Annotated in this window: 52 protein-coding genes, 1 tRNA gene, 2 pseudogenes and 1 riboswitch (1 of these 56 running past the window's edge); of the genes and pseudogenes, 36 read left to right on the forward strand and 19 right to left on the reverse strand. The window is 38.8% G+C overall.

Going from position 1 to position 57671, the window contains the following annotated elements; genetic code table 11:
- Nucleotides 1-37 precede the first annotated feature (37 nt).
- The 15 genes and pseudogenes from HMPREF3108_RS06655 to comB all read left to right on the forward strand — a co-directional run bounded on the left by HMPREF3108_RS06655 (nucleotide 38) and on the right by comB (nucleotide 14363).
- Nucleotides 38-125: transfer RNA gene (locus tag HMPREF3108_RS06655), tRNA-Ser, on the forward strand.
- 67 nt (nucleotides 126-192) lie between these two features.
- Complete coding sequence (mreC, locus tag HMPREF3108_RS06660; RefSeq protein WP_048778924.1) at nucleotides 193-1008, forward strand: rod shape-determining protein MreC; 816 nt, start codon at nucleotides 193-195, stop codon at nucleotides 1006-1008.
- Nucleotide 1009: 1 nt separating this feature from the next.
- A complete protein-coding gene (mreD, locus tag HMPREF3108_RS06665; protein WP_048778927.1) occupies nucleotides 1010-1510 on the forward strand; it encodes a rod shape-determining protein MreD in 501 nt (166 codons plus the stop codon).
- 99 nt (nucleotides 1511-1609) lie between these two features.
- Nucleotides 1610-2800, forward strand: a complete 1191-nt coding sequence (gene pcsB, locus HMPREF3108_RS06670) for a peptidoglycan hydrolase PcsB (RefSeq protein WP_012131066.1) — start codon at nucleotides 1610-1612, stop codon at nucleotides 2798-2800.
- A 159-nt stretch (nucleotides 2801-2959) separates the two neighbouring features.
- On the forward strand, nucleotides 2960-3925 hold the full coding sequence (locus tag HMPREF3108_RS06675) for a ribose-phosphate diphosphokinase (RefSeq protein ID WP_048778932.1): 966 nt from the start codon (nucleotides 2960-2962) through the stop codon (nucleotides 3923-3925).
- 216 nt (nucleotides 3926-4141) lie between these two features.
- Nucleotides 4142-4729, forward strand: a complete 588-nt coding sequence (abpA, locus tag HMPREF3108_RS06680) for an amylase-binding adhesin AbpA (RefSeq protein ID WP_008810020.1) — start codon at nucleotides 4142-4144, stop codon at nucleotides 4727-4729.
- An 88-nt stretch (nucleotides 4730-4817) separates the two neighbouring features.
- A complete protein-coding gene (gene srtB, locus HMPREF3108_RS06685) occupies nucleotides 4818-5675 on the forward strand; it encodes a class B sortase, LPKTxAVK-specific (protein WP_048778937.1) in 858 nt (285 codons plus the stop codon).
- 78 nt (nucleotides 5676-5753) lie between these two features.
- Nucleotides 5754-6413 carry an HAD family hydrolase gene (locus HMPREF3108_RS06690; RefSeq protein ID WP_048778939.1) on the forward strand — a complete coding sequence of 220 codons (660 nt, stop codon included), beginning with the start codon at nucleotides 5754-5756 and terminating at the stop codon, nucleotides 6411-6413.
- Nucleotides 6414-6426: 13 nt separating this feature from the next.
- Nucleotides 6427-6528, forward strand: a riboswitch (TPP riboswitch).
- A gap of 224 nt (nucleotides 6529-6752) precedes the next feature.
- Nucleotides 6753-7044 (forward strand): annotated as a pseudogene (locus tag HMPREF3108_RS06695) (MTH1187 family thiamine-binding protein).
- A complete protein-coding gene (locus tag HMPREF3108_RS06700; protein WP_048778941.1) occupies nucleotides 7007-7759 on the forward strand; it encodes an ABC transporter permease in 753 nt (250 codons plus the stop codon). Before HMPREF3108_RS06695 ends, HMPREF3108_RS06700 begins: the two are co-directional and overlap by 38 nt.
- Nucleotides 7760-7799: 40 nt before the next feature.
- Nucleotides 7800-8801, forward strand: a complete 1002-nt coding sequence (locus HMPREF3108_RS06705; RefSeq protein ID WP_141639677.1) for an ABC transporter substrate-binding protein — start codon at nucleotides 7800-7802, stop codon at nucleotides 8799-8801.
- Nucleotides 8801-9523, forward strand: coding sequence for an ABC transporter ATP-binding protein (locus HMPREF3108_RS06710; protein WP_061412633.1), 723 nt, complete (start codon nucleotides 8801-8803; stop codon nucleotides 9521-9523). The genes HMPREF3108_RS06705 and HMPREF3108_RS06710 overlap by 1 nt, the downstream gene beginning before the upstream one ends.
- A gap of 265 nt (nucleotides 9524-9788) precedes the next feature.
- Nucleotides 9789-10400 carry a 30S ribosomal protein S4 gene (gene rpsD / locus HMPREF3108_RS06715; protein WP_008810013.1) on the forward strand — a complete coding sequence of 204 codons (612 nt, stop codon included), beginning with the start codon at nucleotides 9789-9791 and terminating at the stop codon, nucleotides 10398-10400.
- Between the two features lie 441 nt (nucleotides 10401-10841).
- Entirely contained in the window at nucleotides 10842-12995 is a 2154-nt protein-coding gene (gene comA, locus HMPREF3108_RS06720) for a peptide cleavage/export ABC transporter ComA (RefSeq protein ID WP_070493976.1), read from the forward strand.
- Between the two features lie 9 nt (nucleotides 12996-13004).
- Nucleotides 13005-14363, forward strand: a complete 1359-nt coding sequence (comB, locus tag HMPREF3108_RS06725; protein ID WP_070493979.1) for a competence pheromone export protein ComB — start codon at nucleotides 13005-13007, stop codon at nucleotides 14361-14363.
- 118 nt (nucleotides 14364-14481) lie between these two features.
- On the opposite strand, the gene HMPREF3108_RS06730 is transcribed toward comB, so the two are convergent.
- Nucleotides 14482-16131: a GBS Bsp-like repeat-containing protein gene (locus HMPREF3108_RS06730; protein ID WP_070493982.1), complete on the reverse strand. Its 1650-nt coding sequence runs from the start codon at nucleotides 16129-16131 to the stop codon at nucleotides 14482-14484.
- Nucleotides 16132-16375: 244 nt separating this feature from the next.
- Between HMPREF3108_RS06730 and purD the strand changes: the two genes are divergently transcribed.
- From purD to purB, 8 genes are all read left to right on the forward strand, one after another.
- Nucleotides 16376-17635, forward strand: coding sequence for a phosphoribosylamine--glycine ligase (gene purD, locus HMPREF3108_RS06735; RefSeq protein ID WP_070493985.1), 1260 nt, complete (start codon nucleotides 16376-16378; stop codon nucleotides 17633-17635).
- Nucleotides 17636-17694: 59 nt separating this feature from the next.
- Nucleotides 17695-18888, forward strand: coding sequence for an ATP-grasp domain-containing protein (locus HMPREF3108_RS06740; RefSeq protein WP_070493987.1), 1194 nt, complete (start codon nucleotides 17695-17697; stop codon nucleotides 18886-18888).
- Nucleotides 18889-18907: 19 nt separating this feature from the next.
- Nucleotides 18908-19396, forward strand: coding sequence for a 5-(carboxyamino)imidazole ribonucleotide mutase (purE, locus tag HMPREF3108_RS06745; protein ID WP_070493990.1), 489 nt, complete (start codon nucleotides 18908-18910; stop codon nucleotides 19394-19396).
- Entirely contained in the window at nucleotides 19383-20474 is a 1092-nt protein-coding gene (gene purK / locus HMPREF3108_RS06750) for a 5-(carboxyamino)imidazole ribonucleotide synthase (RefSeq protein WP_070493993.1), read from the forward strand. Before purE ends, purK begins: the two co-directional genes overlap by 14 nt.
- Nucleotide 20475: 1 nt before the next feature.
- Nucleotides 20476-20739 (forward strand): hypothetical protein, encoded by a 264-nt coding sequence (locus HMPREF3108_RS06755; RefSeq protein ID WP_125367710.1) that lies wholly within the window; start codon nucleotides 20476-20478, stop codon nucleotides 20737-20739.
- Nucleotides 20740-20758: 19 nt separating this feature from the next.
- Nucleotides 20759-20986, forward strand: coding sequence for a hypothetical protein (locus HMPREF3108_RS06760; RefSeq protein ID WP_061596037.1), 228 nt, complete (start codon nucleotides 20759-20761; stop codon nucleotides 20984-20986).
- Nucleotides 20987-21117: 131 nt separating this feature from the next.
- Nucleotides 21118-22371 (forward strand): SNIPE associated domain-containing protein, encoded by a 1254-nt coding sequence (locus HMPREF3108_RS06765; protein ID WP_012131049.1) that lies wholly within the window; start codon nucleotides 21118-21120, stop codon nucleotides 22369-22371.
- Nucleotides 22372-22441: 70 nt separating this feature from the next.
- Nucleotides 22442-23737 carry an adenylosuccinate lyase gene (gene purB, locus HMPREF3108_RS06770; protein ID WP_009443505.1) on the forward strand — a complete coding sequence of 432 codons (1296 nt, stop codon included), beginning with the start codon at nucleotides 22442-22444 and terminating at the stop codon, nucleotides 23735-23737.
- A gap of 44 nt (nucleotides 23738-23781) precedes the next feature.
- On the opposite strand, the gene HMPREF3108_RS06775 is transcribed toward purB, so the two are convergent.
- The 12 genes and pseudogenes from HMPREF3108_RS06775 to HMPREF3108_RS06830 form a co-directional block, all read right to left on the reverse strand.
- Nucleotides 23782-24348, reverse strand: a complete 567-nt coding sequence (locus HMPREF3108_RS06775) for an NAD(P)H-dependent oxidoreductase (protein ID WP_070493996.1) — start codon at nucleotides 24346-24348, stop codon at nucleotides 23782-23784.
- Nucleotides 24345-24941, reverse strand: a complete 597-nt coding sequence (locus HMPREF3108_RS06780; RefSeq protein ID WP_061602328.1) for a TetR/AcrR family transcriptional regulator — start codon at nucleotides 24939-24941, stop codon at nucleotides 24345-24347. The genes HMPREF3108_RS06775 and HMPREF3108_RS06780 overlap by 4 nt, the downstream gene beginning before the upstream one ends.
- A 251-nt stretch (nucleotides 24942-25192) precedes the next feature.
- A complete protein-coding gene (locus tag HMPREF3108_RS06785; protein WP_061602327.1) occupies nucleotides 25193-25900 on the reverse strand; it encodes a hypothetical protein in 708 nt (235 codons plus the stop codon).
- Nucleotides 25901-25915: 15 nt separating this feature from the next.
- Entirely contained in the window at nucleotides 25916-26608 is a 693-nt protein-coding gene (locus HMPREF3108_RS06790) for a hypothetical protein (protein ID WP_045634758.1), read from the reverse strand.
- Between the two features lie 700 nt (nucleotides 26609-27308).
- On the reverse strand, nucleotides 27309-28793 hold the full coding sequence (locus HMPREF3108_RS06795) for an RNA-binding domain-containing protein (protein ID WP_070493999.1): 1485 nt from the start codon (nucleotides 28791-28793) through the stop codon (nucleotides 27309-27311).
- A gap of 625 nt (nucleotides 28794-29418) precedes the next feature.
- Complete coding sequence (locus HMPREF3108_RS06800; RefSeq protein ID WP_070494002.1) at nucleotides 29419-30684, reverse strand: tyrosine-type recombinase/integrase; 1266 nt, start codon at nucleotides 30682-30684, stop codon at nucleotides 29419-29421.
- Nucleotides 30685-30773: 89 nt separating this feature from the next.
- Nucleotides 30774-31034: a helix-turn-helix transcriptional regulator gene (locus tag HMPREF3108_RS06805; protein WP_070494005.1), complete on the reverse strand. Its 261-nt coding sequence runs from the start codon at nucleotides 31032-31034 to the stop codon at nucleotides 30774-30776.
- Nucleotides 31035-31252: 218 nt separating this feature from the next.
- Nucleotides 31253-31819 (reverse strand): annotated as a pseudogene (locus HMPREF3108_RS06810) (replication protein); the annotation flags it as partial.
- A gap of 292 nt (nucleotides 31820-32111) precedes the next feature.
- Entirely contained in the window at nucleotides 32112-32702 is a 591-nt protein-coding gene (locus HMPREF3108_RS06815; RefSeq protein WP_070494011.1) for a hypothetical protein, read from the reverse strand.
- A complete protein-coding gene (locus tag HMPREF3108_RS06820) occupies nucleotides 32702-33778 on the reverse strand; it encodes a cell division protein FtsK (RefSeq protein ID WP_070494014.1) in 1077 nt (358 codons plus the stop codon). Before HMPREF3108_RS06820 ends, HMPREF3108_RS06815 begins: the two co-directional genes overlap by 1 nt.
- The gene (locus tag HMPREF3108_RS06825; RefSeq protein WP_070494017.1) at nucleotides 33778-34092 is read right to left on the reverse strand and encodes a hypothetical protein; all 315 of its coding nucleotides are present in this window, start codon (nucleotides 34090-34092) and stop codon (nucleotides 33778-33780) included. The genes HMPREF3108_RS06820 and HMPREF3108_RS06825 overlap by 1 nt, the downstream gene beginning before the upstream one ends.
- Nucleotides 34093-34189: 97 nt before the next feature.
- Nucleotides 34190-34723 (reverse strand): hypothetical protein, encoded by a 534-nt coding sequence (locus HMPREF3108_RS06830; protein WP_070494020.1) that lies wholly within the window; start codon nucleotides 34721-34723, stop codon nucleotides 34190-34192.
- A 181-nt stretch (nucleotides 34724-34904) separates the two neighbouring features.
- Here HMPREF3108_RS06830 and HMPREF3108_RS06835 point away from each other — a divergent pair, with 181 nt between their 5' ends.
- Nucleotides 34905-37712: a DNA methyltransferase gene (locus HMPREF3108_RS06835; RefSeq protein ID WP_070494023.1), complete on the forward strand. Its 2808-nt coding sequence runs from the start codon at nucleotides 34905-34907 to the stop codon at nucleotides 37710-37712.
- Nucleotides 37713-37766: 54 nt separating this feature from the next.
- Here the strand turns inward: HMPREF3108_RS06835 and HMPREF3108_RS06840 are convergent, their stop codons facing one another.
- Complete coding sequence (locus HMPREF3108_RS06840) at nucleotides 37767-38519, reverse strand: hypothetical protein (RefSeq protein WP_070494026.1); 753 nt, start codon at nucleotides 38517-38519, stop codon at nucleotides 37767-37769.
- Nucleotides 38520-38803: 284 nt separating this feature from the next.
- Here HMPREF3108_RS06840 and HMPREF3108_RS06845 point away from each other — a divergent pair, with 284 nt between their 5' ends.
- The 3 genes from HMPREF3108_RS06845 to HMPREF3108_RS06855 are packed head-to-tail and all read left to right on the forward strand — an operon-like array spanning nucleotide 38804 to nucleotide 41801.
- Nucleotides 38804-39577 carry a hypothetical protein gene (locus tag HMPREF3108_RS06845; protein WP_070494029.1) on the forward strand — a complete coding sequence of 258 codons (774 nt, stop codon included), beginning with the start codon at nucleotides 38804-38806 and terminating at the stop codon, nucleotides 39575-39577.
- A gap of 13 nt (nucleotides 39578-39590) precedes the next feature.
- Nucleotides 39591-41096 carry a serine/threonine-protein kinase gene (locus HMPREF3108_RS06850; protein ID WP_070494032.1) on the forward strand — a complete coding sequence of 502 codons (1506 nt, stop codon included), beginning with the start codon at nucleotides 39591-39593 and terminating at the stop codon, nucleotides 41094-41096.
- Between the two features lie 15 nt (nucleotides 41097-41111).
- Entirely contained in the window at nucleotides 41112-41801 is a 690-nt protein-coding gene (locus HMPREF3108_RS06855; RefSeq protein WP_070494035.1) for a DNA/RNA non-specific endonuclease, read from the forward strand.
- An 82-nt stretch (nucleotides 41802-41883) separates the two neighbouring features.
- On the opposite strand, the gene HMPREF3108_RS06860 is transcribed toward HMPREF3108_RS06855, so the two are convergent.
- The 3 genes from HMPREF3108_RS06860 to rpmF all read right to left on the reverse strand — a co-directional run bounded on the left by HMPREF3108_RS06860 (nucleotide 41884) and on the right by rpmF (nucleotide 43887).
- On the reverse strand, nucleotides 41884-43140 hold the full coding sequence (locus HMPREF3108_RS06860) for a hypothetical protein (RefSeq protein ID WP_070494039.1): 1257 nt from the start codon (nucleotides 43138-43140) through the stop codon (nucleotides 41884-41886).
- Nucleotides 43141-43539: 399 nt separating this feature from the next.
- Nucleotides 43540-43689 (reverse strand): 50S ribosomal protein L33, encoded by a 150-nt coding sequence (gene rpmG / locus HMPREF3108_RS10505; protein ID WP_001265622.1) that lies wholly within the window; start codon nucleotides 43687-43689, stop codon nucleotides 43540-43542.
- A 15-nt stretch (nucleotides 43690-43704) separates the two neighbouring features.
- Nucleotides 43705-43887 (reverse strand): 50S ribosomal protein L32, encoded by a 183-nt coding sequence (rpmF, locus tag HMPREF3108_RS06865; RefSeq protein ID WP_008809991.1) that lies wholly within the window; start codon nucleotides 43885-43887, stop codon nucleotides 43705-43707.
- Between the two features lie 241 nt (nucleotides 43888-44128).
- Between rpmF and ilvD the strand changes: the two genes are divergently transcribed.
- Entirely contained in the window at nucleotides 44129-45835 is a 1707-nt protein-coding gene (ilvD, locus tag HMPREF3108_RS06870; protein WP_012131032.1) for a dihydroxy-acid dehydratase, read from the forward strand.
- A gap of 65 nt (nucleotides 45836-45900) precedes the next feature.
- Here ilvD and HMPREF3108_RS06875 read toward each other — a convergent pair whose 3' ends face one another.
- Nucleotides 45901-46242: a metal-sulfur cluster assembly factor gene (locus HMPREF3108_RS06875; protein WP_012131031.1), complete on the reverse strand. Its 342-nt coding sequence runs from the start codon at nucleotides 46240-46242 to the stop codon at nucleotides 45901-45903.
- A 180-nt stretch (nucleotides 46243-46422) separates the two neighbouring features.
- Here HMPREF3108_RS06875 and hisS point away from each other — a divergent pair, with 180 nt between their 5' ends.
- The 4 genes from hisS to HMPREF3108_RS06895 all read left to right on the forward strand — a co-directional run bounded on the left by hisS (nucleotide 46423) and on the right by HMPREF3108_RS06895 (nucleotide 50810).
- Nucleotides 46423-47703: a histidine--tRNA ligase gene (gene hisS / locus HMPREF3108_RS06880; protein WP_012131030.1), complete on the forward strand. Its 1281-nt coding sequence runs from the start codon at nucleotides 46423-46425 to the stop codon at nucleotides 47701-47703.
- An 89-nt stretch (nucleotides 47704-47792) separates the two neighbouring features.
- Complete coding sequence (locus tag HMPREF3108_RS06885; protein ID WP_012131029.1) at nucleotides 47793-48002, forward strand: hypothetical protein; 210 nt, start codon at nucleotides 47793-47795, stop codon at nucleotides 48000-48002.
- Between the two features lie 131 nt (nucleotides 48003-48133).
- Nucleotides 48134-49888, forward strand: coding sequence for an aspartate--tRNA ligase (aspS, locus tag HMPREF3108_RS06890; protein WP_070494042.1), 1755 nt, complete (start codon nucleotides 48134-48136; stop codon nucleotides 49886-49888).
- Nucleotides 49875-50810 (forward strand): YitT family protein, encoded by a 936-nt coding sequence (locus HMPREF3108_RS06895; RefSeq protein WP_070494045.1) that lies wholly within the window; start codon nucleotides 49875-49877, stop codon nucleotides 50808-50810. Before aspS ends, HMPREF3108_RS06895 begins: the two co-directional genes overlap by 14 nt.
- Nucleotides 50811-51038: 228 nt before the next feature.
- Here the strand turns inward: HMPREF3108_RS06895 and argS are convergent, their stop codons facing one another.
- Entirely contained in the window at nucleotides 51039-52727 is a 1689-nt protein-coding gene (gene argS / locus HMPREF3108_RS06900) for an arginine--tRNA ligase (RefSeq protein WP_070494048.1), read from the reverse strand.
- A 128-nt stretch (nucleotides 52728-52855) separates the two neighbouring features.
- Here argS and argR point away from each other — a divergent pair, with 128 nt between their 5' ends.
- The 4 genes from argR to HMPREF3108_RS06920 all read left to right on the forward strand — a co-directional run.
- Nucleotides 52856-53293, forward strand: coding sequence for an arginine repressor (gene argR / locus HMPREF3108_RS06905; RefSeq protein WP_008809983.1), 438 nt, complete (start codon nucleotides 52856-52858; stop codon nucleotides 53291-53293).
- A gap of 178 nt (nucleotides 53294-53471) precedes the next feature.
- Nucleotides 53472-56015, forward strand: a complete 2544-nt coding sequence (mutS, locus tag HMPREF3108_RS06910) for a DNA mismatch repair protein MutS (protein WP_070494051.1) — start codon at nucleotides 53472-53474, stop codon at nucleotides 56013-56015.
- A gap of 116 nt (nucleotides 56016-56131) precedes the next feature.
- Nucleotides 56132-56890, forward strand: coding sequence for a zinc ribbon domain-containing protein (locus HMPREF3108_RS06915; protein WP_223351820.1), 759 nt, complete (start codon nucleotides 56132-56134; stop codon nucleotides 56888-56890).
- A gap of 35 nt (nucleotides 56891-56925) precedes the next feature.
- Nucleotides 56926-57671, forward strand: partial view of an SPFH domain-containing protein gene (locus tag HMPREF3108_RS06920; protein WP_070494054.1) — the 5' portion only. It continues 562 nt past the right edge of the window; only the first 746 of its 1308 coding nucleotides appear in the window; it begins with the start codon at nucleotides 56926-56928; the stop codon falls past the right edge of the window.

Here is a 57671-nt window from a genome sequence, read left to right on the forward strand (position 1 = left end):
TCGGTGGTTCGAGTCCACTCGTGCCCATTTTATAGTTGGAGAATTACTCAAGAGGCTGAAGAGGACGGTTTGCTAAATCGTTAGGTCGGGTAACTGGCGCGGGGGTTCGAATCCCCCATTCTCCGTCAATAGGGAGTTTAGCATTTGCTATCTCCTTTTCTTGTACTTTGTTGTGAGATTGTAGGTATTGAGATGAAAAAATTTAAAAAATCAAGATTAATTGTAATGATCATTGTTCTAATTTTAACTGCTTCAGCTTTGTTACTTTCTACTTATTCTACTTGGTTTGTAAATGGGACATCAAATGCTTTAAGCCTTGTTGATAATGTTTTGTCAAAACCATTCCACTTACTTACTGATGTGAAAAGTGATTTGGAACATTTGGTTAATACTTATCATGAGAATGAAGAGTTAAAAGCTACTTTAAATGAAATTGATTCAGCGTCAAATGAAGTTTCAGATTTAAAAGAAGAAAATGCCCAACTTCGAGAAATGCTTGATATGAAGAATTCTATTAAAAGTGATGTGAAACTATCTGCTGATGTTATTGCTCGCACTCCTGCTTCATGGTCTAATGAGTTGACAGTTAATGTAGGATCAGAAAATAAAGTAGCTTCAACCATGCTTGTTGTTGGCAATGGTGGCTTGATTGGGAGTGTTGATCAAGTGAATGAACATTCTAGTAGAATTAGTCTATTAACGAATAAAAAGAATAGCGAAAATATATCTGTTAGAATACAAAGCGGCTCAAAAACTATTTATGGTATTATTGTAGGGTATAGTGAAAAAAAGTCAGCCTTTATTGTTAGTCAGCTGAATACTTCTGATGAGATTAAAGAGGGATCAAAAGTTGTTACAAGTGGCTTAGGATCTTATCCCGTTGCAAATATTTCTGTTGGGAAAGTATCTTCTGTAGCTTCAAGTAGTGACTATTTGACAAAAGAAGTATATATTAAACCAAGTGCTGATTTTTCTGACATTCGTGTGGTAACTTTGGTGGGGAATTGATATGCGACTTTTTAAACAATATGTGGGAATACCGTTGTTATTGCTTTTTTTAATGTTATTAGATGGCCAGATTTCAACCTTAATTGCTTCCTTTTTACCTATAAGTTTCCATTTAGTTTGCCATTTGGTGTTGATCTTTCTGCTATTTATTTCAGTAGAAGTGTCTGATGTAACAGCATTTACAATATTCTTAGTGATAGGTATTCTTTATGATGCTTACTATTTTCATGTAATTGGAATTGCCACATTATTACTTCCCCTGTTGAGTGTATTAGTCAATAAATATAATACAATCATGATGAGCAATAAAATCACTCGATTCTTGTCCGTTTTAATACTAGTATTCTTGTTTGAATTTGTTTCTTTTTTATTAGCCAATCTAGTTTCTTTAACTAGTATGGAAATAAGTAGTTTTATTGTCTATAGTTTGGCTCCGACAATGGTGCTTAATTCCCTACTTTTACTACTTTTGCAACCGGTTTTGGAAAAAGTTTATTTATGATAAAAAAGAAGAAATAAAAATGTAATAAAGGCGTAACATATTCTACGTCTTTTTCTGTTATACTTATTATTGTCTTATTGGATAGGAGTAGAATTATTTATGAAGAAAAAAATTATCACTTCGATGTTATTAAGTGCTTTGGTTCTTACTCAAGGTGCTAGTCTAGTGAATGTGCATGCCGATACAACAGATGACAAGATCGCTGCACAGAACAATAAAATTAATAGTTTAAATGCTCAACAACAAGCTGCACAAGCTCAAGTTGATCAAATTCAAAGTCAAGTATCAGCAATTAAATCACAACAAGAAAAGCTTCAAGCAGAAAACGAAAAGTTAACAGCAGAATCTGAAAAACTTTCAGCTGAAATCGATGAATTGTCAAAAAACATTGTAGCACGTAATGAGTCATTAGCAAACCAAGCTCGTAGCGCTCAAACAAGTGGAACTGTTACAAGCTATATTAATACGATTGTTAACTCAAGCTCTATCACTGAAGCAATTTCACGTGTGACAGCTATGAATGAAATCATTTCCGCTAACAATAAAATGTTGGAACAACAAAAAGCGGATAAAGAAGCTATTACTGAGAAACAAATTGCTAATAACGAAGCAATCAATACAGTTATTGCGAACCAACAAACCTTGGCTGATGATGCTCAAGCGTTGTCAACTAAAGAAGCTGAATTGAAGGTTGCACAAATCAATCTTGCAGCTGAAAAAGCAAGTGCCGAAGGTGAGAAAAATTCTCTTTTAGAACAAAAAGCAGCAGCACAAAAAGCAGCTGAAGCAGCAGCAGCAGCTGAAGCAGCTTACCGTTCACAACAAGCTTCTCAACTTCAAGCAATTCAAGCATCTGGTAATACAAACCTCTCAGCACAAATACAAGCTGTTTCTGGAGGTACTCCTGCTGCAGCAGCACCTGCACCAGCAGCGACAGTGTCTAATGTATCTTATTCTTCAGACGCTTCTACTTACCCTGTTGGTCAGTGTACTTGGGGAGCTAAAACATTGGCACCTTGGGCTGGTAATTACTGGGGTAATGGTGGTCAATGGGCAGCAAGTGCAGCAGCGGCAGGCTTCCGTGTAGGTTCTCAACCGCAAGTTGGAGCGATTGCATGTTGGACTGATGGTGGTTATGGACACGTGGCTGTAGTAACAGCAGTTCAGTCTTCAACTAGCATTCAAGTATCAGAAGCTAACTATCTTGGTCAACAATCAATTGGTAACTACCGTGGTTGGTTTGACCCAACAACTGCACAAGGTACAGTAAGTTACATTTATCCAAATTAATAAATTTAGAAGGTTGGAATTTCCAACCTTTTTATTTTTAGCACAAGATTAAGTATTTGTAAGACTATTCAAATATTTTTTGTAAAACGCTTTATTCTAAATTGAAATATTCCTTAAAAAGGGTTAAAATGTAAATGGAATAAATTTTCGGAGGCAAACATGTCATTTTCTGATTTAAAGCTCTTTGCTCTTTCTTCTAACCAAGAGTTGGCCAAGCGGGTAGCCAAAGGGATAGGAATGGAGCTTGGAAAGTCGACGGTACGTCAGTTTTCGGATGGGGAGATTCAAGTCAATATTGAAGAATCAATTCGAGGCAAGCATGTTTTTATTTTGCAGTCTACGAGCTCACCTGTTAACGATAATCTTATGGAGATTTTGATTATGGTGGATGCGCTTAAGCGAGCAAGTGCTGAATCTATCAATGTGGTCATGCCTTACTATGGTTATGCTAGACAAGACCGTAAGGCACGTGCTCGTGAACCGATTACTTCTAAACTAGTAGCAAATATGCTAGAAATTGCTGGTGTTGATCGTTTGCTGACAATTGATTTACATGCTTCACAGATTCAAGGCTTCTTTGACATTCCGGTTGATCATTTAATGGGAGCGCCTCTCATTGCTAATTACTTTGAACGTCGTGGAATGATTGGAAGTGACTATGTTGTTGTGAGCCCTGACCATGGTGGTGTCTCACGTGCTAGAAAATTAGCGGAATTTCTAAAAACACCGATTGCTATTATTGACAAACGTCGTAGTGTAGATAAGATGAACACTAGTGAGGTCATGAATATTATTGGTAACGTTAAGGGCAAAACTTGTATTTTGATCGATGATATGATTGATACTGCAGGAACCATCTGTCACGCATCAGATGCTTTAGCTGAAGCAGGTGCAGTTGATGTTTATGCTAGTTGCACTCACCCAGTTCTATCTGGTCCTGCAATGGAAAATATTCAGAAATCTGCTATCAAGAAATTAGTTGTTCTGGATACAATTTATCTTCCGCAAGAACGTTTAATTGATAAGATTGAGCAGATTTCTATTGCTGATCTTCTTTCAGAAGCAATAATTCGTATCCATGAAAAACGTCCTCTTTCTCCTTTGTTTGAAATTGGAAAAAATTAATATTATAAAAGTGTTACAATATTACACATTTCTGAAATGCTTCCCTCTGACCACAAGATAAGGGGGATTTTTTATTGAAACGAAGCCGTTTCTACCATATGATGAATTTCAAAATAATAAAAAAAACTATTGACAAAAATAGGGCAAATATATATAATATAGGTAGTAACTCCGAGTTACGAATAATTTTTTTAAAAAGAAAAAGGAGATAAAACGATGAAAAAAGTTTTATTGTCAAGCGTGGTAGCACTTACATTATTTGCAGCTGCAGCACCAGTTTTCTCTGCTGATGAAGCTACTGATGCAGCTCGTAACAACGACGGCGCATACTACCTTCAAACTCAATTCACAAATGCTGATAAAGTAAACGAATACTTGGCTCAACATGATGGTGAAATCCGTGCAGAAGCTGCTGCAGATCCAGCAGTAGTAGCTGCTAAAGCTGCTCTTGATGCAGTTGAAGGTGGAAGCCACAATTATGGTGAAGTTAAAGCAGCTTATGAAGCAGCATTCAACAACGCTTTCAACGCTGTACGTAACAAATATGTACAACAATTCCAAGCTACATACAACAACGCTACAGAACAAGAAGGCAAAACATACATCCAAGGTGAAACTCCTGAACAAGCTAACGCTCGTTACTTGAAACGTGTTGGTGCAGCTAACAACCAAAACCCAGCTGCAGAAGACAAAGGAGCTACTACTCCTGCTTCTAAAGAAGAAGCTAAAAAATCAGAAGCTGCTGCTAAAAACGCAGGTAAAGCTGCAGGTAAAGCACTTCCAAAAACTTCAGCAGTTAAATAATTCTTTATTGATACTGATGTAAACAATATCACTGGGCCATTGGTTCAGTGATATTTTCTTAGAAAAAAATGGGGAATACTTAAATATTATGAGTCAAAATGCTAAAAGACAGACTAAGAAGGCTCCAAATAAGAATTTAAAACTATTTGGTGCTTTATTAGGTATCATTGTTGTTGCTGTTGCAGCTGCAATGCTGATTTTTAATCCATTTAAGTCAGCGCCTAAGTCGAATACGACTGCTTCTACTAGTCAAGTAACAAAAAGTTCTACAAAGAATACTTATCAACCAAGCAAGGAAGAAAAAGAGTATTTAGCCAAGCGCTTTGCAGATTTAAAGGCTATTAATAGTGAAGCTATTGCTTATGTTTATGCTCCAGGTACAAAATTAGATGAACCTGTTGTACAGACGAAAGACAATTCTACTTATCTTGATAAAACCTTTGAAGGCGGGAATGAGCCTTACATGGGGACAGTCTTTATGGACACAGATAATAAGAAAGATTTTAGTGATCGCTTGACTTGGCTCTTTGGTCATGCTCGTGGAAGTAAAGTAGCGGACAATCGTATGTTTAACGATGTCAACTTCTATGACAATCAGGAATTTTTCGATCAGCACAAGTATGTTGTTGTTGAAACACCTGAGCGTAAGTTCTACTATGAAGCAATGGGCTTGGTTATTGTACCAGAGGAGACTGCTTTCTATCGGACTAGCTTCGATGGAGATAAGGACTTTACAGATCAGCTCAAGAGTATTTATGAAGCATCTAGAACTAAGAACAAGAACATCACGGTAAGAGCAAGTGATAAATATCTTGTGTTATCAACCTGTCGTGAAGAGGATGAGACAATTCGTTCTAACCTCTACCTACGTCAGATTCCAGATTCTGAAATGAGTGCTTTCCTTGCGAAACATGGGTCAGAATTGACATATACTCCTACTAGATAGGTTATTAAAGAGGCGGAATTTATTTTCGCCTTTTTTATATTTTTTAAACATGTTATAATGGGATCAGAGGTGGACACTATGATTAAAAATTTGGTTTTTGATTTAGGAAATGTTTTGATTGAGTGGAATCCAGATAAGATATTCAGGCATTTTGAAGCGGATGAAATACGACGACAATCCCTGAGAGAAGCAATTTTTGATTCACACCTATGGCACCAAACGGATTGGGGGTCCTTGTCTTTGTCGGAAGCTTGCAAATTAGCTCAACAGAATCTAGATCCATCTTTTGAAGCTGTAGTTGAAAAAATATTTTTTCACTGGTATGAGGCTGTGGATGTCTACCAAAATTTGCAAGAAAAAATAGAGCAATGGTCGAAGTTAGGCTATCATATTTACATTTTATCAACAACCTGTGAGATATTTTATAGGATTGAACAGGCAGGATTATTGCCAATTTTTCCTCTTTTGTCAGGCTATATTCTCTCTTCAGAAGTTAAAGTAGTAAAACCTTACAAAATAATATACCAGGAACTCCTTGAGAAATATAATCTTAAACCAGAAGAGTCGGTCTTTATGGACGACATTCAGGTCAATCTAGATACGGCAAGGGAAATGGGCTTTGAGACAATATTGGCCAAGAGCGAATTGGAAAATATTGAGGCGTTGGATTGTTTATTACTTTCTAAGGGGATGTTTGGTTCAGTGGGATTAAGCACAAATCTTGACATAGAGTCCTGATTGCGCTATCATAATATACATATATGGGAGTCTGTGTACAGTCTGAGAGGAAGTGTAAACTTCGACCGCACCTGATCTGGGTAATGCCAGCGTAGGGAAAAGTATTTGTAAAAACCTTGTGGTTTTACTAAAAGTGGCGAGTGATTCGCCTATCTTTAGGATACTGATGCATGCTACACCTTTTCCATATTGGAGAAGGTGTTTTTGTATGAAGTGCAAGGTTTTTATAAAGAGAGCTTGCGATCTCTTTCATTAGGGAAAGAACGGTCTGGTTAGTAAATGGAATCGTATCTGTATGCATCATTCTCAGATAGAGTTTGAATGCAGGGAGGTGAAGAGATGAAAGCAAGCATTGCTTTGCAAATTCTGCCCTTGTCAACTGATAAAGGACGGTTGGCAGTCATAGAGGAAGTAATTGAGTATCTGCAGAAACAGCCCGTGAGGCAAGTTGGTAACTCCTTTTGAAACAGTTTTAGAAGGAGAATGGGAAGATTTGTTTCCTATATTGGGAAAGGCAATAGAATTGGCTGGTAGTCAAGCGGATAATGTATTTGCAAATGTGAAGATAAATTATGGAGAGATTTTGTCTATTGATGAGAAACTTGAAAAATATTCTGCGCCAGCAGATTAGTCTTTTAGGGATGGTGGGTGTGCTTGCTATTTGGCAGGTCATGGGCTGGCTCAAGCTCTTGCCTAAGTTCATTTTGCCGACGCCTTTGGAAATTTGTCAGGCTTTTGTTAGGGATGCACAACTGTTGGCTATACACAGTTGGGCGACTTTAAAAGTTGCCTTGTTGGGTTTGCTGCTAGGAGTCATTATAGCTTGCTTGCTGGCAGTGCTCATGGATAGTCTGAGCTGGCTCAATGATTTGATTTATCCCATGATGGTTGTGGTGCAGACGATTCCGACCATTGCGTTAGCGCCAATTCTGGTTCTCTGGCTGGGTTATGGGATTTTGCCCAAGATTGTGCTTATTATTTTGACGACAACTTTTCCGATTATCGTCAGTATTCTGGATGGTTTTCGGCATTGCGATAGAGATACCTTGACTCTCTTTGAACTCATGCAGGCCAATCGCTGGCAGATTCTCTGGCATTTTAAGATTCCAGCTAGTTTACCTTATTTCTATGCGGGTCTGAGGGTCAGTGTTTCCTATGCTTTTATCACGACTGTGGTCTCCGAATGGCTGGGCGGCTTTGAAGGGCTGGGTGTCTATATGATCCAGTCTAAGAAGCTTTTCCAGTACGATACTATGTTTGCCATTATCGTTTTAGTATCAGTTATCAGTCTTCTGGGTATGAAGCTGGTAGCTATTAGTGAAAAATTTGTCATCAAGTGGAAATAGGGGCTTAGCTCTGCTATTTTCCAAAAAAGAAAAGAGGATTATGATGAAAAAAAGTTGTAAATTGTTCCTTGCAGGTTTGGCTGCAGTATCACTCTTTGGTCTAGCTGCTTGCGCTCAGTCGAAATCTACGTCTGAGAGCAAGGACAAAAAGATTGATTTTATTTTGGACTGGTCACCCAATACCAATCATACAGGACTTTATGTAGCTAAGGAGAAGGGTTACTTTAAGGAAGCAGGTGTGGATGTTGATATTAAGTTGCCACCAGAAGATAGCACTTCTGACCTGATTATTAATGGCAAAGCTCCTTTTGGAATTTACTTCCAGGATTCTATGGCTAAAAAACTGGATAAGGGCGCAGAAATCACAGCTGTTGCGGCTATTGTAGAACACAATACTTCAGGTATCATTTCTAAGAAATCTGCAGGGATTAATGGTCCTAAGGATCTGGCTGGGAAGAAATATGGCACCTGGAATGACCCTGTGGAGTTGGGCATGCTGAAGACATTGGTAGAAAGCCAAGGTAGCAAGTTTGATGATGTAGAGAAGGTTCCGAATAATGATTCTAACTCTATCACACCAATTGAAAATGGTTTGTTTGATGCGGCATGGATTTATCATGGCTGGGATGGTATCATGGCACAGACTCAGGGCATGGACACTAATTTCTTTTTTATGAAGGACTATGTCAAGGAGTTTGACTATTATTCTCCTGTCATCATTGCTAATAATGACTATCTGAAGAAGAATCCGGACGAGGCAAAAAAAGTCTTGCAAGCTATTAAAAAAGGCTACCAATATGCTATGGAGCACCCTGAAGAAGCAGCAGACATTTTAATCAAAAATGCACCAGAATTGAAAAACAAACGTGACTTTGTTTTGGCTTCTCAAAAATATTTGTCTGAGCAATATGCGTCAGATAAGAGCAAGTGGGGTCAGTTTGAGGCTAGCCGTTGGAATGCCTTTTACAAATGGGCCAAGGATAACGGTCTTGTAAAAAATGACTTGAGTGACAAGGGATTTAGCAACGATTATATAAAATAATGACAGTAATTAAACTTGAAAATGTAAGCTATGCTTATGATGAACAGCAAATTTTAAAAGATATCAACCTAGAGGTGGAAGCTGGCCAAGTAGTGGCAATCTTGGGTCCTAGTGGCGTTGGGAAATCGACTCTTTTTAACCTCATTGCTGGGATTTTGGAGGTCCAGTCGGGCAGGATTGTCCTAGATGGGCAGGAAAATCCTAAGGGCCAGGTGAGTTATATGCTACAGAAGGACTTGCTGCTGGAGCACAAGACGGTGCTGGGTAATGTTATCTTGCCCCTCTTAATCCGAAAAGTATCCAAAAAGGAAGCGACGGAGCAGGCAACTCAGATTTTGAAGGAGTTCGGGCTCTTTGATGTGGCAGACAAGTATCCACATGAGCTGAGTGGGGGGATGCGACAGCGCGTGGCTCTGCTACGGACCTATATGTTCGGCCACAAGCTATTTCTTCTGGACGAGGCCTTTAGTGCTTTGGATGAGCTGACTAAGATGGAGTTGCACGCTTGGTATCTGGACATTCATCGTAGGCTGGGTCTGACGACTCTTCTCATCACCCATAGCATCGAGGAAGCTCTGGCTTTGAGCGATAGGATTTATATTCTGAAAAATCGTCCAGGGCAAATCGTCGCCAATCTCCAGCTTATCTGGTCAGACAGCGAGGATAAAGAACTGCAGAAGCTGCGATACAAGCAGGAGATTTTGAAGATTTTGGGAGTGTGAAGTAGCTGCCTGAATTCCTTTACTTTCAAGAAACAACCTCAATCAAGCCTTTTGGCTTGATTTTTTGTATGAGGCCCTTTACTTTTGACTTTATTCATGGTACAATAGCCTTTGTGTGAAATAGCAGCAGGAAAGCATGAAGCTCGTCAACAGGTGTCTTATGACAAGTAACCTTGGCTGTTTAGGCGAAGGGCATCTGCACGAATCAGGGCTTTCTAAGTGACTATTTCCACCGAAATATTATTTATATCAGGAGGACATACACATGTCACGTTATACAGGACCATCTTGGAAACAAGCTCGTCGCCTTGGTCTTTCACTTACAGGTACAGGTAAAGAATTGGCACGTCGTAACTACGTACCAGGACAACACGGACCAAACAACCGTTCTAAATTGTCAGAATACGGTTTGCAATTGGCTGAAAAACAAAAACTTCGTTTCACTTACGGTGTAGGTGAAAAACAATTCCGTAACTTGTTCGTTCAAGCTACTAAGATCAAAGAAGGAATCCTTGGTTTCAACTTCATGCTTCTTTTGGAACGTCGTTTGGATAACGTTGTTTACCGTCTTGGCCTTGCGACTACTCGTCGTCAAGCACGTCAATTCGTAAACCACGGTCACATCCTTGTTGACGGCAAACGCGTTGATATCCCATCATACCGCGTAACTCCAGGTCAAGTGATCTCAGTTCGTGAAAAATCATTGAAAGTGCCTGCAATCCTTGAAGCTGTTGAAGCAACTCTTGGACGTCCAGCATTCGTATCATTTGATGCTGAAAAATTGGAAGGTTCATTGACTCGCTTGCCAGAACGCGACGAAATCAACCCAGAAATCAACGAAGCACTTGTCGTTGAATTCTACAACAAAATGCTTTAATTTTAGGATATATCTTACGAAAAGCCTACAACAGTGGGCTTTTTGTTTTGTCTTAAAACGTTGATTTCTGGGTTTGTTCAGTTATAAACTTTTTAATGCAGTCTCATAGAATGTGACTGTTTTTTTGTCTTCTCTTTTGAGAGGTGTGTATCCATAGTCATGGGTAAGGTGAAGTCACTTAGAAGTGGATGTTTAAGAAGCATTTCCATTAGCTGATAAATGTGTTTGGAGTTGAGTCGATCCGGAGTGGTTTGTAGGAATCTAGTGAGAAAGCTAGCTGTCATCTGACAAAAAGCTCATGACATTTTAAAAAAGAGCAATTAAAAATGAGGAACATCTGAGAAAAAAAGTTTGGCAAGTCGCCAATAGATTATCATTCAGGTAGGTTTTTTTATTATCATAAATTCATCAAGTATAAATGCATATGGAGAAAAGGTTTTTATGAAATTTAGGAAACGGCATTACAGAGCGCAAGTTGATACTAGGGATTGCGGTGTGGCAGCTCTGGCTATGGTTTTTGGTTATTATGGATCGTATTTTTCCTTGGCTACACTACGAGAAAAGGCAAAAACGACTAATGATGGCACAACTGCTTTGGGTTTGGTGAAAGTTGCTGAGGGCTTAAATTTTGAGACAAGGGCTTTTAAAGCTGATATGGGAATCTTTGATCTGGAAGATGTATCTTATCCCTTCATCGTTCATGTACTTAAGGAAGGGAAACTCCTGCATTATTATGTTGTAACGGGACAAGATAAACATACGATTCATATTGCAGACCCAGATCCTCAAGTTAAGATGACAAAGATTTCGCGAGAGCGTTTCGAACAGGAGTGGACAGGAATTACCATTTTCCTGGCTCCTAGTCCGGCCTATAAGCCTAGTCAGGAAAAGAAAAATGGGCTTTTAGATTTCATTCCCTTATTGATCAAGCAGAAGGGATTGATTGCTAATATTGTACTTGCAACTTTGCTGGTAACGTTGATCAATATTGTTGGATCCTACTACCTTCAATCGATTATTGATACTTATGTGCCTGATCATATGAAAACGACGCTGGGTATGATTTCTATCGGCTTGATTATTGTCTACATTTTGGAGCAATTCTTGTCTTATGCCCAAGAATATTTACTCTTGGTTTTGGGGCAACGTCTATCAATTGATGTGATCTTATCCTATATCAAGCACGTTTTTCAGCTACCTATGTCATTTTTCGCGACAAGGCGGACAGGGGAAATTGTTTCTCGTTTTACGGATGCCAATCGGATTATTGATGCCTTGGCCAGTACAATCTTGTCTATTTTCTTGGATGTGTCGATTGTATCGATCATTGCGATTGTTCTTTTTTCACAAAATAGCAGTCTTTTCTTTTTGACCTTGCTAGGAATCCCAGTTTACGCGCTCATTATTTTTCTTTTTATGAAGCCTTTTGAAAAGATGAATCATGAGACGATGGAAGCAAATAGTCTGTTGTCGTCTTCCATTATTGAAGATATCAATGGGATTGAAACGATCAAGTCTTTGACCAGCGAAAAACAACGTTATCAGAAGATTGACAAGGAATTTGTGACTTATCTGAAAAAGTCTTTTGCATATGGACGTTCTGAGAGTTTACAAAAAGTCTTGAAAGCAGCAGCTCGTTTGATTTTAAACGTCTTGATTTTATGGCTAGGAGCCACACTTGTCATGGATCAAAAAATCAGTCTTGGTCAGCTCATCACTTATAATACGCTCCTAGTCTACTTTACTAATCCTTTAGAAAATATTATCAATTTGCAAACGAAGTTACAGTCTGCTCGTGTAGCCAACGAGCGTCTCAATGAGGTCTATTTAGTCCAGTCTGAGTTTAATGAAGAGAAGCTTATTAAAGACTTGAGCCACTTTCCGGCTGACATCGATTTTCGTGGAGTCAGTTATAAGTATGGCTATGGGGCCAATGTATTATCAGAAATTGACTTGCATATTCCTGCTGGAAGTAAGACCAGCTTTGTTGGTGTATCAGGATCAGGAAAAACAACCTTGGCCAAGATGATGGTGCATTTTTACGGTCCGAATCAAGGGGATATTTGTCTGGGAGGTGTCAATCTCAATCAGCTGGATAAGCAGGCACTGCGCCAATATATCAACTATCTTCCCCAGCAACCTTATGTTTTTAATGGAACTATTTTGGAAAATTTACTCTTAGGTGCGCGTGAAGGCACGACTCAAGAAGATATTCTGCGGGCGGTAGAATTGGCAGAAATTAGGTCGGATATTGAGCGGATGCCTCTCAATTATCAGACAGAGCTATCAGCAGATGGAGCAGGGATTTCAGGTGGTCAACGCCAGCGTATTGCTCTAGCGAGGGCTCTCTTGACAGATGCGCCAGTGCTTATCTTAGATGAAGCAACGAGTAGTCTGGATATTCTAACAGAGAAGCGGATCATTGATAATCTGATGGCGCTTGATAAGACGATTATTTTCATCGCGCATCGTTTGACTATTGCGGAACGTTCGGAGCAGGTGGTCGTTTTGGATCAAGGTAGGATTGTTGAGAGTGGAAGTCATAAGGAGCTGATCGAAAAAGAAGGTTTTTACCACCATTTGATCAATAGTTAGGGAGAAAATATGAATGAACAATTTTTAGAAAGTGCAGAGTTTTATCAGAAACGTTATCATAATTTTGCTAGTTGTTTAATTGTGCCAAGTCTTATTTTACTAGTATTTCTAGTTGGTTTTTCCATGCTGGCTAAAAAAGAAATTACGATTTCTAGCCGTGCTTCTGTAGAAGCTAGCCGAGTGCTAGCTCAGATTCAGTCGACTAGTAACCAGCCTATCATTGCGAATCATTTGGCAGAAAACAAGGAGGTCAAAAAAGGGGACCTGCTAATCCAGTATGCAGTAGAAGGAGAGGGGGCTCAGGAACAGAAGTTTTCCAGCCAACTTGACTTACTCAAAGATCAAAAGGGCAAACTAGAAACTTTGCGTTCCAGTTTAGAAAGTGGGCGTAATCAATTCACTGAGCCAGATAGTTATGGCTATGAACAAAGCTTTAAAGACTACCAGAATCAAGTAGAGAGTATGACTAGTTCTGTGAATCAGCAAAATGCTACGATTGCTTCCCAAAATGCAGCAGCCAGTCAGTCTCAGGCGGAACTTGGTGGTGTTATCAGCGATGTGGATAGCAAGCTAAATGACCATCGAAACTTAAAAAATGCCATTCAAAGTGGGGTGGGTATAGATGCATCGCACCCTCTTTACTCCTTGTATCAGTCCTATCGTGATCAGTTGAGTTTGGCAGAGGATAAGGCAACAGCTCAAAGTCAGATTGTAGCTCAGTTAGATGGGCAAATCTCTCAATTAGAAGCAACAGCTGCGACTTATCGTGTCCAATATGCTGGTGCAGGCGCCCAACAAGCCTATGCTAGCAATTTATCCAGTCAGTTGGCTTCACTGAAAGCCCAGTATCTGGTCAAGGTAGGACAAGAATTGACCACTCTGACTCAGCAAATCTTGGAAGCCGAGAGCAATCTTAAACTTCAAGAAACAGTCTCTAAGCGAGGTCAGATTTTGGCTGAAATGGATGGCTTGCTTCACTTAAATCCAGAAGTACAAGGATCTACTCTGGTGGCAGAAGGAACTGCTTTGGCTCAGATTTACCCCAAAATCACTAGTGAAAGAAAAATCAAAATTGTCACATATGTTTCTTCCAAGGATGTATCTACTATTAAAAATGGAGACAAGGTGCGCTTTATCACTGCTGATGACGCTAACAAACAAATGATTTTGACATCCCAAATTTCCAGTATTGACGCCAATGCTACTCAAACCAAACAAGGAAATTTCTTTAAAGTAGAATGTGAAATGGCTGTTAGTAAAGATCAAGCTAAGAAGCTCCGCTATGGCTTGGAAGGTAAATTTGTCATGGTAACTGGGCAAAAGACTTATTTCAGCTATTATATGGAAAAATTTTTTAATCTTGGTTGAAGAACGTAGTTTAGTTTGTGATAAAAGAAGGGCGAGAAGCCCTTTTTTGTAGTTCACTGGATGTTTTACAGTAATATAAAAAAGCCCTCCGAAATAAGGGAGGTGCTAAATGATAGGGTTAATTTGGGTAGATATAGGAAACCGTGCCCTGAGCGATGGTTGGGTCAAACCAGCCACGGAAATTAGCGATATAGCGCTGTCCAGCGTAGTTGGATTCCTGAATTTGGATACGCTTATGTGAATCAACATGCGTGACGACGCCGACATGTCCGTATCCACCGTCAGTCCAGCAGGCAATGGCTCCGACCTGAGGTGTGGATCCTACACGGAATCCTGCTCGGCGAGCACTGGCTGCCCAGTCCCCACCATTTCCCCACCAGTTTCCTGCCCAAGGAGCGAGAGCCTTGGCACCCCATGTACATTCACCAACAGGGTAGGTGTTACTTGGATCGGTTGCATGGTTAAGAGGTTTTCTCACAGCTACTGTTGGACGTGTCACTTGAAAATTAGAAGCCATGACTCCAGTTACTTTCCCACCAGATTGTCGATAGACATGGACATGATAGAGACCGTCACCGATATGATTGTTGGCGTTGAAATCTAACGAATAGCGCCCATTACCAAGAGAATTAGCCGTATACCAGCGGAGGTCGTCTTGGCCATTAATATCTGACCAGATGGGGAAGAGGATATGGCCGTCACCGAAACTATTTTGTAAGATAACTTGATAGTTTGATTGACCTTTATGGACCACTTGCAGACTCGGAGTTAGTGGTTGGGGTGCTGGCTGAGGCAGATTGACATTTTCAGCAACATAGCCAACTCGGCTACCGTCTTCATAGGTAATGTAGACGTGATTGATATAGTTGCCGTAAATCTGCTGGTGATTTCGTATATCGAATTGAACGGAAAAGCTTCCGTTACCTGTCTTTGAAGCCTCATACCATTTAAGATTGCTTTGATTTGCGGTGCTCCAAATAGGCACTTGTACACTTTTAATTCTCTTGGAATAAGGACTTTCTTGGACCCTTACGGTATAGGTCCCATTTTCCTTATTAATGTTGGTAATACTGATGAGTGGCTTGCTGTCTCTGACAGGCTCTGCCGGCACTCTGGCAGCTGAAGCTTGCAGAGGTTTGTTGTTGTTTGGCTTTGCCTGAGGGGGCGTCGCCTTTGGGTCAGCTACTTTTTGAGGAGGAAGAGATTTGTTTCGATCTTCGACTTTTTGATAGGAGTTCCGAGGGTTTTCAACTCTATTGGTCGCGGGGGCCGGAGCTGGAGAAGGTGCTGGGTTAGTTGGCTTTTGCTCAGCAGGCGCTTGAGGTGTAGCATTGTTAGACGAAGTGCTGTTTTGTTGTTCAGGGACAGTTTTTTCGGCTGATTGAACCGGCTTGTTTAGAAAGACCGATTTACTGCTCAAGTGATATTTGACACCATTCACATTGAGATAAGTCTCGATGAGAAATTTGCCCTGGCCCTTGTGCTGAGACAAGTCAATCCTGATCGTACTTTGATCAGCTGAATACCAGACAATATCGTCTTGGCCTCCCTCCTCAGACCAGACGGCATGTTGGATGGGGTAAGCTTCTTGCGCAGTGGTCGGTTGATACTGAACAATCGCTGTTTGTCCTTCAAGCTGAACGGAAACTTCGCTGGTCATAGCCGTCAGCTGGGATGGGCTAAACTGTTCATTCGCTGCAGCTAAGGGAGCGGATAGTGAGGTCAGCAAGGTTGCTGAAAGCAGTAAGAAATTTTTGTATTTTTTCATACATCTCCTTTACAATATTTTTTTGGAAAACTCCACTTATATTATTCGGGAAATTTATTGGAAAAATCAAAGTTTAGAAATTATCAAGCTTCTTCTAGCATATTTCTTTCGTTTCAAATGGCATAAAGCGAACGATTGTGATATAATTTAGATGAATAATTCGTAAAAATGGCAATGATTTTTACGTGATGTGTTAGCTTGGTGCGTAAGCGCCTGTGATATTGGATATTGAGGTATCTTAGCTATGAAGCTTTTAGTTGTGGGTTCAGGCGGTCGTGAGCACGCGATTGCCAAGAAATTGTTGGAGTCTCAGGGTGTGGAGCAGGTGTTTGTCGCTCCTGGAAATGATGGCATGACCTTGGATGGGTTGGATTTAGTGAACATTGGAATTTCCGAACATTCCAAACTAATCGAATTTGCCAAGAAGAATGATGTTGCTTGGTCCTTTATCGGTCCGGATGATGCCCTGGCAGCTGGAATTGTAGATGATTTTAACCAAGCTGGACTCAAGGCTTTCGGTCCATCTCGTTTAGCAGCGGAGCTGGAGTGGTCCAAGGATTTTGCCAAGGAAATCATGGTCAAATACGGTGTGCCGACAGCAGCCTATAGCACATTTTCCGACTTTGAGGAAGCCAAAGCCTACATCGAAAAGCAGGGGGCGCCTATTGTGGTCAAGGCGGACGGCTTGGCTCTGGGTAAGGGCGTAGTCGTAGCGGAGACCGTAGAGCAGGCAGTCGAAGCAGCTCACGATATGCTCTTGGACAATAAGTTCGGCGACAGTGGTGCGCGTGTGGTCATCGAGGAGTTTCTGGACGGCGAGGAATTTTCCCTATTTGCCTTTGTCAATGGAGACAAGTTTTACATCCTTCCGACAGCACAAGACCACAAGCGGGCCTATGATGGGGACAAGGGGCCCAATACAGGCGGTATGGGAGCCTATGCGCCAGTTCCTCACCTGCCACAAAGCGTGGTGGATCAGTCAGTTGAGACGATTATCAAGCCCGTTCTCGAAGGCATGATAGCTGAGGGCCGACCTTATCTGGGCGTGCTCTACGCTGGGCTGATTCTGACAGCCGATGGCCCTAAGGTTATCGAGTTCAACTCGCGCTTTGGCGACCCAGAGACCCAGATTATCCTGCCCCGTCTGACGTCTGACTTTGCGCAGAACATCACGGACATTTTGGACAAGAAAGAGCCTGCTATCACTTGGCTGGATGAAGGCGTGACCCTTGGCGTGGTTGTCGCCTCAGAGGGCTACCCACTGGACTATGAGAAAGGTCTGCCTCTGCCGGCGAAGACAGACGGCGACATTATCACCTACTATGCTGGAGCTAAGTTTGCGGAAAATAGCAGAGCATTGCTGTCAAATGGCGGCCGAGTGTACATGTTGGTCACCACAGCAGATACCGTCTCAGCTGCGCAGAAAAAAATCTACGACCAACTAAAAAAACAAGATACTACAGGCCTCTTTTATAGGCATGATATTGGTGGTAAGGCTTTGTAAATCAAATCTATGAAACTTTTAGCCGTGAGACTTAAAAATAGACTTCAGGTGTTTGAAAAATGAAAAATAGGTTGCTATTTTTAGAAGGTTCAAGCTTGACCTCACGAGAAACTTTGACAGTTTTGTTGAAAGAAGGCTATAAAATTGATGTGTTATCTCCTAGAAGATTTTCCATTGCATACTTCAGTCGTCTAACCCATAGAGTTCCGATAGTTGATGTGAATCGTTTTCCTGTAAATTATCTGAGACAGGTTAGTCAGTTGCTTCATAAAACCAATTACAAGGCCATTTTGCCAACACATGAAGAAGGCTGGTTATTGGCGAATGGGAAACAATTTTTGCCTCAATCGCTACCAATCGCCCTTGCTGATAAAGAGCAGTTTAAAAAGTTGGCTGGAAAGATTGCTTTTGCTGAAACTGCGGATTTGTTAGGACTGCCTACACCTAAGTGGGAGTACGTGAAAGATGCAGACTCTATTCTGCTAGACTATCCTTATTGGCTGAAAGCAGATTATGGTACTGCCGGTCGCTCGGTTTATAAGATTTCAAGTAAGAAAGATTTGGCTGAAGTGACGAGCAAATTAACAGCGAGTGATGAGGAATGGATGGTTCAGCAAGACATAGTTGGAGACTATGGTCAGGTTCAAGCAGTGTTTGATCATGGAGAATTACTCGCAGTGCATTCTAGCGTAAAAGTAGGTTCTGGCGCGGGTGGTTCGGCTGCGGCAAGATTAAGCATAGAATCTAAAAGAACGAGAGAGCATGTTGAAAAATTAGGACAATATATACAATGGCATGGTTGCCTAACCCTAGATTTTATACGTAGGGGAGACCAATTTTACTATATAGAGTGTAACCCTAGAATGGTAGAGCCTGCTAACGCCTATAAAGCAGGAGTTAATTTTCCAAAAATCATGATAGAACTAGCTAGTCATAGCTACGCTAAATCTGAGGTCATTCTTGGTCAAGCAGGCGTTGAGACGCATAGTCTGATGGCTTTGATTATTGGAATAGCTGAGAAGACGAAAAGTAGAAGAAAAATATTGCAGACAATAAAGTACTGGCTTTTAAGACGTGATAGTGAAGAAGTGTTGACACCTGTCTGGAAGGATTTGCCGAGCATTATACCTCTTGTGACAATTATACTTCGTTTATTGATAAGACCTAAGAGCGTTGAAAATCTGGTTAATCAGACTGTTCAACATTATAGTGTTGAATCAGCTACTGTAAAAAATATTGAGCAAAAGAATTAGTTTATTCAGAGGAGAAAATATGAAACCAATTATTTCCATCATTATGGGCTCCAAATCCGACTGGGCAACCATGCAAAAAGCAGCTGAAGTCTTAGACCGTTTTGGTGTAGCCTATGAAAAGAAAGTCGTCTCTGCCCACCGTACACCGGACCTCATGTTCCAACATGCGGAAGAAGCTCGCAGTCGCGGTATCAAGGTCATTATCGCAGGTGCAGGTGGCGCAGCCCATTTGCCAGGAATGGTAGCGGCTAAAACGACTCTGCCTGTCATCGGCGTACCGGTCAAATCACGCGCTCTCAGCGGTCTGGACTCTCTTTATTCGATTGTGCAGATGCCGGGCGGTGTACCTGTGGCAACTATGGCTATTGGTGAAGCAGGAGCGACAAATGCGGCTCTCTTTGCCCTCCGCCTTCTTTCAGTAGAGGATCAGGCTATCGCGACAGCATTGGCGGATTTTGCAGAAGAACAAGGAAAAATCGCTGAGGAGTCTACAAATGAGCTCATCTAAAACAATCGGAATTATCGGCGGTGGCCAGCTGGGTCAGATGATGGCCATTTCTGCTATCTACATGGGGCACAAGGTCATCGCGCTGGATCCTGCGGCGGATTGCCCAGCCTCTCGCGTGGCAGAGATTATCGTAGCGCCTTATAATGACGTGGACGCCCTGCGTCAGCTGGCTGAGCGTTGCGATGTCCTGACCTATGAGTTTGAAAATGTTGATGCAGACGGTTTGGATGCCGTTATCAAGAATGGTCAGCTCCCTCAAGGGACGGACCTGCTCCGCATTTCTCAAAATCGGATCTTTGAAAAGGACTTTCTCGTAAACAAGGCCCAAGTCACGGTGGCACCCTACAAGGTCGTGACTTCTAGCCAAGACTTGGCAAATATTGACCTGTCCAAAAACCATGTTCTCAAGACTGCGACTGGTGGCTACGATGGGCATGGGCAAAAGGTCATTCGCTCAGAAGCAGACTTAGCAGAAGCCTATGCCCTAGCTGACTCAGCAGCCTGTGTCTTGGAAGAATTCGTCAACTTTGACCTTGAAATTTCTGTCATCGTGTCCGGAAATGGCAAGGACGTGACGGTTTTCCCGGTTCAGGAAAATATCCACCGCAACAATATTCTGTCTAAGACCATCGTACCAGCCCGCATTTCAGAGAGCCTAGCAGACAAGGCCAAAGCAATGGCGGTGCGAATCGCAGAACAGCTCAAGCTGTCTGGAACGCTTTGCGTGGAAATGTTTGCGACGGCTGATGACATCATCGTCAATGAGATTGCTCCACGTCCACACAATTCTGGCCACTACTCAATTGAAGCCTGCGACTTCTCGCAGTTTGATACCCATATCTTGGGCGTTCTGGGAGCACCATTGCCAGACATTAAACTACATGCACCAGCAGTCATGCTCAACGTTCTCGGTCAACACGTCGAGGCTGCTGAAAAATATGTCACAGAAAATCCAAGCGCCCACCTCCACTTATATGGTAAACTAGAAGCAAAGCACAACCGCAAGATGGGACATGTGACTTTGTTTAGTGATGTGCCGGATAGCGTGGTTGAGTTTGGGGAGGGGATTGATTTTTGAAATGATAGAAGAATTCGATGATGTATTTGAAGATGATATTACTACTCTGACATTTACTTATGCGGATGATGTAGTCATTCCAGAAATTCCGGATGCAGAAGGCATTCATATTGTAGAGATAACAAATAATCAGCTAGTTATAGAGCATACGCGCGATGATGATGAGGTCTATGATTATATAAAGAGTTTTGGATTAACAAGTCGCCCTATAAAACTTTCGATTGAATTTTGTGTTTACGAAGATCCTGAAGAAGAAAATTTTTAGAATTTAATGGAGAAAATCTATGATTCAAATCATCGTTAATGCTTTTGTGGAAAAGGATAAGACGGGAGCAGTTGTAGAAGTCTTGTTTGCTAGTAGCAATCACGAAAAAGTGAAAGCCAAGTATGAAGAGCTAGTTGCTCAATACCCCGAAAACTATTTAGCAATTTATGATTTACCCTTGGATACAGATTTGAATACACTGGATCATTATCCATCTGTGTTTATTGGGAAAGAGGAGTTTGAATAGCCTATGAAAACTATTGGTGTCAAGTAATCTGATATTGATCTGTCTATCTACGACACAACAGTAATGCATGCAGAGAAAGTAACGAAGTGGCTGGTTAAATAAGAGGAGATTTAAAGTATTAAGGGAATTTTATGGGAATATTTAATTTTGGAAAACCAAAAGATGAGGTTTTAGAGGCTAAGTTAAAGAAGCTTACTTCTGATATTGAAGCAAAAAAGTCAGATTTAGCAAAATTAAAGCAAGAAATAAGAACAAGTAAAGAGATTATTTCATTAGATACTGAACTTATTCTCAAGAAAGAAGAGTTAGCACATTTGAATGAGGAGATAGCTGTTGCTAATGATAATCTAAATTTACAAGAATTCGGTTTCTTTGAAAGGCAGTATAAATTTTCTGATAGCACAAAGTATAAAGATAGACTAGACACTTTAAGAATGGAACAAAAATCCATGACTAAAAATGGTACTGCTGGAAGAATAATCTCACCGATGCTTTTAAATAATAGCAAAAGTAAGGGGAGGGCTATGCAAAACCAACTAATTAAGGCGGCTTTAAGAGGATTTAATGGAGAAGCTGATGCTTTATTAGTTAAGGTTTCAGTGGTAAATGTTGATAAAAAAGTTAAGGCTCTAAGAAAAGCATTTGAACAACTGAATAAAATGTATTCACGAAATTTAATTGAAATTACTTATCAATATCTGGAATTAAAAATTGAGGAGTTACGTTTAGCAGCGGAGTATGAACTTCAAAAACAAGAAGAAAAAGAATTACTTCGTGAACAACGGGAACAAGAACGTGAGGACAAAAAACTTCAAGCTGAGATTAAAGCTCGTCGCAAACAGTTGGAAAAAGATAGGGCTCACTTTAAGAATATGGTTCAAAAAGTGGAAGAATTGTTAAAAAATGCTAGGGATGAAGAAATTGAAGAATTAAAACTTCAGTTAGCGGAGTATCAAGACAAACTTTCAGAATTAGATGAAATTGAAGAAGATATAGATTATCGTGAAGGTCATGCTACGGCTGGATATGTTTATGTTATTTCTAATATTGGCTCTTTTGGAGAAAATGTTTATAAAATTGGTGTTACTCGACGTTTGGAACCTTTAGAGCGTATTAGGGAATTGAGCAGTGCATCTGTACCGTTCCAATTTGACATACATGCTTTGATTTTTAGTGAAGAGGCATTTGCTTTAGAAACAGAATTACATAACCAGCTTTCTCAATATAAAGTTAACAAAGTAAATGGTCGCAAAGAATATTTCAAAGTTCCTTTTGCAATCATTAAAGATATTTTAGATACTCATAAAGAGTTAACAGTAGAGCTGACAGAAAATGCAGAAGCATTTGAATATAGACAAACTAAAGCTATTGAAGAACAACAATAGGATTGGAACTAAAGTTTCCCTAATATTTATTCTAGCTAAGTAAAACATCAAAAGAAAGGAAAAACAAACAATGATCAACCGTTACTCTCGCCCCGAAATGGCGAACATTTGGACTGAGGAAAATAAATACAAGGCTTGGCTGGAGGTAGAGATTCTGGCTGATGAGGCTTGGGCTGAGTTGGGTGAGATTCCCAAGGAAGATGTGGCTTTGATTCGTGAGAAGGCAGGCTTTGACATTGACCGCATTTTGGAGATTGAGCAGGAGACTCGCCATGATGTGGTGGCCTTTACACGTGCGGTTTCTGAGACGCTTGGTGAAGAGCGCAAGTGGGTGCACTATGGCTTGACCTCGACCGATGTGGTGGATACGGCCTACGGCTACCTCTACAAACAGGCCAATGACATCATCCGTGAGGATCTGCGTCGCTTCACTGACATCATTGCAGAGCGGGCGCGGGAGCACAAGTTCACCATCATGATGGGACGGACCCACGGGGTGCATGCGGAGCCGACGACCTTTGGTCTTAAGCTTGCGACTTGGTACAGCGAAATGAAGCGCAATATTGAGCGTTTCGAGATTGCGGCTGCGGGTGTGGAAGCTGGGAAAATCTCTGGTGCGGTTGGGAATTTTGCCAACATTCCACCATTTGTGGAAAGTTATGTCTGTGAGAAATTAGGCATACGTCCGCAGGAGATTTCGACTCAAGTTCTGCCACGTGACCTCCACGCTGAATACTTCTCAGCTCTAGCCTTGATTGCGACATCTATCGAGCGTATGGCGACCGAGATTCGTGGTCTGCAAAAGTCTGAGCAGCGCGAGGTCGAAGAGTTCTTTGCCAAGGGGCAAAAAGGATCTTCAGCTATGCCTCATAAGCGCAATCCAATCGGTTCTGAAAATATGACTGGTCTGGCGCGTGTCATTCGTGGTCACATGGTGACAGCCTTTGAGAATGTCTCTCTCTGGCATGAACGCGACATTTCCCACTCATCAGCTGAGCGGATTATCGCTCCGGACACGACCATCCTCATCGACTACATGCTCAACCGCTTTGGTAATATCGTCAAGAACCTGACCGTCTTCCCAGAAAACATGAAGCGGAATATGAACTCGACCTTTGGTCTTATCTTTAGCCAGCGGGCTATGTTGACCTTGATTGAAAAAGGCATGACGCGAGAGCAGGCTTATGATCTGGTGCAGCCAAAGACTGCCCAGTCTTGGGACAATCAAGTGGACTTCAAGCCTTTGCTCGAAGCGGACCCAGAAGTCACTTCCCGTCTGACTCAGGAAGAGATTGATGAAATTTTCAATCCTACTTACTACACCAAGCGCGTAGATGAAATCTTCAAACGCGTAGGCTTAGATTAAATATAGAAATAGGCGCTTCTTACGAAGTGCCTATTTGCTTGTTCTTAAATTTGACTGGCCAGCTGCCCGATTTTTTTGAGCATTTCTTGGCGTTGTTGATCTGTTTTGCGTTCTACTCCGTTGAGCTCTGTCAGTTTGACTGGAGAAATACCACAAAGTTTCAGGATTTGATTTTTAAGTACCTTGCCGTAGTCTTGGACGAAAGGCAGAGCAAAACCTGGTGTATTATGACTGACGATAATCCAGCCGGATTTCCCTTGCAGATGGCCTTGGAGTCCGACTTTCTTATAAGAGTAGGCAAAGTCGGCAGCAAAGACGCGGTCGATAAAACCTTTGAGAATGGCCGGCATACCGCTCCACCAGATAGGGAAAATGAAAATCAGATGGTCTGCCCAAGTAATCAAATCCCTGTATTTGGCCATTTCAGGGTCTTTGTGCAGGTCGCGGCGTCTATGTTCTTGGTCAAAGCGCAAGATAGGGTCAAAATTTTCAGCATACAAGTCCAAGGTTTTCACCTCATGCTTCTTAGAAAGATTGCTTTGAACTTCTTTGAGAATAGCAGCATTGAAGCCGGTTGGGCTGGGGTGGGTGTAAATAATCAAGGTTTTCATGATCGTTCTCCTTTGATATAAATGTCAAGCATATGCTCGATCGTGCTTTGGATGGCTTGAGGATCAAGGTCTTGTCCGATAGGACTGTTGGCCAGAACGGCTAGACCTGTGATAAAGCTCCAAAAGTGAAAAAGGCTTTCTGCTTCGCTATTGCTAAAATTTTCCTCCTTGCGAAGCTTTAAAACAAGCTCCTTAAATTTATCAAATCCAGGCAAATCGGACTCCAAGAGAATGGTGTCCTGGGTCACTTTCATATATTTAAAAGGAAATTTGATAAAGAGAGCTTCGAAAAAATAAGGGTAGGTCTTGGCAAAAATAATGAAATTAAGACCAAGCTGGGTCAGCTGATCACGCGCAGAACCTGTCGCATCAATACTTTCATTGATTTCCTGATTGAGAAACAGTGAAAGCCGGGCCAAAACGACCTTTAGATAGCCTTCCTTGCTCTCAAAATGGCGGTATGGAGTGCCGTGAGTTACACCACAGGCCTTGGCGATAGTCCTGAGCGAAAGCTTTTCAATTCCATGTTTTCCGATTTCTTCAATCCCTGTTTGAATGAGCTGTTCTTTCAGCTGGGCAGTATTGCGTTTCATGTATCTCCTCCAAAAGTATACACTGTCTACTTATCTATTTTTAGTATATACTGTCTACTTTTTCTTGTCAAATAAAAATAGGCAAGACTATCACGCTATCCAAAATCTACAATGAAGCTCTTGTTGCCTATCTTTTAAAAAATGAAAAGCTACTGTGATACAAGTCCATATTACTAGTAGTAAGACAAGGGAGCATAAAAAGACACCCTTTTGAGTCCTAGCTCAATGTGCTAAAGGGTGTCTTTTGATTTTTATTCTTTATCTTTAGTCTCTGGGACTTTCTTGAATTTCACTTTGAAATAGGCGGTTACATCATTTACCTCATCTCGTGATTCTAAAGTCAATGTAAGAATGTCGCCTTCAATACTATAGTTATACGTTTTTTCATTTTTAACATCTGCAATAGAAAGTACGACTAATTGCAAAATATTTGGTGTTTCAGGGAAGGTAATCGTATGATTCTTAGTATCGATTTTACCATTTCTAAGTAAAGAATGGACCGTGTAATCATTGTCGTTAGAATCATAAGTAGTGTATTTCATATGGGATTGATAAGTTGCTAAATCTGTTTTTAACTTGCGAAATCTTGCCTTTATAAAACCGTCTTTAGAAATAGTTGACGCAGAGTATTTCTTTAGGTAGTAATCGTAGAAATTGCCGAGACAAGTTCGCATAGGAGCTGTATATTCAAATTCAACCTTATTGTTAGAAATATTCAATGTAGGTGCTAGATCTTTCCAGCCGTCAGAATAGCTTAGCCGCGTAGCCTTTTCTTCATCAAAGTCTTGATAGCCTAAACTACGTTCAACTGAACTTCTAAAGTCAACAGCTTTCCATTTTCCATCAAGGGTAGAGGTTTTGGCAGTGCTAGAGCTAGAGTTAGAATCATTTCCGCATCCTGTGAGTACAAAGAGAGAGCAACAAGCGATTAAGAATGCTTTCATATATTTTTTAAACATCTTTGCTTCTCCTTTCTATTTCTTCTCTTGTTTTTGAACTTGTTTGAAACGGAATTCAAAGTGAGCAGGGAGTCCTTCCTTTGTGGTGGTACCGTCTGCATAAAGATAGAGAATACCATCCTTGATCTCATAATTGTAAACGACTGGATCTAATTTATCGCCTACAGAAGCAGGGAAGGAATTAAGAATTGACAACCCTTCTTTAAATGAGATGGTTTGTTTGCTTTTATCAATATCTCCTGTTGCAGAATATCTGAAAATGCCACTGTCATTATCCATGCTTACTTTATATTGTTTGAATTCTTCAGAAAAACTTGACTCGCCTTTATAAACTTCTTTAATGAAATCAGCTTCTGTTGTTTTATCTTTATCTCTGTAAATTGAATAAAAGGCTTTTGCAAAAGGTGTGACATCGTAATCATAACTTAGGTTAACAGTATTTCCGTCAACTTTTAGTGCCATTTTAAAGTCTTTGAAAGCTTCAATGAATCTTGCAAAAGTGATGCCCTTCATACCTTTGGGAATGAACACTTTTTGAATCGATTCAAGTTCGTCTACAGATTCCCATTCTCCAGACAGGGTGGCCGTTTTCTGATCAGATTGAGCGACATTTTTGTCTGTCTTTTGGTTTTGTCCGCAGCCAGCAATCACGAAGAGTGCTAGGAGAGTGAAGAGAGTAAGAATCAATTTCTTCCATTGTCTAGACATTGTAATTCTCCTTTTTAGTTATAATTTTTTATTACTTTTTTGGACTTGACTTTACCTTATTGAACTTCATTGGATATTCCAAATGAGTTTGTCTTGTTTTATAAAACATAATCTCGCCACCACGTGTGCCATTTTTTGGCTTCATTATAACGTAATTCCTATAATTAAGCTAGTTAGAATCTACATTAAAAGTAAAAATTGGTGAATTTCTGTTATCTAGATAAATTGAATATCAAAGAAACTGTACCTATATAAAAAATTCAAATTGATTTTGGGGTTTAGAATAGATAATATAAAATTCAGATATTTTGTTAAAATCAAAAAAAGCCCTTAAAAACAAGATTTCTAGTCATGTAGATGCTTTAAGGATCTAAAGTAAGTCTTGCATATTCATCATTTTACACTAATTCCCTTTCAGGAAAATAAGTATTTTTCGGAAAGTTTGAATATAGAAATCCCGAAAGTCGTTGGGATTTTAGGCATTTTGTCGGTATTTTGATTACATGGCAACTTTAGTACAGGCTATTAAAAAATTAGCTATTAAAGATGTTGTCTTATATGCTGATAAACAAATCAAAGCAACAAAAGAAGTTGTGACAAAATAAAAAACGCAGGCTGGGATGAGCCTGCGTTTTGAATTCCACAAATTTTAGAAAAGACTACGCTATTTCAAAAATTTTTAGGAATGAGAATTAAATATTTAATATTTGGTCATGAAATCTCCAAGACTTTTGATTTGTTGTTTAATAATGTGGTATTGTTCAGTTGAACTTTTAGGGAGAACATATCTTGTAGACCGTCCCTTACCTTCTATTTCAATATATTTTTTATTTTGTAGGGATTTCAAGTTTTCTCTAAATTTATACTCAGTCATTAGAGAATTTTCAAGGATATCATTTTTAGTAATGCTACCATTTTTAATGATATATTCAAGTATAATCTTTTCACTATCTGATGTATCTGCATAAGAAGACAGTAAATCTACTTTCCAGATTGTAACAATAGTACTATCAAAAGTTGTACTTACTTCAGGAATTTTTAGTTTATATTTTTCGGAAATATCAAAAATTTTCGGTCCACCTGACCCAGCTTTTTCTGACATCCCAATTCTACGGAATAATGAAGAGATTGTACTATTTCGCGTTTTGGAAGTTCCACCATGTATAAATTCGGGAATAGAAATTTTCATCTTACCTGGATTTTTAAATTCATAGAAGTCTTGGTATGCTGTAATAACTATAGGTGAATCAAAATCATAGTAAGCATGCATTAAGCAGTTCACTAAAGCCTCACGTATAGATTCAGATAGGTCTTTCTTGAATGGTAAACGATGAGCAGATTCGTTACTGAGCTCAAATCTATCATTTGTTGTAGTGGTTAATTTATTATATGCTAAATTGAAAAAGTCAAACATATTCAAATCAGGGTACATCATATCACCTGTTGAAATTCTATCGTTCCACCTAGTTGAAAGAGATGTATCTTTTTCAAAATAGTCTAATTGGAATTTGGGATAACGAGAAATGATAGAGTTATACTTTCCAAAGAATATCAGTCCTCCTGCGGTTAATTTATATATATTATCTGTCCTGTCTTTTTTAAATACGCCAATTTCGATTAGAAAATCTCTCAAAGAAATGCTATTGTATTTTGTTTTACCAGTAAGTTCAATTAATAATTGCTTATAATGTTCTATCGTATCTATATTTAGGTCATTTTCGTCAAAATTATTAAGTAACTCACTATCAATATCATCATGTGAACTAGTCATAAGATATTTGAGTTCTTCTTTATCAAGTTGAACGTCGCCTTCGCCTAACCTTTTGTATGATTTACGATAATCATTTTTAAGATGAACGGGTTTTTGGTCAGGATTAGCTTCTCTTACAGTGACTACAATAAGCTGTTTATTTTTGTTTGGGATATTAACGTATTCGATATCGTTGTCGGTAAGTAGATTACAACTGACTTTTTGTTTGTTTGCGACTAAAGCAAATAGATTATCTCGTATTTTTTGAGGATTATTAACTCCTTGGTAGGGGTCAATATTTTTTTCGTCTATCCCGAGAATTATTTTCCCGCCATTAGTATTTGCAAATGCTGAGTAGGTTTCCCAGAAGGATTCTGGAAGACTGTTTTTAGCTTTTTTGTATTCTAAATCGACTCCTTCAAATTTTAAGTTCATATTTTTCCTTTCTAAAATATAACGTTACTTAAATTTGTTTTTAAACGATTGTCACGCGAGAAAGCAAATTTTACAGGAGATTAAAATCCTTGATTTCATCGTATTTCTGGGACTTCATCTTAAGCAGTTACGCGAAAATCACGCGAAAATCACGCGAAAATCACGCGAATATTGTTCATCAAAATTCAGTTAAAGAATTTTAGAATATAGAATAGACAGATTTAATTAAAAATTTTTTGATGAGATTTTTAAAACCCTATGCATGAATTTGCAATCTATTCCATTATAACACAACGATAAGAAAAATAGATGGTGGAGCGAGAATATAAAAAGAGAAACCTCATAATGAAGTTTCTCTTGCTTATAATTGTCCGAATCAATATTCTTATTTCAAAAAAGGTAGTGAAAAAGGTAGTGATTCGGTTGATTTTTATTGCAATGTAGTGAAATTTGAAATTTCAAAAATCGCTTAAAATCAAGGTTTTTAACGTCTGTTGACGTGTATTGAATCCCTATTTCACTTCTGTAAAGGTTGTGAATGTTATTTTAGCACCCTCTAAACGCCTTCATATCAACGTTTTTAGATTATTCTATAGAAAATGTAGTCATAAATGTAGTCATTTTGCTATGCCGTCAATTTCGCAATTTCTTTGAGATAGATTTCAACTGCTTCCGCCTTCTTTTTCGGTGCCAATTCAGCGTAAGTGTCCATTGTCGTTTTAATCGATTTATGGCCCATTCTTATCTGGAGTTCTTTCCAGTTCGCACCAGCATTCAGCATCAAAGAAGCATGTGTATGACGGAAAAGGTGGAAACCATAGTTTGGTAGTCCCAACTCAGTCAAACGCTTTTTAAGCGTTGCACGTTCATTTCTATCACACATATAGTTCCCGTAAATTGTCGGGAAAATTAGATCCACAGTTGGTAAATCATGACTCACAAAATAATCACTCATCTCAGCATGAAAAGCTTTCAAGTCATCTAAGACTTGTCTCGGGACTGCAACTCTTCTGTTGCCAGCATCAGTCTTGGCACTGTTCTTACAAACAATCTCGCCCTTAATCTCAAGTTTCTTATTTCCAGCTTTCCACATTAGTGTTTTATTGACGATAATTTCATTAGCATCAAAATCCAAATCATTAATCGTCAAAGCTAGAAGCTCATTGATTCGAAGTGCAGAAGCTAGCAGCGTGTCGCAGATAACTTTGAATCTTCGATTAGCTCGTGTATCAGGTAAAGTATTCAGATAGTTCAGCCAAGTAGCCAAATCCTCTCCATGCAATACCATGATTCTCTCCTTTACCACCTTTGGTTTTGGAGGAATTTTCACTGTACGAGCGGGATTATTTGTTAGTTCAAAATTCGTGATCCCATAATCGAAAATATCACTGAGCTTATAGATAACTGCACCGAAATCTTTTGCATGGCCCTTTTTAGATTTTTTCATACCTGATTCAACTGACTTTTTAGATTGCTGGGCTAGCTTATTAACCCAAATCTGAATATCTGCAGATTTTATTTCTTCAGGCCTATATTCTCCAAACTTAGGGATGAGATAGGTATCAAGATAGCTTCGGACTCGGTTAATCGTATTCTGAGAAGTCACCCAAGTTACAAAACTGACAAACCAGGCTTCTGCTAACTCCTCGAAGTTATTAATCAGCAAAGTCTCTTTTAGAGTTGAGCCCTTCGCTTCAAATTCAAGCCGAGCTTGAATGATTTTTCTATCAAGACTTTTTAGAGTCTTAGCAGTTATAGATGATGTAACTTTTTTTCCAGTTTTAACATCTACACCAATATACACTCCACGTTGCGTATAGCTAATACTTCCATTACTCTTGGTAGTTTTAATGACTTTCCGATTGTTGTGAATGATAGTTTCTTTCTGCATAGTAGCCTTTCACGTTCGGATATATAAAAGGCTAAAATAACAACCTCACACTATTTATGTGATGTTACTATTTTAGCACATTTTTAAAATTAAGGAGTTAAATAGTTCAGCACATCTTCCATTTTGTAGTAAACAGTTCGAGTACCCTCGATAGGTGGTTCAAGACGCTTAAGACCTGTCTTCTCCCACGATTTCAATGTATTTGGTGAAATTTTAAGTATAGAAAGCAGCTCTTTCTGAGTTAGAATACTCACATTCTTTTGAATATCTTGCTGTTTCTGCATCATAGCAAGTAAACAAGTCAAAATCTGTTCAATTCGATTCAATATTAATAATTGATTTGAGGTCATCTATCCATCTCTTTGTCTTTCAAATGATTATTTTCTCTATGAGAATTTTGATTCCGTCGATATTCCTCATTCTTTTCTTTCAAACGTTTCTTTTCTCTGATATAATCCTGTTTAAGATAAAGTAAGTCGTCTTCTTTTTTCTTCTGTTGTTCTTTATTTTCACGATATTGTTTACGATAGTAAGCCTCATCTTCTTTAATCTGTTTAATCATATAATCTTGTTTATTCTTATTATATCGGAGTGAATCCAACAATTTTACAAAAAAGAATGGCTTCTGAACAATTAATTTTAAAAGAATGGGCTCGTTTTTACGTGCATAATTTACTAGACTACCAAATTCTGTAAAATTATATTCATTAATGATATCGATAGCCGTTTCTAAATAATTATCTTTACTGTTCTCAATAATAAACTGCTCAAGATCAAATCCACAACCTGCAACAATATCTTTAACATCGTACTGTGTTTTCTCCGGATTCTGAGCATGAGTCAAATAATGAAACATTCCGGTTGGGGACATAACAGCCTCAACATGCTTTGGTGTATTTAATTTTTCAGTCAGAAGCTCAGAAACTTGGCTTTCGCTCTTGAGCGAATCAAAGAAAAGCACACCATGTCGATGAGTTTTTTTAAATTCCCCAGTTTCTTCATTGATATCCTTATCATGCCATGGGCTAAGAACGAAAGGAACTCCCATTCTTTCAAGAATTTCTTTATGATTTTCAGGAGCGCTATCTTGATAAAGCAAGAAAGTCCACTTATTAGCACGTCTATTTTTAATCATAGATATTACCTCTTTTATTAATAAAATTTTCCCTATTATTTAAATCAATGAATTTTATACCTGGGCTACCTCTATTTAACAATACAAAATATTGGTTGGTTCGTTTGCAACTTAACATCGTTTTTTCCTCACTGTATTTTCCAAACAAATATGATAATTTTCGTAAACTGACTTAACTTTTTGTTTGTTGATTATTGATCCATTGGTCGTAGTGCTCCCCAATAGGAATGAATGATTTTAGAAAATGGAGTGTGTTTGACCTTCACTATGTGAGTCAAACACTCCATTTCCCTTATCTTTTTGAACCTTTGTAAAACAATTTATTCCCAATTCGCACCGCAGATGAAAAATAAAAGTTTGGATTGTAATTCGAGATTTCTTCTTTTACATGTGATTCTATATTTTTTAAAATGTGCTGTGATTGTTGAGCTACAGGATATTTTAAAACAACTAGCACACTCTCATTTCGTACATCAACAATACAATTTGAGAGTGATTTATTGAAATCTCGTAAAATTTGATTTCTTTGAAAACTATTTGCAGAAGTTGAGATAGTCTCATGTTGTATTAAAAAATAACGTAGTCTGATAGTTTGTTTCACTGATTCAAAATAGTTGGATATTTTGTCTGTTTTATATCTATCCGTCAGCTCAATTGTTAATAAAATTGAAAGAAGTAAAAACAGCATAATAACAACTAATAAAAATATCATAGAAAGCAAATACAATTTATTTTGTATTACGACAATTTTTCTTGAAAAAACTTCATTATTAAATAAAAGAATTAAAAGACGAGAAGTTATACTCAATACAGTAATAAGTATTACAAAAACCAGTAGATATCTAGAGAGATTGAATGTCTTCTGAAAAAATGTCTTCTCCATTATAAAATTCCTTTCTTTGTGTAATAAGTAGGACAAAGCAGCGGAAGAACTTGATAAGGATGCTCATTATCAATGATTTGAATTAACCCTGTACCTTTGCCAATTGGAATCACAATCCCTTCTGGGTCCAAGTCTGGAAACAGAAATTGTGTTGTCTTTTGATTGATGTTTCCAATCTGAATAAGCACATTCAGTTGTTCCCGAACCGAAACTGGGATTGCGGTATGGTCTAGACGTTGCCCCACCATACAAAGATGTATATTTGACGATCTCGAGAGCAAAGCTATTTCTGAAAGTAGTGAAAAAAATGAATCCCTTATAGTTTTATTGACTCCTTCGGATAGCGCAAGCATTTCATCTATTACAACTGTATAATGCCTAAATTTATGGGCTGGATTATCATAGAGGATTTCTTGTCTTTGGTGTATAAGATTTAAGCAAGAACTGAGATGTCCATTGATTTCTGAAACAAAGTCTGATTTGGAGCGATTTTTCTGAGGATGTAGAACGGCAATTCCATTTTCTCGTGCCCAACGGCTAGGAGTATCGAATTTAGGATCTACAATAATCAAGTCAGAAATATTTTTGAGCATAGACAGAAAATAGGTCAGAGCATAAGACTTACCAGAACCGCTGTTTCCTGCAATAGCCATCGAAGTTACTTTGTTGTAGTCAAGAGTAAGATTTTTCATAATTGGAATGAAATTCCCTTTTTGATTGCCTACGAATTCTTCTAAATCAGGAATTACTAAGCGTTCAGAGATACCGATTTTCCAAGGAAAAAAGAGCCCCCGCTGGACATGAATGTCATCTGTATCTAGTGCCACAAAATATGCTGAGTTTTGTTTAAGTACCGTATACTTTGGATAGAGAGCTGCATTAGCTATAAGAAAAATCTTCTGATAAAGATCGTCATCAATAATGTATCCAGCTGGTAGTCTCGGTATAAACATAAAACCATCATTCATGATTTTAATGTCAAAACTATTAGTGTAGCTAGTCTCTCCTTGCATGATACTCCCAAGCCCCATATTTAGGGCTTGGAGCAAGTATTGTGCAAGTTCTTTAGTAGTCATTATTTGACCTCTTTGATGTTATTCGCACGGAAATAGACATTGTAGCCGACTTCACATGCTTCTAATCCATCAAAGTCTACCATCGCTAAATACGATGGAAGAGTTACTTCAGATTCAAACTTCACCTGGAACGGTGGTAACCCTTTTTGAGAGAACCAGGCTTTGTGACCGATAATCTCACCTGTTGGCTGACCATCTTCAAACTTAATTTGAGCTTCAAATTCAGTACTCAAGCAATGAATCGCTTGCTTCTGATCAACATATTGTTTAGCAGTGTTAGCTGAATAGCCATTTTTTCGATTTTTTGTACGCATAAACGTACCTCCTTTTATTTTTTCTTAGCTAAGTTGAATCTAGTTTATCAAAGGAACAAATTATAAGTCGTCAAAAATTTTGACGGTTTAAAAATCATTATTGTGATAATAAGCAAGCTAATTCAATAAGCCAGTCGCAAATTTTCTCCGAAATTTCATCGGATGTTTCTTCAACTGGAAACGTTGGAAAAAGATTTAACAAACTTGCGATAAATTTGTCAATAATATTTTTTTCAAAATTTTCAAATTTAATATCATTTTTTTCATATCTTCTGTTTAAAAAGATAAAAAGTTGGGCTCGTAGCAATGATTCTTCAAAATGTGAATCTGTTTTTATAGCTTCTAAAATTTCTGAAATAAGGCCTATACAAAACGTCTCATTTGGGAAAAAGAGATCTCTAGGAGTATTAATTCCCAAGCTTTCTTGAAATGAGTCTGCAGCTTTATTTGTCATATTTCGCTTCCCTTTCAAAATTTCTCTAACCGTAGTACTACTCAACATCTCAATATCATATTGACCACATGTCCGACCTACTTCATCTTGTTTTAAACTCTTCTCTTTCATCTGTTCTTTCAAATACTTTCCTAATTTTTTTCTATATATTTGAACAATGATTTCTTTATTATGCATTATACTACTCTCCTTTTTTAGGCAAAAAAAAGAGCCATCCGACCGATGGCTCTTTGATTTTTTAATTTGTAATAGTAGTATGCCACAAAAAGCGATTTAAAAAATTTCAGATTTCATAAAAAATAAATTGATCATTTTTAATGGTATAATAACATCAAGTAGTAATATTATTGGAGTTGAAATGAATATCAAAGAACAGAAAAAAAATGCCCAAGCGTTTATTAAACGTTGGGAAAATCGTGGGAATGAGCGACAGGATAGTCAATCTTTCTGGCTAGATTTACTTCAGTCAGTATATGGTATTGAAAAACCTTCGGAATACATAACATTTGAAAATCCAGTCAAGATGGATACAACAAGTTTTATTGATGGGTACATTGAAAAAACTAGAGTCTTAATTGAACAAAAAAGTAGGACTAAAGATTTATCAAAAGCAATTGTACAATCTGATGGGTCTAAATTGACTCCGTTCCAGCAAGCAAAGAAATATGCTACAGAAATTGGATTCTCAAGGTATCCTAGATGGATTGTAGTGTCAAATTTCCAAGAGTTTCGTATATACGATATGGAACAACCAAACAGCGAGCCTAAGATTGTTCGATTAGAAGATTTGGACAAAGAGGCTTACCGTCTGGAGTTTTTAATAGATAAGACAAATGAACACCTAGAACGTGAAATGAAGGTTTCTATCGAAGCTGGAGAAATCGTTGGAGAAATTTACGAAGGACTTCTTAAACAGTACATTAATCCAGATAGTCCAGATAGTCTTCATGCGATTAATCAACTTGTTGTTCGTTTAGTTTTTTGCTTGTATGCAGAGGACGCTGGTATATTTGGACATAAGATGATGTTCCATGATTACCTGGCTCGTTTTAGCAGCCGTGATTTTCGTAGTGGTTTAAAAGACCTTTTCAAGATTTTAAATACGCCGATTGAGGACCGTGATCCTTACTTAGATGACGAATTACTGGCCTTCCCATACGTCAACGGAGGGATGTTTGCTGAGAATAATTTGGAAATTCCCAAATTTACAGACGAGCTCCGTGAGTTGATTTTGGAACATGCATCATCTAGCTTTGATTGGTCAGAAATTAGTCCTACAATTTTCGGTTCAGTATTTGAATCAACGCTGAACCCGGAAACACGTAGAAGCGGTGGTATGCACTATACCTCTATTGAAAATATCCATAAAGTAATTGATCCACTCTTCCTAGATGAACTAAGAGATGAATTGAATGAGATTCGTCAATTCAAGCAATTTAAAACGGTTGAACAAAGAGCTAAACAGTTCCAGTCAAAACTATCTAGTCTGACATTCTTTGATCCAGCTTGTGGTTCAGGGAACTTCCTGACAGAAACTTATATATCCCTCAGACGCTTAGAAAATGAAGCTATCAAGCTTTATATGGGGGATACAGTAGCATTGGATTTAGGTCAAGACCTTGTTAAGGTGAAGTTAAATCAATTCTATGGTATCGAGATTAATGACTTTGCGGTTTCTGTTGCTAAAACGGCTCTCTGGATTGCAGAAAGTCAAATGTTGGAAGAAACCAAAGACATAGTGTTTGCGAACATTGATTTCTTGCCTTTAAAATCCTATACAAATATTGTTGAAGGAAATGCTTTAAGGACGGATTGGGAAACCATTGTACCTAAAGATAAACTAAACTATATAATTGGGAATCCGCCTTTCGTGGGGCACTCAATCCAAAATGCAGAGCAAAAAAAGGATATGCGAGCAATATATGTTGATGAGAACGGCAAAGAGTATTCATTGGCCGGAAAGATTGATTATGTTGCGGGTTGGTATTTCAAAGCTTCTGAATTAATTTTCGGAACAGCTGCTAAAGTTGCGTTTGTATCTCCCAACTCAATTTGCCAAGGGGAGCAAGTTGCAGGTGTTTGGAAACCTATTTATGATAGATTTAATATTTCGATTGACTTTGCTTACCAGACGTTCAAATGGAATAGTGAAGCAAAAGATAAGGCAGCTGTACACTGTATCATTGTTGGATTTAGCTCCGATACAAATAAAGGAATTAAAAAACTATATACAGGTTCAAATACATTAGAACTCGTTGAAAATATTTCTCCTTATTTATTACCAGGAAAAACTATATTTGTCGAGTCACAAAAAAAACCACTAGGGAATGTATCTCCTATGTATTTCGGTAGTAAGCCAACCGATGGTGGTTTCTTCTTCTTAACTCCAGAAGAGAGAGAAGAATTTGTAATAAAAGAACCTCAATCTTTAAAATATATCCATAAGGTTTTAGGAGCTCAAGAGTATATAAATAACATTGAACGGTATTGTTTATGGTTAGTTGATATAACTCCCGAAGAATTAAAAAATAGTCCTATGATCTATGAACGAGTGCGTAAAGTCAGAGAGTTTAGATTATCAAGTAAAGCTGAATCGACAAGAAAATTTGCTGATAGACCAACTGAGTTTAAGCAAAATGCTCAACCTGAAACTCCATATCTTATTGTACCAAGAGTATCATCGGAGAATAGACGATATGTTCCAATCGGTTATATTCAACCAGAGGTAATAGCGACAGATGCCACTCAAATCATACCTAATGCAAGTCTATATGAATTCGGTGTTGTCACCTCAAATGTTCACATGGCATGGATGCGTACTGTTGCAGGTAAGTTAAAATCTGATTACCGATATTCAAGTACAATTGTTTATAATACTTTCCCTTGGGTAGAAATTAGTGAACAACAAAGAAAAGGAATAGAGGAAACTGCCAAAGAAATACTAAATGTAAGAACTAAATATTCTACAAGCAGTCTTGCTGCGTTGTACGATGACAATATTATGCCTTCTGATCTGAGAACAGCACACCAAAAAAATGATCGAGCGGTTATGGAAGCTTATGGTATGACAAAGATCGTAGACGGGAAGAGAACGTGGTTAACTGAAAGTGAAACAGTTGCACGATTATTTGAGATGTATGAAGAAATTATACAAAAAACCAATTAATATTTTTATGACACAAAAAACCTCAGAAGTAATCTTCCGAGGTTTTTTGTAATTTTATTCTTGCCTTATTCTGAACATGATTGAAGATCTAGATACAGTTTTAATTTGTGAAAGTTTGTTATAGAATTCGAGTTGCCCAATAATAGCAAGATCATAATTTTGATGTTGGTCTATTTCATCCCTGTTTTCCCCTCTAAATATAGTTGTCTTTGTTTTCCACTCGCCTTGTTGGTTGGTTTTAACAATCAGTTTGTATCTAGTTCCCCATTTAGTCTCAATTTCTTTAACTTCTAAATGAACACTCCCATAAAATAGAAAGATGTTATTTTCTTCGTCCTTATCAAACCAGCTATTCAAAGATTTTCTGGGGATACATTTTCTAGTATTAGGTTGACCTTCTTTTCTGACTAATATTGTAAAAGGATTATCGCCTACATCGTTAGCAGGAATTTGATTTTCTTCTCGTTCTCTTAGCAACATTCGATTTAACATTGCTTCAAGTCTATCTTGCATCTCCTCCTCACCTAAATTACTAACATAATCCTTGATTTCCTTCCTGGATACAGATTCATATTTGAGAGAACAATCCGCCATATGATCTGACGACGGTAATGTAGACAAAAAAGCTCTTTTTTTTGATGTTTTATGAGTAAATGCTAGCTCAGCAATCCTACATTCTGGACAACATATTCTACCACGGTAACTCGAAATATCTCCACTTTTTTGTTCATATTCCTTTTCTAATTCATCTAAATTATGAATTCTTTGATCCCCAGTGAAATAGAATTCTTTAAATTTCTCTCCCATTTTACCTACTCCTTAACTCAATAATATATCATATATGCTATATTATACCTAATTCAAAAAAAATGCTATTATAAACTTGAAAGTAAATTATAGAAATCTTATTTTGGGTTAAAATATTGATAAACAGAAGAAATTAATAATATCGTAAGAGCTATAAATAATTAATTCTACTAGTTAAGAGCCATATTTAGAGTCATACATCTAAATTAATTTTATAATGAGTTATTACTTCAACAAACCAACTTCTTAACATATTAATGGTATAATAACATAGAGGAATTACTATGGAAGAAAATTTAAACCCTAATATTGATCCACGAATAAAATTTAAACTACTGCCACCAGCTACTATTATTAAAAATTTTGTTGACGGAGAACCTGATTGTAATTATGAGAACTATTTGCTAGAGCTACTTAATAAGTCATCTCATTTTAAAGAAAAAGGACAATCTCTTTTCTCTAAACCGTTAAATGAGAATAATGGTCAATGCGATGCAATATCAAAAAATTATGAAATAGACTTTAAATTATTATCATCTAGCACTAGATTACAAGCTAGTCATTTGTTTTCTCCAGGTATTAGCAATGACGGTGACGGTATAATTGGTATTCATGAAAGTAAAAAGAAATTCGGTGAAGTAAAAGCTACTCAGATTCATGTTGCATTCCGAACAAGAGATATATCAGAGCTCACTCGATTAGGGGAAAACTTTTTAAATATTAGAAAGTATGGTATTGAAAGAGATATCATAAAAGTGTTGAAAATGCTTGAAAAACAGAAAAACCTTTTATTATTTTTTCCATATTCGTTTGAGCTGATTGATATACTCGAGACAGATAATTCAGATGATATTATTGTAAGCGCGTTAAATTATGATTTCAAATCATTATTTGAATACAGAGATTTAAAAGCGAAGGGATTTGATACCTATTTTGTAACTATATTTCAAGATAGATTTTATATTTTTTCTATTCTAGACGACACCCTCTGTTTAATTGAGAAAGTAGATTGTATGTCACTGCCTACATTTATTAAATTAAAAAATTACCATCTATAAGGAGGACGAGCTATTGATCAATCCAGATTTTTACAAAAGACTAGCAAAGATATTCTGTGGAGATGAGATAGAGCTGTTTACTTATAAATCAGGTCCTCAGCTAGTTTCTTTTTTCAATACCCATTTCCATACCCAAGATAGTTATGGTCAGGGTTTTCCTACAAGATGGATATATGTGAATGACAAGCTGTTGGACTTTTCATATAGAGGCATTATCAATTCATTTTTCAACCTTATACTCAGCAAACAATATCTTTTAACAGAGCGTCAGATAAGTGAAGTGGATGCTATAGAGCATCAGCAGAAAATAATAAATGAATTAGATAAAATTTGTTCTGTTTATTCTTTAAAACTCTCAAGAAAAGGAAATGAATTTTATTTAGTAGAAATTGATTTAGATTTAGTTGAGATTGGAAAGGGTGGTTTTGCTGATATTTATTTCCAAAAATCTACAGGATTAGTGGTAAAAAAACTAAATGAGGAATCTGTGAGACGACAATCGTTGAGGAGCAGGTTAAAAAGAGAGTATGAAATAACTAAGTCTTGTTCGGATATTGAGAGTATTATTCGAGTATTTGATTTCGATAGTAGTAATTGTTCATACACAATGGAAAAAGCCGATGATACATTGGGAAATTATATTGAAGCAAGTGAGCTGACAGAGGATTCTAAGCTCAATATATTGCGTCAAATACTTTATACTATGTCTCTTGTCCACCAAAGAGATGTTCTGCATAGAGACTTAAGTCCAACCAATGTTTTCTTCGTGAATGGGATAATTAAGATTGCTGATTTTGGATTAGGAAAAAACCTAAATACTCTGACTTCTCATCAAACAATGGATACAACTTCTTTCGGTCAACTCTTTTATTGCGCACCAGAGCAACTAGCCCTTTTAAAAGATGCAGATAAACGAAGTGATGTGTATTCATTGGGACGTATTATTAATTTTGTTATGACTAAAAATCCTATTATTTTTTCACATTCTCTTCGTTCTGTTAGTGAAAAAGCTACGAATTTAGAACCTGATTATAGGTATCAAGATGCTACTGAAATGTTGAGTGCATTAAATGCATGGTTGAGCATTAGAAGCGATAAAACTTTTAAGAAAACAATATGGGAAAAAATTGGCCACGGTGTTTTTGATGACGATATAGAAAACTATATCTATGAAATGCCAGCAAGAGAGTTATGTCAATCATGCATCAAAAAAAGTGATATTTTTATTGAAAGCTTAATGGTCTTTATGAAGTTAGATGATACGCACGCAATTTATATCATTCAGACGATTCATTCTAACTACGAGCAATATTTGAAGCGATTTGAAGATGCAGATCCTTTTGCCTCTCTTTCTTATAGAGTTTTAAAGGGACAATTTTCCTTCAATGTTAATGAAGTGGCTGCCCAAATTTTACACTATGTAGCTTATGAAGTTGGGCGCTTTTCTGCTCAGCGTATGATAGATAACCTTATTGAAAATGGGATTGAACCAATGATTGAATCCATTTTAGAAAGATAAATTAAGAAATATATTATGGCAAAAGAAAATAATATTATAGAAACTACATTAACGCAAATAGCACGGACCTCTCACGGTAATAATTTGAACATTGATGACTGGAATTGTGGGTTTAAAAATTGGAAAATGCTACCAATTGAAGATGGTAAATATTATATATTTTTGGACAAAGTAAAAATGGATTGTAGAGTAGTCCAAAAACCTATATATCGTGATAACCCAATAATGTGGAAGGTTATACTTAGAAAAGAACCTAAAGCTGATTATTTCATTGATGCTCTAAGTAATGTTAACCATGTTAAGGACAGAAGTCATAATGATGATGACCCATCCATTCCAGGTGAGAATACAAAAGATCGAGGTCATTTTATTGCTGACTCATTTGATAAGTATTTACTTACAAATGATGAACGTAATGCTAATAACTCACAATCCAATCAATTTTTTGGTATAAATAATAAAAGCAATATCTCACCTCAAGATTTTAGAGCAAATCGAAACTCCAAGGAATATGCTGGACAGTTGAGATTCGAGCAACAAGTGAAAAAATATCTTGAGAAAAGTACTAATGCAAATGAAGAAGTTTATTATGAAATTGAAGAAATTAAGATAGAAGAAAAGATATTAGGTCGCAGAATATTCATTCATTGGAATCAAAGTGATGAAGCTGATATTCATGTATTTATTCCAGAAGACCGTGATTGAGAGTTTATACGTATATTAAAAAGAGCAATATTGCTCTTTTTTGATTTTAGACGTATTGCTTATTTGTAATTTTTCCATTTGGCTATAAGTTATCTTTTTCAATTATTTTTACATCAATTCGAGGTAGTAATTTTGTAATTTCATCAAAAGCAGACTCTTTCATATCCATGAATTTTCTATAGTTTGGAACTGATAATACATTTCCATCGGTTATTCCTCCACCTATTGGTCGTAACTGACAATAAAAGAAATTATTTTCTAGTCTTTCCATAACATTATTAGCAAAATCTTCCCCCATTGCTTCTTTAAATAATTTTCTAAACAATTTCTCCCATGCTGCATCATATTTACGAAAAACAAAAACCGGTTTTTGTGATTCCTTATTATTTAAATATTTATAGATTCTTCTCAGTACAATGAACGCACCCAACTTAGATAAGTCTGAATTGAGAATAATCTTTTCACCAATGCCATTTTCACCTAAATCAGGTTGAGCACATGAAAAAGGATAAATTTCTAAATTACATATTTGTTGAGCGATCTTTTCAATTTCCTTTTGCTTTCCTTCCAGTTCTATAAAATCTAATACCTTATTTATCTGAATGAGTTGAGAATAATACTCTCTCAAATAGTAATAATTTTCTAACAGATTTTTTTGACTTTTTTTAGACTTGTTTTTGAAATCGAACTTAGATTTTAAATCAAACATATGGTTAATTTCACTCATTAAATTGCTTTGATTACTATAAATGATATCTTTGACGTATTTAATACTTTTTAATTTATATCTTCTTTCTATAATTGATTTAATATCAATTTCCTTTTCTTTATATCCTTTTAAGATCTTTTTAATATTTTTAATAGTTTTCTTTTTTTCAGTATCAGTTATCAAAATCTCGGTTTTTCCATAATATCCTTTTAGGCTTGTTTCCTCGAGGCCTTTATCAATTTGATTATCTTGATAAGCCCCTAAATAGCCTCTAGGATTTTCCAAACAGTGGAAAATAGTAGCTGTATCTATATCTCCATGAAAATGAGTTGGAATTTGGTAGCGCATATTCAAATGTCTACCTACTTTTTCTATTTCTTTTTTTAAGTCATCCGGTAGAATCTTCAGCCAAGAGAAGTCCATAGTTGTTTCAGACTTCTCAACTTTTTTTATAAATTCATTAATCAGATTTTTACCCTTATCTTGATGCCAAGGGCTAAACTTTTCTAAAAATTTTTCCTTATCATTAAAGTAAAAAATCTTTACGCCTTTTTGGGGGATTATTTTTTTAAAATATTTTTCTAAATCTGATTTTAATTGTTCCAAAGCTTGATCTTCATCATTTTTCATGATATGTCCATCCTACTTTATTGATTTTTCACTATGAATTCTTTAAAATCATTATACTACAGAATTTCTACATTAGTTCAAAATCAATTTTCTAGAAATTGAAGAATTTATTACATTTAATTTTGTTGTGAAGTTAGTTCTTCCTGTTTATTATCTCATGATCTAATCTAGTAATTCATTTATCTATATAAGAAGATTATTGATTTAGCTTATAAGAAACACCCTAGTTCACTGAACTAGGGTGTTTCTTATATATCCGAACATCTAATTTATTTCACAAAAAATGTAGTCAAAAATGTAGTCATTCGGTTGATTTTTATTGCAATACATTGAAATTTAAAATTTCAAGAATCGCGTTAAATCAAGGATTTCTCGTTTCTAATGAAACGTAATGACCTATTATTTAACCTCTGTAAACACAACGTGTTTGCGAAGTTTTGGTGAGTATTTCTTCAATTGAAGACGGTCTGGAGTGTTACGTTTGTTTTTAGAAGTAAGGTACAAGCGTTCACCAGATTCTTTGTGTTCAAGTGTAATATTTACGCGCATGGTATCTCCCTTCTATTATTCAGCTGCAGCAGCTTTAGCGATCTTACGTCCTTTGTAGTATCCTTTAAGTGATACACGGTGAGAACGTGAGTAATCTCCAGTAGTTTCGTCAAAAGTTACAGATGGAGCTGTTACTTTGTAGTGAGTACGACGTTTGTTTTTCTTCGCTTTTGAGGTGCGACGTGCAGGTACTGCCATTGTTTGTTTCTCCTTTTAGTTTATGAATTCGATTCAGTTTGATGATTTACATCAACTTTAACAGTATATCAAAACTTTTTTGTAAAGTAAAGTTACTTGACAGATTTTTTTATTTAATTTGAAAATAGCAGAGCAATTATTTTTATAAAATTCTGAAAATTTAAAAATTTCCTTCTGTTCATTTGAGGGCAAGTGTGGTATAATATAGGACACAAAGACCACTGATAGGAAGGGAATAGACATGACAGATAAGCTAGAAAACCGTCATAGAAGTAAGATTTACGATAGCATGGTTAAATCACCAAACCGTGCCATGCTTCGGGCTACAGGAATGACGGATAAAGATTTTGAAACACCTATTGTAGGGGTGATTTCGACTTGGGCGGAAAATACCCCTTGTAACATGCACTTGCACGACTTCGGTAAGCTAGCAAAAGAAGGAGTTAAATCTGCTGGTGCTTGGCCTGTACAATTTGGCACGATTACCGTTGCGGACGGGATTGCCATGGGTACGCCAGGTATGCGCTTCTCTTTGACCTCTCGTGATATCATTGCAGACTCTATCGAAGCTGCCATGGGCGGGCACAATGTGGATGCCTTTGTGGCCATTGGTGGCTGTGATAAGAACATGCCAGGCTCTATGATCGCCATTGCCAATATGGATATTCCCGCAATCTTCGCCTACGGTGGAACGATTGCACCAGGGAACCTTGATGGGAAAGATATTGACCTAGTTTCCGTATTTGAAGGAATCGGAAAATGGAACCACGGAGATATGTCCGAGGAGGACGTGAAACGTCTCGAGTGTAATGCCTGCCCTGGCCCTGGTGGCTGTGGTGGTATGTATACAGCTAATACCATGGCTACAGCCATTGAAGTTCTGGGTATGAGCTTGCCAGGCTCCTCTTCTCACCCAGCTGAATCTGCTGACAAGAAAGAGGATATCGAAGCGGCTGGACGTGCGGTTGTTAATATGCTTAAGATGGGGTTGAAACCTTCTGATATCTTGACGCGTGAAGCCTTTGAAGATGCGATCACAGTGACCATGGCTTTAGGTGGCTCTACTAATGCTACTCTGCACTTGCTAGCTATGGCTCATGCGGCTAATGTTGAGCTGACGCTTGATGACTTCAATGGCATTCAAGAGAAGGTACCGCATTTGGCTGACTTGAAACCATCTGGTCAGTACGTCTTCCAAGACCTTTATGAGGTTGGTGGGGTGCCTGCTGTGATGAAATATCTCTTGGCGAACGGCTTCCTACACGGTGATCGCATCACTTGTACTGGTAAGACAGTAGCAGAAAACTTGGCAGACTTTGCGGATCTGACACCAGGTCAAAAAGTCATCATGCCACTTGAAAATCCAAAACGTGCAGACGGTCCATTGATCATCTTGCATGGTAATCTGGCTCCAGACGGCGCTGTTGCTAAGGTTTCTGGCGTTAAAGTACGTCGCCACGTCGGACCAGCCAAGGTATTTGACTCAGAAGAAGCCGCTATTGATGCAGTGTTGGCCGATGAAGTCGTAGATGGTGATGTAGTTGTAGTTCGTTACGTTGGACCAAAAGGTGGCCCTGGTATGCCAGAAATGTTGTCACTTTCTTCTATCATTGTAGGGAAAGGTCAAGGGGACAAGGTTGCCCTTCTGACAGACGGCCGCTTCTCAGGTGGTACTTACGGTTTGGTTGTCGGACACATTGCTCCGGAAGCTCAGGATGGTGGCCCAATCGCTTATCTCCGCACAGGCGATATAGTAACCGTTGATCAAGATACCAAGGAAATTTCCATGGCTGTCTCTGATGAAGAGCTGGCGAAACGCAAGGCAGAAACAACGATTCCACCGCTTTATAGCCGCGGGGTACTTGGTAAATATGCCCATATGGTATCCTCTGCTGCTAAAGGTGCTGTGACCGACTTCTGGAAACCAGAAGAAACCGGCAAGAAATAGCCAATGTATAACAAAAGAACCCGCTAGCTTTCTAGCGGGTTCAATATTTTTATTTCAATGTTTTTCTATTTAGGACTAATCCCTAGTGCGATACGACCGAAACGGCTGATACGGGTAATTTTCCAAGCAGGTGACCAAGTAACCTCGACAGAGACACTTTCGATCTCATCAATCTTCTTCAGAGAGTCCATGATGGCGATGGGGAGGCTCTCAGCACAGTCGCAGGCAGTATCAGTAAAGGTCATGACAATCTTGCAGTGGCCACTTTCGTCTAGGTTGATCTCATAAATCAGGCCTAGGTTATATACATCTAGCTCTACATCTGGATCGTAAATGCGCTCGAGTTTTTCTACTAGTTTATCCTGAATTGCAGCTGCTCGGTCGTTGATTTTGATATCGTCTCTCATAGGTATCTCCTTCTCTCTGGCTGGAATTGTTTTTATTTTCTCACAATTCTGACATTTTTTCAAGATATTTTCCAAAATGAAAACGGATTTACTTCTTACCGCTGGAAAATGCCATTTGTACTCCTAAAAATGCTGGACTTGTGGTAAAATATAGGTACTAAAGAAGACAGAGGTGAGAAGATGAAATTACAAAAACCAAAGGGAACTCAAGATATTCTCCCACAAGAGTCTGCCAAGTGGCAATATGTAGAAGAATTTGCCCGTGAGACATTTAGGAAATACAATTATGCTGAGATTCGTACTCCTATTTTTGAGCATTATGAAGTTATCAGCCGTTCTGTTGGAGATACGACAGACATCGTGACCAAGGAAATGTATGACTTCTATGATAAGGGCGACCGCCACATCACCCTTCGTCCGGAAGGGACAGCTCCTGTCGTTCGATCTTATGTGGAAAACAAGCTCTTCGCACCGGAAGTTCAAAAGCCTGTCAAGCTCTACTATATGGGCTCTATGTTCCGCTATGAACGTCCACAAGCTGGTCGTCTGCGGGAGTTTCACCAGATTGGAGCAGAGTGCTTTGGATCTAGCAATCCTGCAACAGACGTAGAAATGATCGCCATGGCAGCCCAATTCTTTAAGGAAATTGGCATCACCAATGTCAGCTTGGAGCTAAATACACTGGGGAATCCTGAGAGCAGAGCGGCTTATCGTCAGGCTTTGATTGATTATTTGACTCCACTGAAGGCTAGTCTGTCTGCAGACAGTCAACGTCGCTTGGAAGAAAATCCCCTGCGCGTGCTGGATTCTAAAGAGCCTGAGGATAAGGTGGCCGTAGAGGGTGCGCCGTCTATTCTGGACTATCTGGATGAGGAGAGCAGTGCTTACTTTGCGGCTGTTCGCTCTATGCTAGAGACTTTACAGATACCTTATGTTATCAATACCAACATGGTCCGTGGTTTGGATTATTACAACCACACGATTTTCGAGTTTACGACTGAGGTGGCTGGCAGTCAGTTGACCATTTGTGCGGGTGGCCGTTATGATGGGCTGGTTGCTTACTTTGGTGGTCCTGAGACTCCAGGTGTCGGCTTTGGTATGGGCTTGGAACGTTTGCTTCTCGTCTTGGACAAGCAAGGTGTAGAGCTTCCGATTGAGATGGGCCTGGACGCTTATATTGCTGTTTTGGGGGCTGGTGCCAATGGCAAAGCTTTGGAATTAGTCCAGTCTCTCCGAGCACAAGGTTTTGCGGCTGAACGGGACTATTTGGACCGCAAGATCAAAGCCCAGTTTAAATCAGCGGATATCTTCCAAGCGAAGACTATTATTACCCTTGGAGAGAGCGAGCTGGAAAGTGGCGAGCTGACTGTCAAAAATAATGTTACGCGTCAAGAAGTGACAGTAGCATTCGAAGCTATTAAGACAGATTTTCAGGGTGTTTTGGCCCAAATTGGACTCTAGGCAAGTGAAAGCAACAGGTGCTGGAATTCTATTCCAGCCCTCTGTTTTAGTTGAACAATCACAAACGATCATCTACAAAGGAATATTGAATGAAAAAAATAGTCATGCTCTCCCTTATTCAGGCAGTCGCTTTATTTATCATAACGGGTCTTCTGTGTTTATTTATTAGGGGAGATTTCTTTTTCCGCTATCTAGCTCCTATATTTGGCTTGGCGGCAGGTCTTTTTCGATTTTTAACAGCTATGGTCAGCAAGGCCTTGGCACCTGCTTTATTTGAAGAGGACAAAAAGGCAGACTAGGCTTGAATCGACTCTTTTCAAGCTCTCTTATTTTGCAAAAATTGATTTTTCTAAAAAAATCTTGAGGGACAAGCTTATCCCTCTATCTTTATGGTAAAATAGAACAAGAATTAAAAGTTTGGAGAAAAATAATGAAACGTTCGATGTATGCTGGACGTGTTCGCAAGGAGCACGTAGGTCAAGAAATCACTTTGAAAGGCTGGGTTGCTCGTAGACGAGACTTGGGTGGCTTGATTTTCATTGATTTGCGAGACCGTGAAGGCATCATGCAGCTGGTTATCAATCCTGAGACTGTTTCAAAGGATGTGATGGAGACAGCAGAAAGTCTGCGCAGCGAGTTTGTTATCGAGGTGACAGGCCAGGTTGTTGCGCGTGAGCAGGCTAATGATAAATTGGCAACAGGTGCTGTAGAATTACACGTACAAAGCCTGGAGGTTCTAAACACCGCTAAAACAACTCCTTTTGAAATTAAAGATGGCATTGAAGCTAATGACGATACACGTTTGCGTTACCGCTACCTCGACCTTCGTCGTCCAGAGATGTTGGAAAATCTCAAACTTCGTGCTAAGGTGACCCACTCTATTCGCAACTACTTGGATGAGTTGGAATTTATCGATGTGGAAACACCCTTCCTTTCTAAGTCAACACCAGAAGGAGCGCGTGACTATTTGGTGCCATCTCGTGTCAATAAAGGCCATTTCTATGCTCTTCCTCAGAGTCCTCAAATCACTAAGCAATTGTTGATGAATGCTGGATTTGATCGCTATTACCAAATCGTTAAGTGTTTCCGCGATGAAGACTTGCGTGGCGACCGTCAGCCTGAGTTTACCCAGGTCGACTTGGAAACTTCCTTCCTTAGTGAGCAAGAAATCCAAGACATCACAGAGGGCTTGATTGCGCGCGTCATGAAGGAAACAAAAGGAATCGAAGTAACGCTTCCATTCCCCCGTATGAAGTACGATGATGCAATGGCCCTATATGGTTCTGACAAGCCAGATACTCGTTTTAACATGTTGCTTCAGGACCTGACAGAAGTGGTCAAAGGTGTAGACTTCAAAGTCTTTTCAGAAGCACCTGCAGTAAAAGCAATTGTCGTTAAAGGGGCTGCAGATAACTATTCACGTAAAGACATCGACAAGATGACCGAAGTAGCCAAGCAGTATGGAGCTAAGGGCCTTGCTTGGGTTAAGGTTGTGGATGGAGAATTAAACGGACCAGTTGCTAAGTTCTTGACAGCTATCCAGGCAGACTTGATGACAGCACTTGGTCTTGAAGATAAGGATTTGGTTCTCTTTGTAGCGGATACGCTTGAGGTAGCCAATGCAACCCTCGGTGCCCTTCGTGGACGTATTGCCAAAGAGCTTGACTTGATTGATAACGATAAATTCAACTTCCTTTGGGTGGTTGACTGGCCAATGTTTGAATGGTCTGAAGAAGAAGGCCGCTACATGAGCGCCCACCATCCATTTACTCTTCCACAGGTAGAGACCGCTCACGAATTAGAAGGTGATTTGGCCAAGGTTCGTGCCATTGCTTATGATATCGTCTTAAACGGTTATGAGCTTGGAGGTGGTAGTCTTCGTATCAACCAAAAAGAACTCCAAGAACGGATGTTCAAGGCTCTTGGATTCTCAGCTGAGGAAGCAAATGACCAGTTTGGATTCCTTCTCGAAGCTATGGACTATGGTTTCCCACCACATGGTGGTTTGGCTATCGGGCTTGACCGTTTTGTGATGCTCTTAGCAGGCGAAGAAAATATCCGTGAAGTGATTGCCTTTCCTAAGAACAACAAGGCGACTGACCCAATGACACAGGCTCCGAGTCCTGTGGCTACAAAACAGTTAGATGAACTGAATTTACAAGTGGAAGTAAATGAAAAAGACTAAGTTTTATAAGATCCTACGTTATAGGATTCGCCGATTGGCCTACAATTTTCGGCTCTTGAAAGTGCTACAGAGCATTTCTAAGGAGAAATATGATGAGAAAATCTCGGCTTCGATTGTCTATGGTTTTCTCTCAGCTGTTGCTGTGAATTTCTTTTTTCAGCCTGGGCATGTTTATTCTAGTGGGGCAACAGGTCTAGCTCAGATTTTTTCTGCCTTGAGTGAGAGATTTCTTGGGATGACAATTCCAGTTTCCCTTACCTTCTATTTAATCAACATTCCGCTGATGATTGTGGCCTGGTATCAAATTGGACATAAGTTTACAGTTTTCACCTTCATAACTGTCAGTATGAGTTCCTTTTTTATCCAGATTGTTCCAGAGGTAGTTTTAACACAGGACCCTATTATCAATGCTCTTTTTGGGGGCGTCGTGATGGGAACTGGTGTTGGTTTTGCTTTGAAAAATAATATTTCTAGTGGCGGAACGGATATTGTCAGTTTGACTGTTCGTAAGCGGACAGGCCGTAATGTCGGTAGTATTTCCTTCATGGTGAATGGGGTGATTATGCTGATTGCAGGTCTGACTTTTGGCTGGACCTATGCACTTTATTCGATGATTACCATCTTCGTATCCAGTCGGGTAACGGATGCTGTATTTACTAAGCAAAAGAAAATGCAGGCCATGATTATTACCAGTTGTCCAGATAAGGTTATTGAGAAAATCCACAACCGCTTGCATCGAGGAGCTACCATGATCAATGGTGCAGAAGGGACCTACAATCATCAGGAAAAGGCAATTCTGATCACAGTAATTACTCGGGCTGAGTATAATGAATTTAAATACATTATACGTAAAACCGACCCGCAAGCCTTTGTCTCTGTTTCAGAGAACGTCCATATCTTAGGACGTTTTGTGGAGGAATAAACAAGTAATTGTTGCTTGGATATAACATAACAAATGCACCTTTTTAGGAGGTGCATTTGTTTTACAAATAAAAATAAGACGAATGAAGCAGTAGATTATTCTATGGTCGCTCTTTGATGATATTGTTAGAAAATGCTGTGAAAAAAATGCTAAATCCAGCTGGATCAGTTAGAATACGGCTAGTTGAAAAAATTAAAAATGCGCTCTTTAGAGCGCATTTTTAGCTTCTTACATTTTATCTGGAGCATCAACACCAAGTAGGCGGAGAGCTTCTTTTAGGACCACGGCTGTAGAGTAGCTGAGAGCTAAACGGCTATCGCGTTCTGGGCTTTCGTCCAAGATCCGTGTGTGTGCATAGTATTTGTTGAAGGCTTGAGCCAAGCTGATAGCATACTTAGCGATCAATGATGGCTCATAGTTATCTGCAGCGCGTTTTACAACACGGCTGAAGTCTTGGAGGAGCTTGATGATTTCCCAGCTTTCAGCATCGTTTAGACGGTAGTCAGCATTTGCATCAGGTGTGAAGTCTGCCTTACGAAGGATAGATTGGATACGAGCATAAGCGTATTGGATATAAGGTCCTGTTTCTCCTTCAAAGGATACCATGGCTTCCAAGTCAAAGTCATACCCATTGCGACGGTCTGTCTTCAAATCGTAGAATTTAACTGCACCGACACCAACTGCATGAGCAACAGCTTCTTTGTTTTCAAGTTCTGGATTCTTGTCTTCAATTTGAGATTTTGCACGGCTGATCGCTTCTTGCAAGGTTGGCTCAAGAAGAATGATATTTCCTTTACGTGTAGACAGTTTTTGGCGGTTCTTAGTAACGAGACCGAAATCTACGTGAGTCATATCATCGCTCCAGTCAAATCCCATCTTCTTAAGTACAGCTTTGAGCTGGCGGAAGTGGTTAGACTGTTCTTGACCTACGACATAGATACTTTTGACAAAGTTATAGGTACGAGCACGGTACATTGCAGTTGCAATATCACGAGTGATGTAAAGCGTAGCTCCGTCAGATTTTTTGATCATAGCTGGAGGAAGGTTGACATCATCAAGGTTGACAATGCTCGCACCTTTTGATTCTTCCAAAAGACCTTTTTCTTCAAGGATTTTAATCCCTTCATCCATCTTGTCGTTGTAGAAGGCTTCCCCGTTTAAGCTGTCAAACTCAACCCCGAGAAGTTCATAGATACGGTTGAATTCCACCAAGCTTTCGTCACGGAACCATTGCCAAAGTTCAGTTGCTTCTGGATCACCATCTTCTAGCTTTTTAAACCACAAGCGTCCTTCGTCATCCAAGGCGGGGTCGTTTTCGATTTCGGCATTGATACGGACATAGAGTTGTAGCAGTTCGTCAATAGGATTGGCTTCGACAGCTTCCTTGCTTCCCCATTTTTTATAAGCGACCATGAGGAGACCGAATTGTTTACCCCAGTCACCCAAGTGGTTGATTTTGATGGTATTGTAGCCCATTTTGCGGAAAATGTTAGAAAGAGCATCTCCGATAACGGTAGAGCGTAAGTGACCAACTGAGAATGGCTTGGCAATGTTTGGACTTGAAAGGTCGATAGTAACATTTTCGCCCTTGCCTTCATTTTGTTGTCCGTAGTTAGCCCCTTCTTTAACTACTTCTTTAATCACTTGACCAGAAATCTCAGCTTTGTTTAAGAAAAAGTTGACATATGGTCCAGTTGCAACAACCTTGTCAAAGTGAGTTGTGTCAATCTTTTCGACAATATCAGCTGCAATAGCTTGAGGAGCCTTGCGTTCTACTTTGGCCAATGAGAAAGCAGGAAAGGCGATATCTCCTAAATCAGAACTTTTTGGCTGTTCGAGTAAATTTAAAATAGCGTCTTGGTCCAGGCTGTCAATCACCTTGGCCAATTCGCTGGCAATGATTTGTTTATTATCCATAGGTGCTCCTTTGAGTCTTTTAATATTACTATTTTATCACATTTTTAAAGGAATCTTCAAATTTTTTGGGTATCATAACAATTTTTTGGTATAATTTAGAGTATAAATATACAACTACCGAGGGGAAAATGAAAAAGAAAAAACGTCATGACTTAATCAAGAAAATGATTAAAGAGGAGAAGTTAGGGACACAAAAGGATATCCAGACACGTCTGGAAGAAGAGGGTATTTATGTAACTCAGACGACTTTATCCCGCGATTTGCGAGAAATTGGTCTAATTAAAGTCAAGAAAAACGGCCAGCTCTATTATGTTTTGGCGCAAGAAACGGCTCGAATTGATTTGACTGAGGTTTTGTCTTACCATCTTAGAGGGGTAGCCCGTGCGGAATTTACCTTGGTTTTGCATACACGCTTGGGAGAAGCTGCAGTGCTGGCTAACATCATTGATGAAAATAGGGATGAGAGGATTTTAGGTTCCTTAGCAGGTGCCGATACACTCCTATTAATTTGCCGTAACCAGGATACTGCCAAAGAAATCGAAGAGCAGATTTTGGCAAAGATGTAAATTGAAGAATGAAATAGGGCTGAGACAAAAGTTTCAACCTTTTTCTATTTATGGTAAAATCAGGTAAGATGATTCTTGGGTAACCATTAGAGTTCATGGTATAGCAAAAGGTGCTCAGGATTTAAGTGATTAGAGAGTTGGGGCATACAGGCCTAACTTGTCAACGAGAGAGGAAACTATGGCAACAGAAAAAATATCGCCAGGTATGCAGCAGTACTTGGATATTAAAAAAGACTATCAGGACGCCTTCCTGCTGTTTCGTATGGGTGATTTCTATGAGTTGTTTTACGAGGATGCTGTTAAAGCGGCACAGATTCTCGAGATTGCCCTGACTAGCCGTAATAAGAATTCAGAAAATCCCATTCCAATGGCGGGTGTACCTTATCACTCTGCCCAGCAATATATTGATGTTTTGATTGAGTCTGGTTATAAGGTTGCCATTGCAGAGCAGATGGAAGATCCTAAACAGGCCGTGGGGGTGGTCAAACGTGAAGTGGTCCAGGTTATTACGCCGGGTACGGTAGTGGATTCTAGTAAGCCAGCCGGAGAAAATAACTTTTTGGTTGCTTTGGATAGGCAGGAGCAAGCTTATGGCTTGGCCTATATGGATCTGGCTACGGGAGAATTTCAGGTAACCAGCCTATCAGATTTTGACCAAGCTTGTGGAGAAATTCGAAATCTGCGAGCTCGGGAAGTGGTCGTGGGTTATTGCTTGTCAGAAGATGAGCAGCAGGTTTTGTCAAAACAAATGAATTTACTCCTGTCAGAAGTCGAGGAAGCAATGGAGGACGTTCAGCTCTTAGGAGATGAGTTGTCATCTTTAGAAAAGCAGACGGCAGGGAAGCTTTTGGCCTATGTTTTTCAGACGCAGATGCGGGAGCTCAGCCATCTCAAAAAGGCCCATCATTATGAGATAAAAGATTTTCTTCAGATGGACTATGCGACAAAGACCAGTCTGGACTTGACTGAAAATGCCCGGACGGGCAAGAAGCATGGTAGTCTTTTTTGGCTCATGGATGAAACAAAAACAGCCATGGGAGGACGCTTGCTTCGTTCTTGGATCCAGCATCCCTTGATTGATAAGGGACGAATTATCAAGCGTCAAGATGTTGTTCAGGTCTTTCTGGATTATTTCTTTGAGCGGAGTGATTTGGCAGATAGTCTCAAGGGCGTCTATGATATTGAACGCCTGGTAAGTCGTGTGTCATTTGGCAAGACCAATCCCAAGGACCTCCTGCAATTGTCTTCTACTTTGAGCCATGTTCCTCAGATTCGGTCAATTTTAGAAACGATTGAAAGCCCAGCTCTGGAGAGTTTGGTGGCAAGGCTAGATGCGATTCCTGAACTGGAAAATCTAATCAGCTCTGCGATTGACCCAGATGCTCCACAAGTAATTACTGAGGGCAATATCATTCGAACTGGTTTTGACGAGACTTTGGACCAGTACCGTTTGGTCATGAGAGAGGGGACTAGCTGGATTGCGGACATTGAAGCCAAGGAGCGAGAGGCAAGTGGTATTACTAATCTGAAAATTGATTATAACAAGAAGGATGGTTACTATTTCCATGTCACCAATTCTCAACTAGGCAATGTCCCTAGCCATTTTTTCCGGAAAGCAACCTTGAAAAATTCTGAGCGTTTTGGTACGGAAGAGCTGGCGCGCATTGAAGGCGAGATGTTGGAGGCGCGTGAGAAGTCTGCTAATCTGGAATATGAGATCTTCATGCGCATTCGTGAAGAGGTCGGAAAATATATTCAACGGCTACAAGCCTTAGCTCAAACCCTAGCTACGGTCGATGTTTTACAGAGCTTTGCGGTTGTGGCTGAAAGTCAACACTTAGTCCGTCCAAGCTTTACAAGCAGTCGTAGTTTGCAGATTAAAAAAGGCCGTCATGCGGTTGTCGAAAAAGTCATGGGAGCCCAAAGCTACATCCCAAATAGTATCGAGCTGGATCAAGGAACAGATATTCAGCTGATTACCGGACCAAATATGAGCGGGAAGTCAACCTACATGCGACAGCTAGCAATGATTGTCATCATGGCTCAAATGGGATCGTATGTACCAGCGGAAGTCGCCAGTCTTCCGATTTTCGATGCTATCTTTACACGAATAGGTGCGGCAGATGATTTGGTGTCTGGTCAATCGACCTTTATGGTGGAAATGATGGAGGCCAATCGGGCCATTCGACAAGCAAGTGACCACTCTTTGATCCTTTTTGATGAACTGGGACGGGGGACTGCGACTTATGATGGGATGGCTCTGGCGCAAGCAATTATTGAGTATATTCATGATCGTACCAAGGCCAAGACTCTTTTTGCAACCCATTATCATGAGTTGACAGACCTGTCAAGTAGCTTGACACGATTAGAAAACGTCCATGTGGCAACTCTAGAGAAAGATGGCCAAGTGACATTTTTGCATAAGATTGAAGCAGGACCTGCTGACAAGTCCTATGGGATTCATGTTGCAAAAATTGCTGGCTTACCTACGGATTTGTTAAGGCGAGCAGATGCGATTTTGACAGATTTGGAAAATCAAGAGAAAAGAGAGACTTCTCTTTCAGTGTCCAGAATGGACTCCCAAAAGGTGTCTGAGCAGATGTCACTTTTTGAAGAAGAAACGGAACATCCAGCCCTGGCTGAACTCCGAGACTTGGACATCTACAATATGACTCCCCTGGAAGTCATGGCGGCGGTAGCCGAGTTGAAGAAGAAGTTGTAAAAAATAAGAGCTTGATACTTAATCAAGCTCTTTTTTAGTACTCTTGTTGGAGGCACTTAGAACCTTTTGAAGGAGTAGTGATTAGGATTTACAGGGTAACAAAAAAGCAGTATAATATGGAATATATGACCATAGATTTATTGGTGTTAAATGGGAGAATGGAGAAAAAGAAAATGGAATTTTGTACAAATTGTGGCCAAGCATTTGCCGAAGGTGCACATTTTTGTAGTAACTGCGGTACAGCTAAGGGAGAAACTGATACATCGCAACGGAAAACGGTATATGATGGGGATTTATATAAATGTCCGAATTGTGCTGAGAGGCTAGATTCTTTTATGACCGTTTGTCCAACTTGTGGATATGAATTGAGGGGAGCAAAGGGAGCTAGTAAAGTTGAGAAATTAGCGAAAAAATTAGAGTCTACTAAAAATAAAGGACAGAAAATTGATCTTATTCGAAATTTCTATGTCCCTAATACTAAAGAGGATATTTACGAGTTTGTTATCCTTGCAACCTCAAATATGAATTCATATGATTATGATTTTGAAGCGTGGAATTCAAAATTAGAACAAGCATACCAGAAAGCAACTCTTTCTTTTGGAAATACTGAGGAATTTCAATATATCAATCAATTGTATACTAAATCTAAAAAACATAAGAAGCTAAAATATTTTATAAGAACTGTTATGGGTTCCAAGATACTACAATGTCTATTGTTGGGAGCTGTTGGTATAATTATGGTAGTAGTAGGTTTTGTTTTAGGAGACCAAACAGGAGACAGCAACTCTCCTTTTTATATGATTGCCTTAGTTGGCTATTTTCCGATTATGGGGGCCTTTGGATATGCACTTCTTGGTGAAAAAGAAGACAAATAAATAATTTTTAGTTTTAATGAGTTAAAGGAGAAAGAATGAATTTATTTAGCAGAAACAAAACAGGCGGTTTCATGGATGAAATTCGTTGTGATGAACCGTCATATTTGATATGGAAGTGGCATCCTGCAGGAGTAGAGCAGGGAACAGGTGATAGAGAAAATGCCATTCGTTGGGGATCATCTTTGCGAGTCAAAGACGGAGAGGTCGCTGTCTTTGTCTATAAACAAAAAGATGGGACACTACAGGACTTTATTGTAGGTCCATATGATCAGACTATTAAGACTTCTAACTTTCCTGTGCTGGCAAGCATAGTAGGTCTGGCTTATGAAGGTGGCACACCATTTCCAGCAGAAGTCTATTTCATCAATCTTGCGCAAATTATTCAAGTCAAGTTTGCAGTACCGTTTTTTGATGTCTATGATCCAAGGTTTTTAGACTTTAGTGTTCCTGTTGCGGTTCGTGGTACGATTAATTTTAAAATTACTGATTATAAAGAATTTATTAAGTTACACAGGTTGAATACTTTTAATCTTGATGATTTTCAAAAGCAGATTCGGGATGCTGTAGCCCGATATGCTAAACATATTGTAACCAATGCTCCTACAGAGAATAACATTCCTGTCATTAATCTTGAAAGCAAAATTTCACAAATTAATGAAGCTCTTGAACATGATGTCATGGAAAGATTAAAGGAGAATTTTGGTGTCACTGTTTCAAGTCTTGATATAGCTGCAATAGAGATAGATAAATCAAGTCAAGGCTATCAACAGCTTATGTTGGT

It is taken from the genome of Streptococcus sp. HMSC10A01, from assembly GCF_001807785.1.
In the GTDB taxonomy this organism is placed as follows: domain Bacteria; phylum Bacillota; class Bacilli; order Lactobacillales; family Streptococcaceae; genus Streptococcus; species Streptococcus gordonii.

Bases quoted from the DNA above. Each gene is read 5' to 3' on its own strand.
- mreC (WP_048778924.1), top strand. From the start codon at position 193: ATGAAAAAATTTAAAAAATCAAGATTAATTGTAATGATCATTGTTCTA.
- mreD (WP_048778927.1), top strand. From the start codon at position 1,010: ATGCGACTTTTTAAACAATATGTGGGAATACCGTTGTTATTGCTTTTT.
- pcsB (WP_012131066.1), top strand. From the start codon at position 1,610: ATGAAGAAAAAAATTATCACTTCGATGTTATTAAGTGCTTTGGTTCTT.
- HMPREF3108_RS06675 (WP_048778932.1), top strand. From the start codon at position 2,960: ATGTCATTTTCTGATTTAAAGCTCTTTGCTCTTTCTTCTAACCAAGAG.
- abpA (WP_008810020.1), top strand. From the start codon at position 4,142: ATGAAAAAAGTTTTATTGTCAAGCGTGGTAGCACTTACATTATTTGCA.
- srtB (WP_048778937.1), top strand. From the start codon at position 4,818: ATGAGTCAAAATGCTAAAAGACAGACTAAGAAGGCTCCAAATAAGAAT.
- HMPREF3108_RS06690 (WP_048778939.1), top strand. From the start codon at position 5,754: ATGATTAAAAATTTGGTTTTTGATTTAGGAAATGTTTTGATTGAGTGG.
- HMPREF3108_RS06700 (WP_048778941.1), top strand. From the start codon at position 7,007: ATGAGAAACTTGAAAAATATTCTGCGCCAGCAGATTAGTCTTTTAGGG.
- HMPREF3108_RS06705 (WP_141639677.1), top strand. From the start codon at position 7,800: ATGATGAAAAAAAGTTGTAAATTGTTCCTTGCAGGTTTGGCTGCAGTA.
- HMPREF3108_RS06710 (WP_061412633.1), top strand. From the start codon at position 8,801: ATGACAGTAATTAAACTTGAAAATGTAAGCTATGCTTATGATGAACAG.
- rpsD (WP_008810013.1), top strand. From the start codon at position 9,789: ATGTCACGTTATACAGGACCATCTTGGAAACAAGCTCGTCGCCTTGGT.
- comA (WP_070493976.1), top strand. From the start codon at position 10,842: ATGAAATTTAGGAAACGGCATTACAGAGCGCAAGTTGATACTAGGGAT.
- comB (WP_070493979.1), top strand. From the start codon at position 13,005: ATGAATGAACAATTTTTAGAAAGTGCAGAGTTTTATCAGAAACGTTAT.
- HMPREF3108_RS06730 (WP_070493982.1), bottom strand. From the start codon at position 16,131: ATGAAAAAATACAAAAATTTCTTACTGCTTTCAGCAACCTTGCTGACC.
- purD (WP_070493985.1), top strand. From the start codon at position 16,376: ATGAAGCTTTTAGTTGTGGGTTCAGGCGGTCGTGAGCACGCGATTGCC.
- HMPREF3108_RS06740 (WP_070493987.1), top strand. From the start codon at position 17,695: ATGAAAAATAGGTTGCTATTTTTAGAAGGTTCAAGCTTGACCTCACGA.
- purE (WP_070493990.1), top strand. From the start codon at position 18,908: ATGAAACCAATTATTTCCATCATTATGGGCTCCAAATCCGACTGGGCA.
- purK (WP_070493993.1), top strand. From the start codon at position 19,383: ATGAGCTCATCTAAAACAATCGGAATTATCGGCGGTGGCCAGCTGGGT.
- HMPREF3108_RS06755 (WP_125367710.1), top strand. From the start codon at position 20,476: ATGATAGAAGAATTCGATGATGTATTTGAAGATGATATTACTACTCTG.
- HMPREF3108_RS06760 (WP_061596037.1), top strand. From the start codon at position 20,759: ATGATTCAAATCATCGTTAATGCTTTTGTGGAAAAGGATAAGACGGGA.
- HMPREF3108_RS06765 (WP_012131049.1), top strand. From the start codon at position 21,118: ATGGGAATATTTAATTTTGGAAAACCAAAAGATGAGGTTTTAGAGGCT.
- purB (WP_009443505.1), top strand. From the start codon at position 22,442: ATGATCAACCGTTACTCTCGCCCCGAAATGGCGAACATTTGGACTGAG.
- HMPREF3108_RS06775 (WP_070493996.1), bottom strand. From the start codon at position 24,348: ATGAAAACCTTGATTATTTACACCCACCCCAGCCCAACCGGCTTCAAT.
- HMPREF3108_RS06780 (WP_061602328.1), bottom strand. From the start codon at position 24,941: ATGAAACGCAATACTGCCCAGCTGAAAGAACAGCTCATTCAAACAGGG.
- HMPREF3108_RS06785 (WP_061602327.1), bottom strand. From the start codon at position 25,900: ATGTTTAAAAAATATATGAAAGCATTCTTAATCGCTTGTTGCTCTCTC.
- HMPREF3108_RS06790 (WP_045634758.1), bottom strand. From the start codon at position 26,608: ATGTCTAGACAATGGAAGAAATTGATTCTTACTCTCTTCACTCTCCTA.
- HMPREF3108_RS06795 (WP_070493999.1), bottom strand. From the start codon at position 28,793: ATGAACTTAAAATTTGAAGGAGTCGATTTAGAATACAAAAAAGCTAAA.
- HMPREF3108_RS06800 (WP_070494002.1), bottom strand. From the start codon at position 30,684: ATGCAGAAAGAAACTATCATTCACAACAATCGGAAAGTCATTAAAACT.
- HMPREF3108_RS06805 (WP_070494005.1), bottom strand. From the start codon at position 31,034: ATGACCTCAAATCAATTATTAATATTGAATCGAATTGAACAGATTTTG.
- HMPREF3108_RS06815 (WP_070494011.1), bottom strand. From the start codon at position 32,702: ATGGAGAAGACATTTTTTCAGAAGACATTCAATCTCTCTAGATATCTA.
- HMPREF3108_RS06820 (WP_070494014.1), bottom strand. From the start codon at position 33,778: ATGACTACTAAAGAACTTGCACAATACTTGCTCCAAGCCCTAAATATG.
- HMPREF3108_RS06825 (WP_070494017.1), bottom strand. From the start codon at position 34,092: ATGCGTACAAAAAATCGAAAAAATGGCTATTCAGCTAACACTGCTAAA.
- HMPREF3108_RS06830 (WP_070494020.1), bottom strand. From the start codon at position 34,723: ATGCATAATAAAGAAATCATTGTTCAAATATATAGAAAAAAATTAGGA.
- HMPREF3108_RS06835 (WP_070494023.1), top strand. From the start codon at position 34,905: ATGAATATCAAAGAACAGAAAAAAAATGCCCAAGCGTTTATTAAACGT.
- HMPREF3108_RS06840 (WP_070494026.1), bottom strand. From the start codon at position 38,519: ATGGGAGAGAAATTTAAAGAATTCTATTTCACTGGGGATCAAAGAATT.
- HMPREF3108_RS06845 (WP_070494029.1), top strand. From the start codon at position 38,804: ATGGAAGAAAATTTAAACCCTAATATTGATCCACGAATAAAATTTAAA.
- HMPREF3108_RS06855 (WP_070494035.1), top strand. From the start codon at position 41,112: ATGGCAAAAGAAAATAATATTATAGAAACTACATTAACGCAAATAGCA.
- HMPREF3108_RS06860 (WP_070494039.1), bottom strand. From the start codon at position 43,140: ATGAAAAATGATGAAGATCAAGCTTTGGAACAATTAAAATCAGATTTA.
- rpmG (WP_001265622.1), bottom strand. From the start codon at position 43,689: ATGCGCGTAAATATTACACTTGAACACAAAGAATCTGGTGAACGCTTG.
- rpmF (WP_008809991.1), bottom strand. From the start codon at position 43,887: ATGGCAGTACCTGCACGTCGCACCTCAAAAGCGAAGAAAAACAAACGT.
- ilvD (WP_012131032.1), top strand. From the start codon at position 44,129: ATGACAGATAAGCTAGAAAACCGTCATAGAAGTAAGATTTACGATAGC.
- HMPREF3108_RS06875 (WP_012131031.1), bottom strand. From the start codon at position 46,242: ATGAGAGACGATATCAAAATCAACGACCGAGCAGCTGCAATTCAGGAT.
- hisS (WP_012131030.1), top strand. From the start codon at position 46,423: ATGAAATTACAAAAACCAAAGGGAACTCAAGATATTCTCCCACAAGAG.
- HMPREF3108_RS06885 (WP_012131029.1), top strand. From the start codon at position 47,793: ATGAAAAAAATAGTCATGCTCTCCCTTATTCAGGCAGTCGCTTTATTT.
- aspS (WP_070494042.1), top strand. From the start codon at position 48,134: ATGAAACGTTCGATGTATGCTGGACGTGTTCGCAAGGAGCACGTAGGT.
- HMPREF3108_RS06895 (WP_070494045.1), top strand. From the start codon at position 49,875: ATGAAAAAGACTAAGTTTTATAAGATCCTACGTTATAGGATTCGCCGA.
- argS (WP_070494048.1), bottom strand. From the start codon at position 52,727: ATGGATAATAAACAAATCATTGCCAGCGAATTGGCCAAGGTGATTGAC.
- argR (WP_008809983.1), top strand. From the start codon at position 52,856: ATGAAAAAGAAAAAACGTCATGACTTAATCAAGAAAATGATTAAAGAG.
- mutS (WP_070494051.1), top strand. From the start codon at position 53,472: ATGGCAACAGAAAAAATATCGCCAGGTATGCAGCAGTACTTGGATATT.
- HMPREF3108_RS06915 (WP_223351820.1), top strand. From the start codon at position 56,132: ATGGAATATATGACCATAGATTTATTGGTGTTAAATGGGAGAATGGAG.